Raw genomic sequence first — 57,671 nt, forward strand, 5'->3', positions numbered from 1 at the left:
CAGCTGCCGGACGACGGGCCAGCTCGGCGCGAACTCGGTGTTGGTGAGGCGGAGGTAGGCGTCGAGCGCCTCGTCCAGCCGCGGGACGTCGGGGACCTCCCGGACGTCGTACCCCGCGTCGCGCAGCGCGTCGGCGGCGGTCCCGACGGCGCGGCGGACGGTCGGGTGGACGCCGTGGCCGCCCGGATCGGCGACGACGGCGACCCGGACCGGGCCGGCGAGCGGCTCCCCGTCCAGCGGGGCGGGCACGGCGCGCGGGTCGCGCGGGTCGGTGCCCGCCAATGTCTCGTAGGCGAGCCGCAGGTCGGCGACCGTACGGGCCAGCGGGCCGTCGGTGACCAGGAGCTGGGAGGCCGGGCCCGGGTCGTCCGGGCCGATCAGGCGCTGGTCGGCGGGGAAGCGGCCGGTGGTCGGCTTGAGGGCGGCGACCCCGCAGAAGGAGGCCGGGATGCGGACCGAGCCGCCGGAGTCGTTGCCGAGCCCGAGCGGGGCCATCCCGGCGGCGACGGCCACGCCGTCCCCGCCGCTGGTGCCGCCGGGGGTGCGGCCGGGGTGCCAGGGGTTGCGGGTGTCGCCGTACAGCTCGCTGCGGGTGTGCATCCCGGCGAGGATCAGGGTCGGCAGGTTGCTGTGGCCGATCGGGATCGCCCCCGCCGCGCGCAGCCGGGCCACCGGGACGGCGTCCGCGGTGGCGACGTGGTCGCGCAGGCGCGGGGTGCCGAAGGTGGTGGGCACGCCGGCGATCGGCGTGCACTCCTTCACGGTGAACGGCACGCCCGCGAGCGGGCCGGGATCCTCACCGGCGGCCCGGCGGCGGTCGAGCTGCCGGGCGTCGGCGCGGGCGCGCTCGGCGAGGAGCTGGGTGACGGCGTTCAGGCCGGGGTTGACCTCGGCGATCCGGTCCAGGTGGCTGTCCACCACGTCCAGGGCCGTCACCGCGCCCGAGCGCACGGCGGCGGCGAGTTCGGTGGCGGGCTTGCTCCACAGGGGCATGGGGGTTCTCCTCGGCGGCGCGTTGGGGCTGGTACCGATGCGGTCGCATCGGTACGGAACCCTAGCCCGAGAACCGATACGCTCGCATCGGAAATCCGAGGACAGGACGAGGAGACCGGCGATGCCGAAACAGGTGGACCACGAGGGTCGGCGCCGGCGGATCGCCGAGGCCGTCTGCCTGCTGGTGGACGAGCACGGCCTGGAGGGCGTCACCCTGCGGGACGTCGCCACCCGGGCGGAGGTCTCGATGGGCGCCGTCCAGCGCTGCTTCCGCACCAAGGAGGAGATGCTCCTGTTCGCGCTCACCCACGTCGGCGAGCGGGTCACCGAGCGGGTGCGCGGCCGGCTCACGGCCGGGCCGGCGCAGTCGGCGGCGAGCGAACTGGGGCTGGTGGCGGGCGAGGTGGCGCTGCTGCGCGAGGAGCACCGGGCCGAGGCCAGGATCTGGCTCGCCTTCCTCGCCGGCGCCGCCGTCAACCCGGCGCTGGCGGCGGCCCTGCGGAGCAGCTACGCGGCACTGGAGGAGCTGATGGTGCGGCTGGTCGCGGAGGCCGCCGGCGGGCAGGTCGTCGGCGGCTCGGTGATCGGCGGGGCCGCCGCGGGCGGGGCGGTGGTGGCCCGCACCGAGGCCCGTGCGCTGCTCGCCCTCGCCGACGGGCTCACCGCGCACGTCCTGGTCGGGCACCGGACGGTGGCGGAGGCGGAGGAGGTCCTGCACGCGCACCTGGCCGGCCTCTGGGCGCGCTGCTGAACCGTCGCCCCCGCCCCCTGGGGGGTCCGCCCGCCGCCCGCCGCCTGACGGGACGCCGTCGAGGACCGTCCAAGGCCGCCGAGCCTTCGCCCGCCGTTGTCGCCCCGGCCACCGTCCAGTCCGTGGATGGTCGCCGAAGGCGGCGGCCCGGTGGGGCAGGATCGGCCCTGACGTCGCCGGAGACACCTGTCGGACACCCGTGTTGGGAGAGCCTGCCGTGACTGCTGTGGAGATCCCGGGATCCAAGTCCATCACCGCCCGGGCGCTGTTCCTGGCCGCCGCCGCCGAGGGCGTGACCACCCTGCGCCGCCCACTGGCCTCGGACGACACCGAGGGCTTCGCCGAGGGCCTGGACGCCCTCGGGTACCGGGTCGAGCGGACGGCGGACTCGTGGCGGGTGGCGGGCCGCCCGGCCGGGCCCGCCGTGCCGAGCGCCGAGGTGTACTGCCGGGACGGCGCCACCACCGCGCGCTTCCTGCCCACCCTGGCCGCCGCCGGCCACGGCACCTACCGCTTCGACGCCTCCGCCCAGATGCGCCGCCGCCCGGTCGCCCCGCTCACCCGGGCGCTGCGCGAGCTGGGCGTGGACCTGCGGCACGAGGAGGCCGAGGGCCACCACCCGCTGACCGTCGTCGCGGACGGCGTCCGCGGCGGTGAACTCACCCTGGACGCCGGGCAGTCCTCGCAGTACCTGACCGCGCTGCTGCTGCTCGGCCCGCTCACCCGGGACGGCCTGCGGATCACCGTCACCCGGCTGGTCTCCGCCCCGTACATCGGCATCACCCTGGCGATGATGCGCTCCTTCGGGGCCGAGGTGAAGCGGGAGCGGACCCCCGCCGGCGAGGTGTTCGAGGTGCCCTCCGGCGGCTACCGGGCCGCCGACTACCCGATCGAGCCGGACGCCTCCACCGCCAGTTACTTCTTCGCCGCCGCGGCCCTGGCCGGCCGTGAGGTCACCGTCCCCGGCCTCGGCCGGGACGCGCTCCAGGGCGACCTGCGGTTCGTGGACGTGCTGCGGCGGATGGGCGCCCGGGTGGACGTCGGGCACGACCGCACGACGGTGGCCGGCGACGGCCCGCTCGGCGGGATCACCGTCAACATGCGGGACATCTCCGACACCATGCCCACGCTCGCGGCCGTCGCGCCGTTCGCCACCGGGCCGGTGCGGATCGAGGACGTCCACAACACCCGGGTCAAGGAGTGCGACCGGCTGGAGGCCTGCGCGGACAACCTGCGCGCGATGGGCGTCCCGGTGGCCACCGGGGAGGACTGGATCGAGATCCGGCCCGGCACCCCGCGCCCGGTCGGGATCACCACCCACTCCGACCACCGGATCGTGATGTCCTTCGCCGTCACCGCGCTGCGCACCCCCGGCATCACCTTCGACGACCCGGGCTGCGTGCGGAAGACCTTCCCGGGCTTCCACGAGGCCTTCGCCCGGCTGCGCGCGGAGTGGGGGGTCTGAGCCCGCCCGGCGGAAGGCGACCCGGCGGCCCCGGGCCGACCGGTCGTCCGCCGGAATCCCGGTTGCCGGCCGGCGGGCCGCGCGGCGAGGATGCCGTTCGTGTCCGAGACGGTGTTCGAGACGGAGTCCGACGGGCCCGGACTGCGGCCCTACCCCAAGATCCCCGCGCGCGGCCGCTCCGGCAGCTCCAGCAACCCCGGTAGCCCGGGCGGCCGCGGCGCCCGCGAGTGGACCGCGGCGGAGAAGGTGCACGGGGCGCACTTCGGCGTGGTCTGCGAGGGCGGCTCCGTCCGGCCCGCGAAACGACGTGAACTGCTGGACGACGAGGGGCTGGACGGGTTCTTCGGCGTGAGCCGGATCTGGCCCGCCCTGTCCGTCGCGGCGGCCCGGTTCGCCGCCGCGGTGCGCGAGCCGTGGGGTGCCGCGGCCGTGGTGACGGTCTACGGCGAACTGGCCGGCGGCCGCTACCCGCACCCCGACGTGCCCGCCGCCCCCGGCGTCGACCCGGTGCAGACCGGCGTCTGGTACGCCCCCGGCCTGCGCTGGCTGCCGTTCGACGCCACCGTCGAGACGCCCGGAGGCCGGTGGTGGATCGCCGACCGCACGCTGCGCGCCGCCGCTCGGGCCGCCGGGCTCACCTGCGTGCCGCTGCTCGGGCACGGCCCGCTGAACACCCTGCACGACCTGCCGGCGCGCTTCCCCAGCCGGGTGCCCGCCCTGTTCGGCCTGCCCGGACTGCCGGACAACCTCGCCGAGGGGTACGTCCTCAAACCGGCCGGCCAGTGGCACGAGCCGGGCCCGGCCCGGCCGTTGGTGAAGGTCAAGCAGCGGGCCTTCGCCGAGGACGGCCGCTACGACGGCGCCCGCCCGTACCTCCCCCCGCCGCAGGGCGCGGCCGGCGTGCCCGCCTGGCTCCTCGTCCGGGCCGCCGCCCTGCTCACCCCCGCCCGGGCCGCGGCGGCCGTCGGCAAGCTCGGCCCGCGCACTCCGGCGGACGCCGTCGCGGCCGAGATCGCGGCGGACGTCGCGGACGAACTCGCCGAAGCCGTGGGCGGGTTGGAGCCCGCCGTGCTCGCCGCCCTGCGGCGCTCGCTGGAACCGGGCGCGCGCTCGCTGGCGGCCTTCGACGGGGCGGACCGGCGCGGCTGAGCGGGGTGCCGTAGCTTGATCGTCTGCAGCTCCCGGGGCGCGGAAGAAGAAATCTCCGAGAACTTCCCGGCCGATGTCGAGGCCGGGTTCCGCCGCTCCGACTGAGAGGTGACAACGCGCCGACGGGGCGCGCGAGGCGGAGGGGACACCCGAGATGAAGTACGTCGCGATGATCTACGGCAACCAGGCCAAGTGGGACTCCTTCCCGGCCGAGGCGTGGCCGGAGGCGATCGCCAAGCAGGAGGCGTTCAACACGCGGTACCGGGAGAGCGGGGAGCTGGTCGGCGCGTACGGGCTGGCGGACGCGGCGGCGGCGCAGCTGGTGCGGCGGGCGGAGGGGGTGCCGGTGGTCACCGACGGCCCGTACCTGGAGACCAAGGAGTACCTGGCCAGCTTCTACCTGCTGGACTGCGAGAGCCTGGAGCGGGCCCAGCAGATCGCGGCGGACATGCCGTTCGCGGACGTGGAGCCGGTGGAGCTGTGGCCGGTCATGCACGAGTCCGCCGCGAGCGAGCTCCCGGGGCGCGAGTGAGCGGCACGACCGTCGCCGTCGAGGGCCTGCTGCGCGAACTGGCGCCGCAGGTCCTCGGCGTGCTGGTGCGGCGGCACGGCGGGGCGTTCGACGCCTGCGAGGACGCGGTGCAGGAGGCGCTGCTGGCCGCCGCGACGCAGTGGCCGCGGAGCGGGACGCCGGTCAACCCGCGGGGCTGGCTGGTGACGGTCGCGGACCGGCGGCTGGTGGACCAGGTGCGCAGCGAGTCGGCGCGCCGCCGCCGGGAGGAGGCGTCGGCGCTGGCCACGCCGCAGTCCGCGCTGCTCGCGCCGCCGGCCGACGCACCCGATCCGGCGGCGGACGACTCGCTCGCGCTGCTGTTCCTCTGCTGCCACCCGGTGCTGTCGGTACCGAGCCGGATCGCGCTGACGCTGCGCGCGGTCGGCGGCCTGACCACCGCGCAGATCGCCGCCGCGTTCCTGGTGCCCGAGTCGACGATGGCGCAGCGGATCAGCCGGGCGAAGCAGACGCTGAAGACGGCGGCCGGGGCGGACGGCGGGCGGCTGGCACTGCCGGCCGCGGAGGGCGACGCCGCACGGCTGGCCGAGGTCCGGCACGTGCTGTACCTGGTCTTCAACGAGGGCTACACGGCGAGCGGCGGCGAGGAGCTGACCGCGCCGCAGCTGTCCGTCGAGGCCATCCGGCTGACCCGGATGCTGCTGCGGCTCACCCCCGGGGACGCCGAGACGGCGGGGCTGCTCGCGCTGATGCTGATCACCGACGCCCGCCGGCCGGCCCGCACCGGGGCGCACGGCGAGCTGGTGCCGCTGGAGGAGCAGGACCGCGGCCGCTGGGACCAGGAACTGCTGCACCAGGGGCTGGAGTTGATCGCCGCGGTGCTGACGCGCGGACAGGCCGGGCCGTACCAGGTGCAGGCGGCGATCGCCGCGGTGCACGGGGAGGCGGTGACGGCGCGGGACACCGACTGGCCGCAGATCCTGGTGCTGTACGACCTGCTGCTGCGCCTCGACCCGAACCCGATGGTCGCGCTCAACCGGGCGGTCGCGGTCGCGATGGTACACGGGGCGGCGGCCGGGCTCGCGCTCGTCGCGGAGCTGGCCGAGGACAAGCGCCTGGCCCGCCACCACCGGCTGCTCGCGGTCCGGGCGCACCTGCTGGACCGGCTCGGCACCGACCCGGCGGGGGCCGCCCGCGCCTACCGGGAGGCGGCGGCCCGTACGGCCAGTGCTCCGGAGCGCCGCCACCTGGTGGCCCGGGCGCAGCGGGTGGCGGGGTGAGCCCGGCGCAGCGGGCGGCGGGGTGAGCCCGGCGCAGCGGGCGGTGGGGTGAGGGCGTAGGCGGCGGAGCCGGGGGAGGGCGGAGAGGGTGCGGGCGGCGGTCGGGGGCCTCCGGGGTCGGGGATCCAGGCCGCCGTCGTCCGCGCCGGTTCACTGTCGCGCAGGGGGTTCTCGGCGACCGGCTCTTATTGTACTGTCCGTCTAATAAGCGGGTGAGCGGGAGCCCGCAGGAGCAGGCACCTGGAGGCAGCCATGGCTCTCACCCGGCAGACGGGGCACGGCCACACCGAGTCCGACGACGACGTCTCGAAGCGGCTGCTGGAGTCGGCCGCCACCCTCTCCTACGACCCCTCGGCCGAGATCGACTGGGACGCCCCCCTCCCGGAGGACCACTACGGCCTCAACCCGGAGTGGAGCACCCTCTACGGCACCCGGCTGTGGGACGAGATGACCGAACGCCAGCGGGTTACCCTCACCCGGCACGAGGTCTGCTCGATCATGAACACCGGCATCTGGTTCGAGATGATCCTCCAGCAGATGGTGCTGCGCGACCAGTACCTCAAGAACCCCGCCAGCGCCGAGTTCCGGTTCGCCCTCACCGAGATCGCCGACGAGTGCCGCCACTCGATCATGTTCGCCCGGGCCTGCGAGAAGATGGGCGTCCCCGCCTACCGCCCGAACAAGGTGATCGCCCAGGCCGGGCGCGCCTTCAAGGCGCTCGCCAAGGGCGAACTCGCCTACGGCGGCATCCTGGTGGCCGAAGAGGTGCTCGACGTCATGCAGCGCGACTGGATGCGCGGCGAGAACGTGCTGGAGATCGTCCGCGGCACCTCCCGGATCCACGTGGTCGAGGAGTCCCGGCACATGAAGTTCGCCCGGCAGGAGATCCGCGAGCGGATGCGCCACGCCGGCCCGGCCCGGCGGCGCACCTCGGCCGCCGGCATCGCCGCGGGCGCGTACGTCATCGTCAGCAGCATGGTGCACCCGGGCGTGTACAAGGCCGCCGGGCTCGACGTGCCGCGGGCGCTCGCCGAGGTGCGGGCCAACGAGCACCGCAAGGCGATGATGCGCACCAGCTCCCGGCACCTGATGGCCTTCCTCGCCGAGACCGGGCTGCTCACCAGCCGCGCGGCGGCCGTCTACCGCCGGGTGCACATGCTCTGACGACCAGTCAGCAGCCGTCCCCTCCCGTCCCCCACGCGCAGCGAGGACCCACCCCGGCCATGGCCTACGCGATCACCCAGACCTGCTGCAACGACGCCTCGTGCGTGTCCGTCTGCCCGGTCAACTGCATCCACCCGACCCCGGACGAGCCGGAGTTCGGCACCACCGACATGCTGTACATCGACCCGCGGGCGTGCATCGACTGCGGCGCCTGCGCGGACGCCTGCCCGGTGGACGCGGTGTTCCCGGTCGACCGGCTGCGCGGGCCGGACACCGTGTTCGGCGACCTCAACCGCGACTGGTACCGCGACCACCCCAGCGACCACGCCTGGGGCGCGCCCAGCTTCCCGCGCAGCCTGCCGGGCGAACTCGGGAAGCTGCGGATCGCCGTCGTCGGCACCGGACCGTCCGCCGGGTACACCGCGCAGGAACTGCTGCGCAGCACCAGTGCCGAGATCACCATGGTCGACCGGCTGCCCGTCACCGGCGGGCTGTTGCGGCACGGCGTCGCGCCCGACCACCAGTCCACCAAGCGGATCGCGGAGAGTTTCGCGAGCGTCTTCCACGATCCCCGGCTGCGGATGCACCTCAACGTGGAGATCGGCACGGACGTCACCCACCAGGAGCTCGCCGCGCACCACCACGCGGTGGTGTACGCGGTCGGCGCGGCCGCCGACCGCCGGCTCGGCATCCCCGGCGAGGACCTGCCGGGCAGCCTGCCCGCGACCGCCTTCGTCGGCTGGTACAACGCCGAACCGACGGTGCCCGCCGGCGCGGTGGAGCTGTCGGCGGAGCGCGTGGTGGTGATCGGCAACGGCAACGTCGCGGTGGACGTCGCCCGCATCCTGCTCACCGACCCCGACCGGCTCGCCGCCACCGACATCGCCGACCACGCCCTGGCCGCGCTGCGCCGCAGCCGGGTCCGGGAGGTCGTGCTGCTCGCCCGGCGGGGGCCGGAGCAGGCGGCGTGGACCAGGGCCGAGTTCCTGGCGTTGCGGCAGCTGCCGGGCGTCGAGGTGGTGGTGGCGGACCACCCGGAGGTGCGGGCGGCGATCGAGGCGGCGGGCGCGGACACCGGCGCGGGCGTGGGCATGGGCACGGGTGCGGGGGCCGGTGCGGCGCAGGCGGCGCTGCTGGCCGGGCTGCCGCTGGTGCCGTACGACGGGGCCGCGGAGCCCGGGCCGGGCCGGCGGATCGTGCTGCGGTTCCTGTCGGCGCCGGTCGAGCTTGCCGGGGACGGGCGGGTCGAGGCCCTGACCGTCGAGCGGACCGCCCTGGCGGCGGACGGCCGGGTCGAGGGCACCGGGGCGACGGACGTGCTCCGGGCCGGGCTGGTGGTGCGCTCGATCGGGCACCGGGGCGTGCCGCTGCCCGGGCTGCCGTTCGACGAGCGGAGCGGGACGGTCGCGCACCGCAACGGTCGGGTCGTCGACCCGGCGACCGGCCGGCCGCTGCCCGGGACGTACGTGGTGGGCTGGGCCAAGCGCGGACCGTCCGGCGGGATCGGGGCCAACCGGGCCTGCGCGCGGGAGACCGTGGACGCGCTGCTGGACGACGCCGTCGCCCTGGCGCTGCCCGCCCCGGAGGCGGGTCGCCGGGACTTCGAACGGCTGGTGCGGCACCGGCGACCGGACGCGGTCGGGCTGCGGGAGCTGCGGGCGGTGGACCGCGCGGAGCGCGAGCGGGGCGAGGCCGAGGGGCGGCCGCGGGTGAAGCTCGCCAGTGTGCCCGAGCTGCTGGCGGCGGGGCGCCGGCGGTAGCGGGGCGGCCGGGGGCGGAGCGGGCCCGGGGTGGCGCCTCGGGCCGGGCAGGACGTGCGCAGGAAGTCGGGTGGGCCGACTTCCTGCGCACCCGGCCGGTCCCCGCAGGGGGTTGACCTGCGGCGTGTCCGGTTGACGTGGCCGTGTCCCGGCGCGGGCGGGGTGCGTTGGGTGGGTGTGAGTGGTTTTGGGAGGTTGCCGGCATCCGGACGACAGCCGGGTGAAGAAACGATCCTGCGCGGCGGTCCGGACGGTCCGCAGCAGCCGTTGCCGCCCGCGACGGCGCCCGGCCCGTCGGTGGCGGAACCCGGTCCGGAGGCGCCCATCTACGCCGAGCTGGCCCGCCGCTGGCAGGCCGAGGGGCGCGCCGTTCCCGGGCTGCCCGACCCGGTATGGGAGTCGCTGGCCGCTCCGGCCGGGGCTCAGCCGGCCGCGTCCGGCCCGGGCCGCAGCCCGGCCGGGGGCCCGGAGTGGGGCCCGGAGTGGAGCCCGGTGTCCCCGGTCCGCCCCGGGCCGGCGGGCTCCGGGTGGAACCCCGGGTAGAACTGCTGCGCCCAGTGGCGGAACAGCCCGATCGAGCGCTCCCCGGGCGCGAGCCGAGGCTGCGCCAGGTACCGCTTGTGGGCCAGCACCGGGCGGTCCTGCTTGATGATCCGCACCGAGGCCCGCAGCGCCGCCCAGGAGGCCGCCCGGTCGACGGCCCGCACCGCGCCGACGCCCGGCACCGGCGCCGTGGCGGTCACCGCCATGCGCACCCTGGTCCGCCAGGGCGCGACCGGCGTCGCCAGCACCCACACCCGCAGGCTGCTGCCCAGCTGGGGCAGTTCGGCCACCAGTCGCATCATCCCGAGCCCGACCAGCGTCACCGGCTGCTCCAGGCTCACCGCGCCCAGCCCCGGGAACCGGGTCGTGGTGCGCTGGTGGACCGTGAACAGCGGGCCGGCCGGCTCCGGCGGGGCCGTCTCCCGGGTGTCCAGGCCGTGCAGCACCCGGACGTGCCGGAAGTCGACGCTGTTCTCCATCACCTCCTGCGGGTGGGAGAGCACCTCCCCGCTCCACCACGCCAGCGGCCGCACCCCGACCGCCGGCGGAAGCTCCCACGCGGGCGGGCCGCCGCCCGGGCCGCCGCCCGGAACGCACCAGACGAACAGCGCGCCGTCCCGCTCGCACAGATGGCTCCGGGCCAACGAGGCCCGGAGCCGGACGCCGTCCGGCGAGCCGGTGCACGAGCCGTCCGGGCCGAAGGCGAAGCCGTGGAACGGGCACACCAGGTCCTCGCCCCGGACCGTCCCGCCCGCCCCGAAGTGCGCGCCCAGGTGCGGGCAGTGCGGGCCGACCGCCCGTACGGCGCCCCGGCGGGTCCGGTACAGCACCACGTCCTCGCCCATCAGCCGGGCGGTGCGCACCCGCCCGGGCGGCAGGTCCCGGGCCCGGCCGACGCAGAACCAGCCGCCCGGGTACGGCAGCGGGGCGGAGCGGTCCTCCACGGCAAGGTCACCTCGATGGCTTGACGGCCGTGTGAACGTACCAGGCGACGTGCTCGCGCACGGCGTACATCTCCACCGTGGAACGGAGGTTGAGCCATTTGGCCGGATCGCCGAAGCGCCGCAGCACCTCCCAGGGCAGCCGGAAGTACGCGTACACCGCCTCCGAGGTGGGCAGGTAGTACCGGGTCGCGTCCAGCGCCTCCTCCACCTCGAACCCGGCCTCGCCCAGCAGCCGGGGCAGGTTGCCTGCGTGGTAGACCTTGGCGCCCACCATCGTCATCGCGTCCAGGTACGGTTCGAGCAACGCCCTCGCCCGATGCGGAAGTTCGTCCAGCGGGCCGGTGCTCATCGGGCCGAGCAGCACCAGCCGCCCGCCCGGGCGCAGCACCCGGTGGAACTCGGCCAGCGCCCGGGCCGGGTCGTAGGAGTGGACCAGTGTCTCCATCGAGTACGCGCCGTCGAACTCCCCGTCGTCGAACGGCAGCCGGTGGAAGTCGCCCCAGCGGAACGCCGTCCGCTCGCCCATCCGGGCCCGGGCGCTGAGCCGACGGGCCTCGGCGAGGTGGAAGTCCAGCACGTCGACGCCGGTCACCGTCAGCCCGAACCGCACCGCCATCGCCCGCGCCACCACCCCGGCCCCGCACCCGGCGTCCAGCACCCGCGCCCCGGCCGGCAGCGCCAGCTTGCGCCCCAGCACGTCCTGCAACTGCCGCTGCGCCCGCCACAGCCGCCACTTCGACTGCCCCGGCTCCGTCCACCCCCAGTGCCGCGCGTTGCGCGCCACCCGGGTGTAGAACCACCGGCTCCCCGCCCGTCCGTACACCCTGCGCAACCCGGTCAGATCGAGTCCCTGAGCGCCCATGCCGGCTGGGTTACCCAGTCCTCGGCTCCGGCTACCGCCGCCCCCGCGCGGATGCCCCCGATGAGGGGAATCGTAGGGTCGTAGGGCAAGCGGATCGGCGGCGGCGCTTTTCAGCCGACCGGTCGGCCGCGCGCCGCAACCTGACCGCCCGCGCGGCGTTGAACCGGCCATGGACAACAACCACGTGCCGATCACTCCATGGCCGGGGATCTCATGGGCGGCCGACACCCCGCCGGCCCTCGACCGCCACATTCTCCGGGCACACCACGCCGTGCGGATCGGCAGCCACTGGACCGCGCTGGTCGCGGCGAACGAGTTGGCCGTGCTGGCCGAACGGCCGGACGCGGCCGACGTGCTCGGGGCGCGGCGGGGCTACCTGCCGGACAGTGCGGTGAACCGGTCCTTCGCCGACGTGCTCCGTGAACGGCCCGAGGAAGCGGGGATCTTCGGGCCGCCCGTCGTTCTCAGTGCGCGGAGCCTGTACTGGGATCCCGACCGTACGGGCGGAGCCGGGCGGCTCGGGCTGGTGGGCGTCCGATGCGTCAACGGGTTCCAGCGCATCGTGGAGGCTGCCCACCAGTCGCGTGAACTGTCTCCGGAGGAGCTCGGCAAGGCCCTGCTGTGGGTCGCCGTCGTCGATGAGGAGGACGCCGACCGGGTCCGCGAGGTGTGCGACCGGGCCGCTCACTCCTTCAATCCCTTCGAGCCGCAGGACAATCTCGCGCTCTGTCCGCACCTCCTCCGGGCCAAGGAGGAGTTCAGGAAGGAGGGGAGCTACTTCGATCCCCGACGCGGGGTCGTGTCCGGACCGCACCCCGTCGGGTTCACCCCCGCAGACGTGTTCCGCGCGCTCGCGGCGCTCTCGCCTGCGCCGCACCCGGACCTGAGCAACCAACTCCAGACGCCGGACGGTCTGAACGCGCTCTGGTCGGACATGTCCGGCCGGGCGTACCGCAGCCTGGTGAACGAAGGCCTGCACGCCATCGGCATCCAGCGCGCGGTGGAGGCCCGGCGGGAGACCCAGCGGATGATCGCCCGGATGCTCAAGCGGAACAGCAAGGGCCACTGGAAGCTGTTGGAGTACGCGCCCGAGCTGGTCACCTGGACAGCCTGCCGGATGCTGCCGCTGGAGACGCTCCACGACGGGGGCAGGACCTCGCCGAAGTGGACGGACCTCATCCACCGCGATCTTCCGGGCGAGACCGAGCGGGTCTCGCACCTGCTGGTCGCCAGCTACGCCCGGCTGCACGGTTCGGACCGCACCTTCAAGTCGACAGCACCCACGCTCGGCCTCTGGCTGGAGCTCCAGGCCGCCGTCCTCGGCAGGGGGTGACCGCTCACCCCCGCCAGGAGCGCTTCAGCTCAGCCCAGCGGGTGGCCTGCTCCTCCGTCAGGGTGCCGCGCAGCTCGGCCAGCTTGAGCAGCTGGGCCTCGGCGTCGGCGCCCAGGGGCTGGGCCTCGGCGCGGTAGTGGTCGGTGAGCAGGGCGTCGAGTTCGGGGCGGGTGAGGGCGGGGTCGAGGCGCTGGGCGAGCCTGGCCATGTTGCGGTAGGAGCCCTGGAGCAGGAAGGGCGGCTCGGTGCGGGTGCGGTCGTCCTGGGCGGCGGAGGCGAGGTAGGCGCGGTTGACGGCCAGGACGGTGGAGCGCAGGTGGAGCAGGCCGGCCAGGACGGCGGTCATCCGCTCGACCTCGGCGGCTGGCCAGGCGCCGGCCAGGGTGCCGCCGGGCAGGCCGCCGGCGCGGGCGAGCAGGGTGTCGAGGTCGCCGCGCTCGGCGGTGGTGAGCGCGGCCAGGTGGGGGCTGGCGGGCAGGACGTTCTCGACGAAGCTGAGCGCGAAGAGGTTCTCCCGCCCGGCGACGGCGTCGCCGAGGTTCCACACGTCGGCGCGGTTGGCGAGCATGTCGGGCAGCCGGAAGAGGCGGCCGGACTCGGTGTAGGGGTTGGCGGCCATGACGACGGCGAAGCGCTTGCCGCGCAGGTCCCACTCGCGGGCCTCGCCGTCCCAGACGCCGTCGATCCGGCGCCGGGCGTCGCACAGCGGGATGAACCGCTGGAGGAACTCGGGCGAGGTGTGCTGGACGTCGTCCAGGTGGAGCAGCACGTTGTCGCCCGCGTGCAGGGCGAAGTTGAGTTTCTCGACCTCGCGCCGGGAAGTGGCGTCGGGGGCCTCGGCCGGGTCCAGCGAGGTGACCCGGTGGCCGAGCGCGGGGCCGCTGACGGACACCAGCAGCAGGCCGAGCCGCTCGGCGAGGTACTCGACCAGGGTGGTCTTGCCGTAGCCGGGCGGGGAGACCAGCAGCAGCAGGCCGCTGCGGTCGACCGGGCCGCCGGCCCCGGCCGTGCCGAGCTGCTTGGCGAGGTTGTCGCCGACCAGCGGCAGGTACACCTGGTCGATCAGCCGGTTGCGGACGAAGCCGTTGAGCGGGGCGGGCCGGTACTGGTCGAGCCGCAGCCGGGCGTGCTCGGCGGCCAGCAACTCGCCGCGCAGCCGCTGGTAGGCCCGGTGGCCGGGCACCTCGACGCGCTCGAACTCGCCTACCCTGGCGAGCAGTTCGTCCAACCGCAGGTCGAGTGCGCCGCCCACGAGCCGGGGGTGGTCGCCGAGCAGCCCGGTGATCCGGGTGCCCACGGCGCCCTCGGCCGGGCGGCGCGGCAGGGACGGGCAGAGCAGGGCGGCGGCGGCCTCGGCGAGGTCGGCCGGATCGGCGTCGGGGGCGGCCGACGCCAGCCAGGCGGCGGCGAGTTGGCGCCGTACGGGCAGGAGCCCGGGCTCCTCGGGCAGGGCGGCCAGCGCCTCGGTGAGGCCGACCGACTCGGGGGCGGCGCGGAACTTCTCCAGCAGGGCGGCGGCGCCCGTCGAGTGGGCGAAGCCGGGGGAGGCGGCGGTCAGTTCGGCGACCAGGTAGGGGCCGGCCGGCTCCGCGTCGGGGACGAACTCCGCGACGGCGCGGGAGAGTTCGTCGGCGAGCTCGTCCAGCGCGGCCTGCGCCGGGGCGCCCCCGAAGGCGTCCCGGGCGAGGCCCAGCGAGCGGGCCCGGGTGTGCCAGAGCAGTCGCCGGCGCTCGTCGGCGCCGTGCGCCCAGTACAGCTGGGCGGCCGCCCGGGCGCCCGCCGGGTGGCGCAGCAGCCCGGCTCCGGCGCCGAGTCGGAGCAGCGCGCGGAGCAGCAGCGCGGCGTCGTGGTCGTGCACGCCGCGCTGGTAGCCCTCGTCCGGGCGCTGCTCGGCGGCCCGCCGGACGAACTCCAGCAGCTCGGCGTCGGTGGCCGGCGCCGCCGCCTCGGCGGCCGGCAGCAGGCTCGCCGCGAGGTACTCGGCGCGGTACAGCCGAGGGGTCTCCGAGGGCAGCGGGCGGTCCCAGTACCGCTCGGTGGCGGCGAAGGCCGGGTCGGTGACGGGGGAGCGGTAGTCGGTGCCGGTGAGGGTGAAGGCGGGGCGGCCGCGCCAGGGCACCAGGGCGAGTTCGGGCCGCTGGGCGGTGACGGCGAACAGGTGCCGGCCCAGCCGCAGGGTGCCGGGGCCGTCCCCGGCGAGTTCGGCGCGGTCGCGCAGGGCCCGCTGGGCGCGGCCGCGCGCGGCGCGCAGCCGTCCGGTCAGCTCCTCGGCCCGGACCCGGTCGCCGAGCGCGGTCAACTGCCCGGCCAGGTCGTGGAGTTTGACGGCCGTGGGGTCGGCGGCGAGGGCGGCGTCGATCTCGGCGGCGGTGTCCAGCCCGGCCAGCCGGCGGTGCAGGGTGTCGAGGACGCGCTCGGCGGAGGCGGCCAGCCGGTCGGCGCGCCGGGCCCGCTTCTCCAGCAGGTGCTGGCGGCGGGCGGTGAGCGCGTCGTGGATCTCGGTGCGCCGGCCGGTGAGCTGCTCGCCGAGGGCCGGGTCGGCGTCGGCGAAGCGGGTCTCCAGCTGCTCGATCCGCAGCAGCAGCCGGCCGAGCTGCTCGTCGCAGGCCTCGGGGGTGCCGGCGGCGGCGAGCGCGGCGGTGGTGGCCTGCCCGAGCAGGGCGGTCTCGGCGGCGAACTCGGCGGCGGCCTCGCGGGTGCGCAGCTCCCGGCGGCGTACGGTCAGCGCGGCCCGGCCGCGGTTGAGCAGCCCGAGGACGTCGGCGAGCCGGTCGAGGATCGCGGTACGGGTGGTGGCGTCGGCCAGGTCGAGGGTGCCGACCAGCTCCGAGACGGTCTGCAACGCCTCGCTCCGGGCGGCCAGTTCGAGGCCGAGCGGCTCGGCCTCGGCGGCGGTGGCGATGGCGGCGCACCGCTCGGCCAGCTCGCCGGCCCGCCGCCGGTGCGGCTCGAAGGCGGTCGGCTCGGCGAGCCGCTCGACGGCGCGGTCGGCCGCCTCGGCCAGGCCCCCGGCGAGGTGCGCGGCGAGCGCGTCGATCCGCTCCGGGTCGGCGCGCGGCAGGTCCCGCAGCGCCTCGACGCGGCCCTGGGCGCGGCGCAGCCCGGCCAGCCGGTCGACCCACTCGGCGGCGTCGGCCAGGGTCTCGCCGCGGGCGGTGCGCAGCAGGCCCTCGACGTGCTCGGCGGCCTCCTCGACCTGCCGGGCGGCGTGCGCGGTGAGCTGGGCGACCGCCTCGTACTCGGCGACGACCTGCCGGGCGGTGTCGCGGATCTCGGCGAGCGGCGCGGCGAGGTCGCCGAGGCCGCTCTGGCCGAGCCAGTGGTGCCGGTCGGCGGTGCGGGTGCAGGCGGCGAGGACGGCCCGGTGGCCGGCCGGGGTGTCGGCGCCGGCCGCGGTCAGCCGGGCCAGGGCCAGGCAGTCGGCCAGGCCGCGGACCAGGTCGGCGTTGCCGATCCGGGCCAGCGGCCCGCTGCCGGGCGGCTGTTCGGCGGCGAAGCGCTCGCTGGTGAACGGGGTCCGCCAGAGCTGGACGGGGTGCAGCCTGGTCGGCCCGTCCTCGGCCGGGCGCAGTGCGACGAGGGTGCCGTCGGCGAGCAGCGCGTAGCCCTGGCAGGGCAGCGGGGCGGCGGCCTCCTGGCGGACGCTGTTGTACGGCTGGAGCAGGGCGCGGCCGTCGGCGGGGGAGCGGAACTCGTACAGCACGTCCTCGCCGTTGGGCGAGAGGACGGTGCGCTCGTACACCAGGCCGTCGACCGGCTGGTCGAAGACGCGCACGGTGCCGTCCACCAGGTGGCAGCCGCCGGGGAAGGCGACGCCCTGGTCGGCGGGCAGCCGCAGGCAGGCCTGGCCGAGCGCGTCGATCCGGGTGACGGTGCCGGTGGGCAGGTGGACCACCAGGTGCCGCTCGGTCTCCTCCTGGTACGGGCGCACCCGCACCAGCAGCAGGGTGCCGAGCCGGGCGTGGGCGATCCGGGCGTCGGCGAGCGTCTGGAGGGGCTCGGCCAGCGGTTCGCGGTGCAGCTCCCGGCCGTCCGGGGCGGCGACGGTCAGCCGGCCGCCGTCGACGCCGACCAGCAGCTCGCCGGCCAGGTCGGCGCGGGGCGGCCGGCCGGGGCCGGCGGGCAGCTGGTCGTCCCGGGTGAGGGCGGTCCAGGGCAGCTGCTGTCCGTCCGCGGGGGTGTGGTCGCGCTCGCCGCGCCCGTCCAGGTAGCCGGGCCGGGCGTCCTCGGCGGAGCCGTCGTCGAGCCGCCAGCGCAGCACCCGGACGTCGGCGGCGGCCGGGCCGGTGCGGAAGACGGCGAGCAGCCGGCCGTCCACCGGGCGCAGCCGCTCCAGCCGGGCGTCGCGGAAGTAGCGCCGCAGGTCGGCGAGGTCCTGGCGGAGCCGGGGCTCGTCCAGCAGGGTGCCCTCGGCGGGCGCGGGGGAGAGGTCGGGGTGGTGCAGGCCGAGGACGTCGGCGAAGTCCTCGGCGGCGTCGGCCGGTCCGGCCGGACGGGTGCCGAGCAGCAGCAGCCCGCCGGCGGCGGTGAGGTCCTGAGGCAGGCAGGCCCGGGCGGTGGTGAGCCGCCCGGTGCCGGCCAGCCGCAGCTCCCCGCCGCCGAACTCGGCGACCCGGCGGGCGTTCAACGCCTGGGCCCGGTCGGCGAGTTCGGCGGCGGCTCGGGCGAGCCGGCCGCGCAGGACCTCGTAGCTGCCGGTGTCGGGGCGGGCGTCGAGGGCGTCCACGGTCACGGTCACGTTCCTCAGTCGGCTCGGTGGAATCGGGTGCGCGGTGCGCTACTTGGCGCCGTTGGCCGAGACGGCGCCGCCGGTCAGCGCCCCGATCGGGGTCTCGGCGACGCCCAGCTGCCGCGCCGACTCCAGCAGTTGGCGCAGCTGCCCGGCCTGGCCGCCGGCCCCCGAGCCGATCAGCCCCATCAGCAGGGCGGACACCGTCAGGTTCTGCACGTCCGCCGTGGAGACCGAGGAGAGCACCCTGGTGAGGTCCTCGGTGAAGCCGGCCCGTCCGTCCAGCCAGGGGCCGGCCAGGGTCTGCGCGGTCTGCGAGTGGCCGACGAAGGCGTCCACGCTCTTGCCGGCCGTCACCGACTGCACCAGCCGGTCGAAGAACACCGAGTCCCCGCCGACGATGTCGATCTTCGCCTTCTCCAGCCCGGCAGCGACCAGCGCCGCCTGGGCCTCGGCGATCTGCCGCTGGGCGTCCAGCCCGGCCAGCCGGACGTCCTTCTCGGCGGCCAGCCGCAGCCGGTACTCCTCGTGCCCGCGCGAGGCCTCGTCCAGCCTGGCCATCGCCGCGGCCTTCTCGGTCAGGCCCTCGGCCTCGGCCTTCAGTCGGCCGCCGATCTCCAGCGCGGCGGCCTTGGCCTTCTCGGCCTGGACGACCGCCTCGGCGCGGCCCACCTTCTCCACCGCCGCGGCCTCCTGCTCGCGGACCTGGACCAGCGCCAGCCCCTCGGCGGCGGCCTCCGCCCGGACGCCCTCGGCCATCCGGATCTTGGCGGCCGCGTCCAGCTCGGCGGCCTGCTGCCGGGCCTCGGCCAGCACCAGCGCCTCGCGGGCCTTGTGCCCGGCGGCCTGCTCGGCGGCCTCGGCGGCCTTGATGTCCTTGACGAGCTTCTCCTGCGCCTCGGCCTCGGCCTGGATGACGACGGCCTTGCGGACGCGCTCGGCCTCCTCGGTGGCGCGCAGCGTCTTGACGGCCTCCTCCTGCTCGGCGACGGTGCGGTCCACCGCGACCCGCTCGCGGACCACGTCGGCGACCTCGCGCCTGGCGGACTCGACCTCCTTCTGCTTGGCGATCGCGGCGAGCTCGGTCTCCCGCTCGCGGCCGACGACCTCCAGCAGGCGGTCCTTCTCGATCCGCTCGTTCTCCACCGCGATCACCCGCTCGCGGTTCTTCTGGGCCACCGCGACCTCGCGGGCCTGGTTCTCCCGCTGCACCCCGAGCAGTTCCTCGGTGCGCAGGAAGGCGGTCTGGGCGTTCAGCCGCTCCTCCTCCTGCACCCGGGCGATCACCGCGTCCTCCTTGGCCCGCAGGGTCTCGATCTCGCGGCGCTGGCGGATCTCGGCGTCGGCCTGGCGGCGCTCCAGCTCCAGGACGGTCTCCCGGGCGTCCACGTTCTGCCGGGTGATCTCCTTCTCCTCGGTGCGCTGGTACTCGTTGGTGCGCACGTGCTCGATCGCGGTCAGCTCGGTGATCTTGCGGATGCCCTGGGCGTCCAGGATGTTGTCGCCGTCCAGCTGGCTCATCGGGGTCTGTTCCAGGTGGTCGATGGCCGCGTCCTCGAGGGTGTAGCCGTTGAGGTCGGTGCCGATGACCGCGATGATCTGGTCCCGGAACTCGTGCCGGTGGGTGTACAGGTCGGTGAAGTCCAACTGCTTGCCGACGGTCTTGAGCGCCTCGGCGAACTTGGCGGCGAAGAACTCCTGGATCGCCTGCGGGTCGCTGGCCCGGGCGGTGCCGATCGACTGGGCGACCTTGACGACGTCCTCGACGGTCTTGTTCACCCGGACGAAGAACGAGATCCGGATGTCCGCGCGGATGTTGTCCCGGCAGATCAGGCCGTCCCGGCCGGCCCGGTGGATCTCCACCGTCTTCGCGGTGATGTCCATCAACTCGGCCTTGTGGAGCACCGGGAGGACGACCGCGCCGGTGAAGGTCACGTCCACCTTCTTGGTCCGGGAGACGATCAGCGCCTTGCCCTGCTCGACCTTCTGGAACAGACGGCCCACGAACAGCAGCACGGCGAGCACGATGAGCAGTACGACGGCGACGAGCACGCCGAAACCCACGGCGATGGTGTCCATCACGGAGTCCTTTGACGAGATGGCGGGTTGGTGCGGGGAGATGGTCAGGCGAGGCCGGACGGCGGGTCGAAGGGGGCCACCAGGAAGTGCTCGCCCTCGGCGTCGTAGTCGAAGATCAGGGCGGTCCGCCCGGCCGTCAGGCCCGGTTCGGGCTCCGCCGTGCGGACCTGGACGGTCGCGGTGGAGCCGTCCTCCGCGGTGACCTCGGCCTGCCCGAAGCCGGCCGTCACCCGGCCGGTCCGGATCACGCAGACCCGGCCGACGAAGTCCCTCCGGGTGACCGGCCGGTCCTCCGGGAACAGCCGCGACAGCGGCCGGACGAGCACCCGGGTGCCCGCCCAGGAGGCGACCAGCGCGACGGCGAACACGCCGCCGCGCGCCGGCGCCCCCGAGGTGAGGACGGTGCCGGCCAGGCTGACGAACCAGGCGAGCGCGACCAGCAGCGACACCGCCACCGTCACGGGCACCCCGCCCAGCCCCAGCGCGTCCAGCACGCCCGCGTGGTGGCCGGCCCCGTGCCGGTCGGACCCGTCGTCGGCACCGTGCCCCCCGGCACCGTGCCCCGCGTGCCCGACGTGCCCGTGCCCGACGTACCCGTGCCCGACGTGCCCGTGCCCGACGTCCGCGTGGTGCCCGCCGCCGTGCCCCCCGTGCACGGCGCCGGGCACCAGGCCGCCCAGCAGCATCAGCAGCCAGTACCCGGCCACCACCACCAGCGCGAAGCTGAACAGTGCCGTCGGGAAGGCCAGCGCGGCCGCGAAGAATCCCCCCAACCCGGCCACGCTCCCCCGTCCTTCCCCCGGCACCGCGCATCGGCGCCGGGGAGATCATGGCAGTGCCGGGCCCCGCCGCACATTGCCAGGATCCGGCAATCTTTACGCCCTCTTGACACCCTGGTACGCGCGTCCGGCGTGACACTGCAACGGCTCGGCAACAGGACGGCCCCCGGACGGTCCCGGCAGCACCGCGCGGGTGCGCCGCGGCGGGACTACAGCGGCCGCTCCGGCCAGTTCAGCAGCCGCGCGCCCATGGCCGCCGTCTCCAGGGTGAAGCGCTGGAGCGCGTCCGAGGGGTCGTAGCCGGTGAGCGCCTTGATCCGCTCCAGCCGGTAGCCCAGGGTGCGCACGCTCAGCCCCAGCCGGCGCGCCGCCTCCGCGTTCACGTACCCGGCCTCCGCCTGCACGGCGATGGTGTCCAGCAGCGGACGGGCGCCGCCGCGGGCCTCGGTCAGCGGGCCCAGCACGCTGCGCACCAGGTCGGCCATGGCCGACCGGTCGCGCATCAGCACCGGGAAGACCAGCAGCTCCTCGGCCCGCAGCCGCCGGGCCGGCAGGTTCAGCCGGTGCGCGTAGTCCAGCGTGTCCAGCGCCTCCTCGTAGCTGCGCGGCACCCCGCTCGGGCCCGAGTGCCGGCGGCCGGTGGCCACCCGCCGCACCGGCTGGCCGCCGGTGCCGGGCCGCAGCGTCAGCTCGGCGAAGGCCTCCAGCACAGCCCGGTCGGAGTCCGGGGCGACGCACACCAGCCGGCCGTCCTTGCCCGCCAGCAGGACGTTCCGCTCGCCGAACCGCCCGGCCAGCTCCCGCTCGACCCGGTGCACCAGCGGATGCACGTCCGCGAACGGCTCGTCGCCGACCGCGACCGCCACCGTGTACGCGCCCGCCAGCCGCAGCCCGAACCGCTCCGCGCGCTCGGCGAGCAGGCCGAGGTCGCCACGGCCGAACAGCAGGTCGTCGACGAACTCCCGCCGGGCCGCCTCCTCCTGGCGCACGGCCAGGCGCTGCGCCCGCTCGTGGCCCTCGCCCAGCGCGGCCAGCGCGGCGTCGGTGGCGGACAGCACCGCGTCGCCCGTGCGGCGCAGCTCGTTGACGCTGCTCGCGGCGGTCGTCCCGGGCAGCGTCTGCCAGGCGCGCCGGGCGGCGGCCAGGCAGTGCGACACCACCTCGCGCAGCCCGTACCCGGCCTCGGCGCAGTGCTCGCCGAGCCTGCGCAGGCGCTCCAGCTCCTCGCGGCGCAGCAGCCGGCCGGTGCGGGAGACGTCGCCGAGCAGGACGAGGTAGACCTCGGCCAGCTCGGCGGGTATGTCGTGGTCGAGCCCCTCGGTCACGCTGTCCTGCCAACCCCCGTGCGGCCTGGTATTCCGGCGCCGAACCTATCAGGGCGGGTGCGCGGACCGGCCCTGCGCTACCGGTCGCGGAAGTGCAGGACGAAGCGCGCGCTGCTGCCGTCGATCCGCCGCCGTACGTACAGCGCCGGGGCGCCGTCCGGGGTGCAGCTGACGCCCTCGCGCACCAGCAGCGCGGTGCCCGGCGGCACGCCCAGCAGTTCGGCGTCCGCGAGGTCCGCGCCGACGGCGCCGAAAGCCCGCCAGTCGTACTCCAGCTCGACCCCCGCGGCCCGCGCCAGGGCCGGCACCAGGTTCCCGGGGCGCCCCGGCCGGAGCAGTTCGGCGGGCAGCGGGCCGAACGGCACCCAGTAGCTGCACGCCGCCCGGGGCCGCCCGCCCAGCCGGATCACCGAGTCCACCCGGGACAGCTCCGCCGGGGCGCGGCCCAGCCGGCGGGCCGCCTCCGCGTCCTGCGCCGAACCGAGGACGGGCGGGGCGGCCACCACGAACTCGCCGTCCGTGCGGGCCTCGTTCGGCAGCGCGGTGGGCACGCTGCCGAGGTCGAAGCGCTGGCTGCGCGGGTCCACGGCGATCGACACCCGGACGGCGGGCGGGCGGACGAAGGTGCCCACGCCCCGGCGGATCTCCACCACGGCGGCCCGCTCCAGCTCCGCCACCGCCTGCCGCACGGTCAGCCGGTTCACCCCGAACTCGGCGCTCAGCTCGGGCTCGCTGGGCAGCCGGGCGCCCGCCGGGTAGGTGCCGGCGTCGATGCGCTCCTGGAGCCGGCGGGCCAGACGGCGGTACACCGGGGTGTTCGGGGAGCTCGGGGGGTTCGTCGCCACGGGTCCGATCCTACGGAGCGGACCGGATCGACCGGGCCGGTCGGGCGCCGTACGGCCCGGGTCGCCGTGGCCGGGCGATGGGAGTGGGATGGAGGGATGCACCGATCGGGACGCGCGCCGCGGCGCAGGCCCGCGCCGCCGGGGCCTGCGCCGCTGGGACCTCCGCTGGGACCTGCTCCGCCGGGACCTGCGCCACCGAGGCTTGCCCGGCGGCCCTCGGAGGGGTTACACATCTAGACGTCTAGATGTCTCCGCCCCCTCCGGATCTCCCGTGCCGTCCCGGGTGCGGCACCACCGAAAGGCCTCCCGCATGTCCCTGGTCAACTTCCGCGACGCCGCCGTCCTCGGCGACCCCGAGGGCCGACGGGTCCGCCCCGGTGTGCTGTACCGCTCCGCCCAGCCGTTCCCGGCCGCCGACGAGGCCACCGTCGCCCAGCTGCGCGGCTGCGACATCCGCACCATCGTGGACCTGCGCGACCCGCGCGAGACCGACCCCCGGGACTGGGCCGCCGCCGAGGCCGCCGGGATAGCCGTCGTCGCCGCCCCGGTGAACCCCGCCACGGACGTCCTCACCGCGCGGATGGGCACCATGGCCACGGCCGCCGACCTCGGCGACTTCTACGTCCTGCTGGCGGAATCCGCGCCCGAGGCGGTGGCCGCCGCCGTGGACGCCACCGTCCGCCCCGGCGCCGTCCTGCTGCACTGCGCCGCCGGCAAGGACCGCACCGGGCTGCTCACCGCCCTCCTACTGGACCTCCTCGGCGTCCCCGCGGAGCGCATCGTCGCCGACTACACCCGCACCGCCGACGCGCTCCCGCAGATCTTCGCCGGCCTCGCCGAACGCCACCGCACCGCCCTCAACGACCGCTCCACCTCCCGCGTCACCGACTCCCGGGGCCGCCACCTCACCATCCCCGCGCCCCTCCTGGAGGCCCCGGCCGAGGCCATGTCGGTCTTCCTCGACCGCGTCCACACCCACCACGGCGGCGCGGCCTCCTTTCTCCCCGGCTGCGGCGTCCCGGCGGCCACCCTCGGCGCCTTCCGCAGCAAGGCGGCCGTGGCCTGAGCCGCCCCCGGCGCCGCCGGGTAATCCCGTTGCACCGCGCCGCCCGCCCTGGCAGCGTGCCGGGTCGAGGGGGTGCCGCGAGATGACCGCACTGCGCGAGATCCGTGCCGACCACGACGACCGGACGATCGTGCTCTACCAGGCCTACCCGCCGGCCGTCGCCGACGCGGCGCTGGCGGCCGGCCGGTTCGTGGCGCCGTTCGGCTTCCACCGGATGACCTGGATCAAGCCCTCGTTCCGCTGGCTGATGCACCGCAGCAACTGGGCGCAGAAGCCCGGTCAGACCAGGGTGCTGGCGGTCCGGACCACCCGGGAGGGCTGGGAGGAGGCGCTCGCCCGCGCCGTGCCGACCACCGCGCACCCGGACGAGCTGGCGGACGCAGCGGTCCACGTGCAGTGGGACCCGGAGCGGTCGCTGCGCGGAGCGGCGCTGAACCACTACAGCATCCAGGTGGGCGTCGGCCGGTCGCTGATCCGCGCCTTCGCCGAGGAGTGGGTCGTCGAGCTCACCGACCTCACCCCGCAGGTGCGGCGGATCGCCGCGCTGGTCCGTGGCGGGCAGGCGGCGAAGGCCCAGCGGCTGCTGCCGCCCGAGCGCCCGTACCGGCCGGCCGCCGCGACCGCGCGGCGGCTCGGCCTCGGCTGAGCGGGCGGATCAGACGTCCCGCCGCCGCACCACGGCCACCGTCACCACCACGGCGGCCGCGCCCCACACCCCCATGGTGATCCAGGAGTCCAGCACGCCCGGCGCGTACTTCCCCATCGTGACGGCGGAGCCCGGCCTGATGGTGAGCCGCTGCACGGTGGCCGGCGGCAGGTGGGTGCCGATCTCCTTCAGCCACCGGTAGCGGTCCCCGCCGAAGACCATCGGCAGCACGAGCAGCAGCAGCACCAGCGACACGATCGAGGCGGTGGCGTGCCGCAGCAGCGCGCCCAGCGCCATCCCGATCAGCGCGCAGACCGGCACGACCGCCGCGTAGCCGAGCACCGCCCGCAGGCAGCCCGGGTCGGTGACGGAGAGCCCGAGGTGCCGGGAGGCCAGCATCGCGTTGACGGCGAGGAACGAGCCCGCCGAGACCACGGCCCCGGCGAGCCCGGTGATCCCGCCGATCAGCAGCACCTTCGCCGCGATCACGCCCCGCCGGTCCGGCACGGCGGCGAAGGTGGTGCGGATCAGGCCGGTGGTGTACTCGCCGAACACGGTGATCGCCCCGAGGCTGCCGGCCGCGATCGCCATCAGGTCGCTCGCGATGCCGCCGAGGCCGTGGAACAGCGGGTCGTACGAGTACGGCGCCCCGCCGGGCGGCAGCGGCGGCTGGTCGAGGTAGGGCAGGTCGTTGTGGACGGCGTTCACGTTGACCGCGATCGCCACCAGCGAGGCCAGCGCCAGCACCCAGTAGGTGGAGCGCAGCGAGCGGAGTTTGATCCACTCGGCGGCGAGCAGGTCGAGGAACCGGGGCGCGGGTTCGGCGGACGCCGGGGTCACGGTGCTCATCGGGCCTCTCCCGCCGGGTACTCGACGCTGTCGGCGGTCAGCGACAGGAACGCCGACTCCAGCGAGGACGTCCGTACGGCCAGCTCGTGCAGCACCACGCCGTGCCGCGACGCGAGTTCGCCGATCCGCGCGGCCGGCATGCCGGTGACGACCCCGAACCGCGGCTCCACCAGCCGTACTTCGGCCCCCTCCGCGCGCAGGGCACCGGCCAGTTCGGGGAGTTCGGGCGACCGGACGGCCACCGAGCAGGCCGCGTCGCGGGCCGAGAACTCCGCGAGGCTCTGGTCCGCGAGCAGCCGGCCGCGCCCGATCACCACCAGGTGGTCGGCGGTGTGCTCCATCTCCGCCATCATGTGGCTGGAGACGAACACCGTGCGGCCCTCGTCCGCGAGCCGCCGGAACAGCCCGCGCACCCAGAGCACGCCCTCCGGGTCCAGCCCGTTCAGCGGCTCGTCGAACAGCAGCACCGGCGGGTCGCCGAGCAGCGCGCCGGCGATGCCCAGCCGCTGCTTCATGCCCAGCGAGTAGCCGCCGATCCGCCGCCCGGCGGCCGCGCCGAGCCCGACCTCCGCCAGCACCTCGTCCACCCGCCCGGGCGGGACGCGGTTGGCGCGGGCCAGCGCCGACAGGTGTGCCCGGGCGCTGCGCCCGCCGTGCACGTCGCCCGCGTCCAGCAGGGCCCCGACGTGCCGCAGGCCGCGCGGCCGGTCGGCGAAGGGCACCCCGGCCACGGTGACGGTGCCCCCGGTGGGGGTGTTGAGGCCCAGGACCATCCGCAGGGTGGTGGACTTGCCGGCGCCGTTGGGGCCGAGGAAGCCGGTCACGACGCCGGGCCGGACGGTGAAGCTCAGCCGGTCGACGGCCGTGGTGGCGCCGTACCGCTTGGTCAGTCGTTCGATCTCGATCACGGGGACCACGGTGGCGGTCGGCGCCCGGCCCGGGCATCGGGCCGCGGGCCACAACCGCCGGCCGCCGTACTGGCCCCGGGGATTACGCCCCCGGACCGATGTGCCGCCGTCGGGCCGCGGCTACCATCGCGCCATGATCACCGAACCCCGTCCGCCGCTGCTCAGACGCCTGCCCGCGGGCGTGTGGGTGGGGGCGCTGTGGACGACCGTGATCGTCTACCGCTTCCTCACCCGCGAGGACGAGCTGCGCCACCTGTTCTCGTACTACGGCAACCCCGAGGACATGCCGATGGTGGTCACCGCGGTGGTCACCACCCTGGTCGCGGCGCTGCTGGTCCGGCTGCCGCTGGCCGCCGTCGTGGTGGCGCTCGCGGGCGCCGTCTACGCGCTCGGGATGCGGCAGGTCCCGGAGACCGCGCCGCTCCAGTTCCTGATCGCCGACGGGGTGGTCGGCTACTGCGCGGCCACCCGCTCCCGCCGCCTGTCGCTCAGCGCCCTGGCGCTGCCGATCGCCACCCTCCTGGGGCTGTTCCTCCACGGCGTCGTCAGCGGCTACGCCATCGCGCCGGTCGGCTACGCGGGCCTCGCCGCCACCGTGCTGATCGCCTGGCTGGTCGGCAACACCGTGCACCAGGGCCGCGCCCACGCCGAGGTGCTGCGCGGCCGGGCCCACGAGCAGGCCGTCACCGCCGAACGGCTGCGGATCGCCCGGGAGTTGCACGACATGGTGGCCCACAACATCGGCATCATCGCGATCCAGGCCGGCATGGGCAGCCGGGTCATGGACACCCAGCCCGCCGAGACCCGGGCCGCCCTGGAGGCGATCGAGGCCACCAGCCGGGAGACCCTGGCCGGGCTGCGCCGGATGCTGGGCGCGCTGCGGCAGGGCGAGGGAGAGGCCGCGCCGCTCGAAGCGGCGCCCGGGCTGGGAGAGTTGGACCGGCTGGTGGCGAGGGCGGCGGGCGCCGGGGTCCGGGTGGCGCTCACCCGGCGCGGCGCGGCCCGTCCGCTGCCGCCCGAGGTGGACCTGGCCGCCTACCGGATCGTCCAGGAGGCGGTGACCAACGTGGTCAAGCACTCCGGCACGCGCGACTGCCGGGTCGCCGTCGAGTACGGTCCGCGGGAACTCGGCGTCACGGTGCTCGACCTGGGCGCCGGAGCGGCGACCGGCGGCACCGGCACCGGCCCGGGCAACGGCTACGGCCTGGCCGGGATGCGCGAGCGGGTCGCCCTGCTGCACGGAGAGTTCAGCGCCGGCCCGCGCTCCGGGGGCGGCTTCCTGGTCGCCGCCCGACTGCCGCTCCCCGACGGGGCCGCGGCCGACACCGCCGTCGAGACCCCCGTGGAGGTGGGACCGTGATCCGCGTCGTCCTGGTCGACGACCAGCCGCTCATCCGCACCGGCCTGCGGGTGCTGATCGCCGACGCCCCCGACCTGGAGGTGGTCGGCGAGGCCGGCGACGGCGCCGAGGCGGTGGAACTGGTCGCCCGGCTGCGCCCCGACGTCGCCGTGATGGACATCCGGATGCCGGGCACGGACGGCATCGAAGCCACCCGCCGGATCACCGCCGACCCGGACCTGCCCACCCAGGTCCTCGTCCTCACCACCTTCGACGACGACGACTACGTCTACGGCGCGATGCGGGCCGGGGCGAGCGGCTTCCTGGTCAAGGACCTCGCCCTGGAGACCATCCTGGACGGCATCCGGGTGGTCGCCGCCGGGGACGCCCTGCTGGCGCCCGGCATCACCCGTCGGCTGATCGGCGAGTTCGCCGCCCGCCCGGCCGGGGCGCCCCAGCCCCGCAGACCCGTCGCCGAGGCCGTCACCGGGCGCGAGCGCGAGGTGCTCACCCTGGTCGGCCGGGGCCTGTCCAACGCCGAGATCGCCGCGGAGCTCACCATCAGCGTGGCCACCGCGAAGGCCCACGTCGCCCGGCTGTTCACCAAGCTGGACGCCCGGGACCGGGTCCACCTGGTCATCCAGGCCTACGAGTTCGGCCTGGTCACCCCGTAGCCCGGTGCCCCGTTCCTCCCCGCTGCCCCGGACTACGGACCCTCGACCTCGCCGATCCGCATGATCCGGCCGTGGGAGTCCAGCACCACGTCGTAGGCGTTCCCGTGGCAGCCGTACGGGGCGTCCGGCTCGCGTTCGGCCAGGCAGTCGGCGATGTGGGTGATCAGCTCGTCGAGGGGGACGGCCCCGGCGGGGTCGTCCTGCGGACCGCCGACCAGGGTCGCGGCCACGCCGGCGCTCGCGAAGCCGTAGTGGACGGGGCTGCCGGCCGGCTCGTAGCGGGCGGAGCCGCAGCCGAACTTGGCGGGCCGGGCGGTGACTTCGGCCGGGCCGGTGGAGACGACGAGCAGGACCTCGTGACCGGGGAGCAGGGTGGGGGCGGCGCACCCCGGTCCGGCGGAGGGCGCGGCGAACGGCTCGTCGGAAGACCCGTCGGGGGCTTCGGGGGAAGCGGAGGAGGAGGCGTCGGAGGAGGGGGAGGCAGCGGGGGAGGCGGCGGGCCAGGACGGTCCGTCCGCCGCGGAGTAGGACTCCTCGTCCTCCTCGTAGAAAAGGTCGTCGTCCTCGTCCAGCAGGTCGTCCGCGCCCTCGTCGGCCATGGCGGCGGCGGAGGCGGCGGCCACCGTGGCGCCGGAGTCGGCGGGCGTGCAGCCGGTCAGGACGGCTGCGGTGCCGCAGGCCAGCAGGGCGGCGGCGAGGAGGGTGCGGGGCGGGGCCATGGCACAAGTCTCCCCGGCCGGCGGCGGTTGTCGGTACCCGCTTGACACGATCGGGGGCAGGCCCGCGGTTCCCTCCCCCCGTCGGACGTGCGGGTCCGGCGGAGGGAGGGAGGTCGATGAGCCGGCGTCAGACCGCCACCGGCCGGCCCGCCTCGTACGCCTCGCGCACCCGGGCCTGCGCCCGCTCGCCCGCCGCCAGGTGGTCGAGGCCGAGCAGCGCCGCGCCGAGCACCGGCGGAGCGACGACGACGCGCGGCTCGGCCAGCGGCGCGGCCTCGGCGAGCCGGGCGGTCAGGTTGTCCAGCAGCAGCGGCTGCCGGGCGGCGAGCACGCCGCCGCCCAGCACCACCGGGGTCGGGGTGTCCAGCAGCTCCAGGCGGCCGAGCGCCACCACCGCGAGCCGGACGATCTCGTCGGCCTGGCGGTCGAGCAGCCCCAGCGCCACCTCGTCGCCCTCGCCGGCGACCGCGAACAGCACCCGGGTGATCTCGTGCAGCCGCGCGCTCGGCAGGTGCCCGAGGTGCACGGCCTCGGCGACGGCCCCGGCGCTGGGCAGGCCGAAGTGCTCGGCTATCGCCCGGGCCAGGCCGGTCGGCCCGCCGCGCCCGTCCTCGGCGCGGACGGCGTGCCACATGCTGGCGACGGCGAGCCCCGAGCCGCCGCCCCAGTCGCCGGTGAGCTCGCCGAGGGCGGGGAAACGGGCGGTGCGGCCGTCCGGCAGGAGGCCGACGCAGTTGATCCCGGCGCCGCAGACCACCGCGACGCCGCGCGGGCCGTCGGTGCCGGCCCGCAGCAGGCCGAAGGTGTCGTTGACGACGGTGTTGCCGACCCCCCACGGGTGGGACTCCAGCGCCTCGCGCAGCGCCTCCTCCTCGACCGGCAGGTCGGCGTTGGCCAGGCAGGCGCTGACGTGGCTGGTGAGCACGCCGCGCCAGGACGGGTGGCCGGCCGCGGCGGCGGCCTGCTCGACCAGCGGGGCGAGGCCCGCCACGGCCGCCGCGCCGCCGATCTTCTGCGGCTCGAAGCCGCCGCCGCGGGCGGTGCCGAGGACGCTGCCGTCGGTGCCGATCAGGGCGACGTCGGTCTTGGAGTTCCCCGCGTCGATGGCGAGGACGCCCGGCAGGAGTGGTTCGGACTGGTGGGTCATCAGGTCCCCGCGGCTCGTACGTGGCCCGGGCCGTGGTCGTCGGCCGGGTGCCCGGCCGTGGTCGCGGCCGGGGAGCCCGGCCGGAGGGTCCCCGGCCGGGGGTGGACGGTCTCCTCGCGCTGCCCGCCCGGCGGCCTTCCGCGGTCGCCGGGCGGGGGAGTCGCGGGCCGGGTCAGGCCCAGGCGAGGTGCTCGCGGTTGTGGGCGAGCAGCCGGTCCGTCAGCTGGTCGGCGAGTTCGATCTGGCCGACCAGCGGGTGGGCGAGCAGGGCGTCGAAGACCCGGTCCCGGCCGCCGCGCAGGGCGGCGTCGAGGGCGAGGTGCTCGTACGCGGTGACGGCGGCGATCAGGCCGGCGTACAGCGGCTCGACGGGCCGCTGCGGCAGCGGGCGCACCCCCCGCGCGTCCACCTCCGCCGGGACCTCGATGACGGCGTCGTCCGGCAGGAAGGGCAGCACGCCGTCGTTGCGGGTGTTCACCACCTGCACGGACGTCCCGCCGCCGGTGCCGAGCAGCGCGGCGATCAGCTGGACGGCCGCCTCCGAGTAGAAGGCGCCGCCGCGCTTGCCGAGCAGTTCGGGCTTGGTGTCCAGGGCCGGGTCGGCGTACAGCTCCAGCAGCTGCCGCTCGATCTCGGCGACCTGCGCGGCGCGCGAGCCCTGCTCCCGCAGCTCGGCCACCACCGCGTCGTGCTGGTAGAAGTACCGCAGGTAGTAGGACGGCACCACGCCGAGCCGCTCGACGAGGGCCTGCGGCAGGCGGAGGTCCTCGGCGATCTCCTTGCCGTGCGAGGCCAGCAGCTCCGGGAGCACCTCGCGACCGGTCGCGGCGCCCGGGGCGTCCAGCAGGGTCACCCCGCGCTCCCAGGTCAGGTGGTTGAGCCCGACGTGGTCGAGCCGGACCAGCTCCGGGTCCACGCCCAGGTGCCCGGCGAACCTGCGCTGGAAGCCGATCGCGACGTTGCACAGCCCGACGGCCTTGTGCCCGGCGTTCCGCAGGGCCCGGGTGACGATGCCGACCGGGTTGGTGAAGTCCACGATCCAGGCGTCCGGGTTGGCCCGGCGCACCTGCTCGGCGATGTCCAGCACCACCGGGACGGTGCGCAGCGCCTTGGCCAGGCCGCCGGCGCCGGTGGTCTCCTGCCCGACGCAGCCGCACTCCAGCGGCCAGGTCTCGTCCCGGTCGCGGGCCGCCTGCCCGCCGACGCGCAGCTGGAGCAGTACGGCGTCGGCGTCCGCGACGCCCGCCGCCAGGTCGGTGGTGACGGTGACGGCCGCGGCGTGGCCCTGCCGGGCGAAGATCCGCCGGGCGAGGCCGCCGATCAGCTCCAGGCGGTCGGCGGCCGGGTCGATCAGCACCAGCTCGCCGACCGGCAGGGTGTCGCGCAGCCGGGCGAAGCCGTCGATCAGCTCCGGAGTGTACGTCGAACCGCCGCCGACGATTGCCAACTTGAGTGCGGACATCAGCCCTTGACCCCTGTCAGTGTCACGCCTTCGATGAAGGCCTTCTGAGCGAAGAAGAAGAGGACGATCACCGGTGCCATCACCAGCAGGGTGGCGGCCATGGTGAGGTTCCAGTTGGTGTGGTGGGCGGCCTTGAAGGACTCCAGTCCGTAACTGAGCGTCCAGGCCTCGTGGTTGTTGCTGGCGTAGATCTGCGGGCCGAAGTAGTCGTTCCAGCAGTAGAAGAACTGGAACAGCGCGACCGCCGCGACGGCCGGCTTCGCCATCGGCAGGACCACCCGCAGCAGGGTGCGCAGGTCGCCGCAGCCGTCGATCCGGGCGGCCTCGATGTACTCCTTGGGGATGGTCATCAGGAACTGGCGCAGCAGGAAGATGGAGAACGCGTCGCCGAAGGCCATCGGGAGGATCAGCGGCCAGAGCGAGCCGTCCATGCCCATCTGCTTGGACCAGAACAGGAACATCGGGATGACGGTGACCTGCGGGGGCAGCATCATCATCGCGACGACCCCCATCAGGGCCAGGTTGCGGCCGCGGAAGCGGAACTTGGCGAGGGCGTAGGCCACCGGCAGGCTGGAGACGACGGTCAGCAGGGTGCCGAACCCGGCGTACAGCAGGGTGTTGCGCCACCAGGTGAGGAAGCCGGGGGTGCTCCAGACCTTGCTGTAGTTGCCCCAGTGCCAGTCGGTCGGCCAGTAGTCGGTGGTGAGCGCCTGTCCGTCCGACATCACCGAGGTGAGGAAGACGAAGACGAAGGGCAGCAGGAAGAACAGCGCGGCGGCGATCGCCACGGTGTGCACGGCCACCCAGTGGAGGAACGCGCGGCGGCGGGCGGCCCGGGCGGCGGGGCCGCCGGACCGGGAGGGGACGGCCGTGGCCGGCCCCGCGGTGAGTGTGGTGCCAAGGGTCATGATCGGGTCCTCCCGGGCCCCGGGCGTGTCTGACGATTCGCGTCGCGAGCCCGACTGGAATCGTCGGACACGTCCTAGTCGTCGCTCGCCATGAAGCCGGAGCGGCGGCGGAGCAGGATCGAGGTGACGGCCATCGAGATGGCGAACAGCACCAGGGCGACGACGCAGGCCGCGCCGTAGTTGTAGCTCTGGAAGCCGAGCTTGTAGACCATCTGCGGCAGGGTCCAGGTGGAGCCGCCCGGGTAGCCGGGCTCGAACTGCTGCCCGGAGTTGCCCGCGATGCCGCTGGCGACCTTCCCGGCGACGTACGCCTGGGTGTAGTACTGCATGGTCTGGATCACCCCGGTGACCACCGCGAACATGATGATCGGCGAGATGTTCGGCAGCGTGACGTACCGGAACCGCTGGAAGGGGCCGGCGCCGTCCAGCTGGGCCGCCTCGTACTGCTCCCGGGGGACGTCCAGCAGCGAGGCCATGAAGATGACCATCAGGTCGCCGACGCCCCACATGGCGAGCAGGGTGAGCGCGGGCTTGGACCAGTCCTCGGAGGCGAACCAGCCGGGCTGCGGCAGGCCGAGGTCGCCGAGCAGGTGGTTGACCGGGCCGGTGCCGGGGTTGAACAGGAAGGCGAAGGCGACGGTGGCGGCCACCGGCGGGGCCAGGTAGGGCAGGTAGAACGCGGTGCGGAAGAAGCCCGCGCCGGTCTTCACCCTGGTGATGAGCATCCCGATGCCCAGGCCGAAGGCGACCCGCAGGCTCACCATCACGACGACCAGCCACACGGTGTTGCGCAGGCCCTGCCAGAAGGCCGGCAGGTGGTTGAAGACGTAGTCCCAGTTCTTCAGGCCGTTGAAGCTCGGGTTGCCGAAGCCGTTGTAGGAGGTGAAGGAGAAGTAGGCGGTGGAGATCAGCGGGTAGGCGAAGAAGACGCTGAAACCGATCAGCCAGGGGGAGAGGAAGGCGAGGGTGCGGGCCGCCTCCCGGCGGCGCTTGCGGCGCAGCAGGTGCTGCGTGCCGGGCGCCGCCGGGCCGGTCGGTGCCGCGTCGGCCTCGTCGTTCCCCTTGCGGGTGCCGAACGCGAGTGACATGGGAGCTCCGTGGACCGTTCCCGGGCCTACTTGGCCTGGGCGATGTCGGTGTCGATCTGCTTGGCCGCGGCGGCCAGGCCCGCCTGGAGGTCGGCCTGCTTGCCGGACTCGTAGTCGTAGCCGAGGTTCTGCAGGGTCACGATGTAGGCGCCGCCGTTGGCGGCCGGCGGGGTGGTGCCGGAGTGGGGGTTCCTGGCGACGTCCAGGAAGGTCTTGAAGTTCTCGTCGGCGGCCAGCTTCGGCGAGTTGAGCGCGTCGAAGGTGCTCGGCACGTTGTGGATCGCGTTGGCGAAGTTCACCACCGCGTCGGTGTCCGTCGTCAGGTACTTGACGAACTCCCAGGCGGCGGCCTGCTTCTTGCTGGTGCTGGCGATGCCGACGATGGTGCCGGTCTGGTAGCCGCGGCCGTAGGTGTCCGCCTGGTCGTCCGGGACGGGGAAGGCGGCGGTGGCCCACTCGAAGCCGGGCTTGTTCTCGGCGAGCGAGGCGGTGCGCCACTCGCCGTCGAGGATCATCGCGACCTGGCCGGTGTGGAAGGGGTTCTTGGCGCTGAACTCCTCGCCGAAGGTGGCGCGGTACTTCTCCAGCTTGGCGTAGCCGCCGAGCTGGTCGACCAGGCCCTTCTGCCACTTCAGCATCGCGGCGACCTTCGGGTCGGCGGCGATGCTCGACTTGCCGTCGGCGCCGAAGTAGCTCGGCCCGTACTGGCCGAGGTAGTGCTCGGTGGTGGACTCGTAGCCGTGGTACAGCGGCATGAAGCCGAGCTGCTTGTAGGAGTCGCCGTCGGCCTGGGTCAGCTTGACGGCGTCCTCGGCGAACTCGCTGAAGGTCTTCGGCGGGTTGGCGATGCCGGCGTCGGCGAAGGCCTTCTTGTTGTAGTACAGGCCGTACGCGTCGCCGAGCAGCGGCAGCGAGCACTGGTTGCCCTTGAACTGGGTGTAGGCGAGCATCGCGGCCGGGAAGGTCTTGGCCGGGTCGATGCCGCTCTTGTCGAGCATCGGCTTGAGGTCGGCGAAGGCCTTGGTCGAACAGAACATGCCGACGTTGTTGGTGGTGAAGGAGGAGACCACGTCCGGTGCGCTGTCACCACCGGCCCGCAGCGCCTGGTTGACCTTGTCGTCCGGGATGTTGCCCACGGCCTTGACGTGGATGTTGGGGTGGGCCTTCTCGAAGGCGGCGATGTTGTCGTTGATCGCCTTGGTCTCGTTGTCCTGGCTCCAGCCGTGCCAGAAGGTGATGGTGACGTCCTTGCCGCTGGCCGAGTCGTCGGTGCCGCCCGAGTCGCTGGAACCGGTGCAGGCGGAGGCGAGCAGGGCCAGGACGGCGCTGCCGGCGACGGCGGCGATCGTGCGACGGCCTCGGCGGGAGGTGGTGGCGTGCACTTCGGGATCCTCCTGGGAGTGCGCGGGCAGGCCTCGTTGCCTCGGGTCCCGCGTTCGGGGGTTGGGGAGAGGTGGGTGCAGGTGGGCGAGGTGACAGCGGGAGCGTCAGCGGGTGGACGTCAGTGGGTGGAGAAGACCGCCTCGCGGGCGTCGGACAGGGCACGTTGCAGGGCGCCGAGCAGGACCGGTGAGCCGGGCAGGGCGCTGCTGCGGACCTCCGGCCGGGCGATGGAGATCCGCGCCAGTTCGTCCTCGACGAGGGCGCGCAGCCGCTCGCCGCCCGCGCTCGGCACCACGCCGGAGAGGACCACCAGCTGGGGGTCGACGACGGCGACGATCACCGCCAGCCCGACGGCGAGCCGCCCGGCCAGCTCGGCGAGGAAGGCGTCGCCGGCGCCGGGGGTGGCCAGCGCCTTGGCGATGGACTCCTGCGCGGTGGCCGCGCCGAGCCCGTGCTCCCGGGCCAGGGCCCGGACGGCGGGGGCGCCGACCAGGGCCTGGAACCCGCCGAACTTGCGGCGGCGGGCGTCCCACTCGACCGGGGAGTCGGGCAGCGGCATGTAGCCGACCTCCCCGGCGCCGCCGGTGAAGCCGCGGTGCAGCCGCCCGGCGATCACGATCGCCGCGCCGACCCCCGCCCCGGCCCAGAGCAGGACGAAGTCCTCGAAGCCGGCCGCGGCGCCCGAGGACTGCTCGGCGACGGCGGCCAGGTTCACGTCGTTCTCGATCGACACCGGCGCGCCGATCGCCGCGGTCAGCTCCTCGACCAGCCGCGGCGAGTGCCAGCCCGGCAGGTGGGAGGCGTAGCGCAGCCGGCCGGTGACCGGGTCGGGAGCGCCGCCGACCCCGACCGCGGCGGTGCGCAGCGAGCCCTCGGGGAGGCCGGCGGCCCGGACGGCCGCCGCCACCGCGGCGGCCACGGCCGACACGGTCCCGGCGGCCGGGACGCCCTTGGTCGGCATGGTGTGCTCGGCCAGGGTGGTGCCGGTGATGTCGGCGACGGCGACCCGGATCTCGCTGTTGGTGACGTCCAGTCCGGCGACGTACCCGGCGGCCGGATTCACCTGGTACAGCCGGGCGTTGGGCCCGGGGCCGCCCGCCGTGGTGCCGACCGGCAGCACCAGCCCGGCCGCCTCCAGCCGGGCCAGCAGCTGGGAGGCGGTGGGCTTGGAGAGCCCGGTGAGGGTGCCGATCTGGGTGCGCGAGAGCGGCCCGTTCTCCAGCAGCAGTTCGAGGGCGGCGCGGTCGTTGATGGCGCGCAGCAGGCTGGGGGTGCCGGCGAGGGGGGCCTTGGCGGTGCTCTTGGTCATGCCCGGAATCCTCCTCTTTCGGCTCGCTCCGGTGAACTGTTAGGAAACTTTCCAGTCGCTTGGCAAGGACCGTAAGGGCCGTGTCGTCGGGGTGTCAATGGTGGGTGGAGCGGAGGATGCCGAAGCGTTACCGGACAGCCCGAAGGCCCCGCCCCCACCGTGCCCGGGGTGGGAGCGGGGCCTTCGGGCGGTCCGTCGGGGAGCCGCTACGCCTTCGCCGGGTCGTCCGCGCCCTTCGCGGACGGGATCGGCTCGGCGGCCTTGAAACGGGCGGAGTTCGGGTCGGCGAGCGCGGACGGCGCGGCCTGCTCGGCGGCGGGTACCGGGGAGGGCGCGATCACCACGCCGGTCGCCCCCGCCGCCGCGGCCGCCGGGACCTCCTCCTTGACCTTGATGCCGGCCCGGTCGAAGGCCATCTTCAGCCGCTGGCGCAGCGCCCGGGAGACGGAGAGGGCCTTGCCCGGGGCCGTCCGGGCCTCGACCCGCAGCACCACCGAGTCCGGGGCGACCGACTCCACGCCCAGGATCGACACCGGCGCCCAGATCAGCTCGTCGTACGGGGCCTCCTTGGCCATCAGCTCGGCCGTCGCCAGGATCAGGTCCTCGACCCGGACGAGGTCCTCCTTGTACCCGACCTGCACGTCCACCGAGGCGGTCGCCCAGCCCTGGCTCATGTTGGCGATCCGCTTCACCTCGCCGTTGCGGATGTACCAGATCTCGCCGTTCGCGCCGCGCAGCTTGGTCACCCGCAGGCCGACCTCCAGCACGGTGCCGGTGGCCACCCCGGTGTCGATCTCGTCGCCGACGCCGTACTGGTCCTCCATGATCATGAAGACCCCGGAGAGGAAGTCGGTGACCAGGTTGCGGGCGCCGAAACCGATCGCCACACCGGCCACACCGGCGCTCGCCAGCAGCGGCGCCAGGTTCACCCCCAGCGCGGACAGCACCATCAGCGCCGCCGTGCCCAGGATGGTGAAGGAGGCCACGCTGCGCAGCACCGAGCCGATCGCCTCCGAGCGCTGCTGGCGCCGCTCCGTGTTCACCACCCCGGTGTTGGCCAGCAGCCCGCCCAGCCGGCTCTCCTCCTGGTGCTCGGAGGTGCGCGCCATCCGCCCTATCAGCTGGGTGATGAGCTTGCGCACCACGGCCCGCAGCACCAGGGCCAGCACGATGATGAAGACGATCCGCAGCCCGGAGGCCAGCCAGCCCTGCCAGTGGGTGTCGAACCAGCTGGCGGCCTGCCGGGTGGTGTCCGAGACCTCCTGCGCGCTGGTCGGGATCCGCAGGTCGAACTCGGGCAGCTGCGCGGTGGGGCTTGGGGTCGGCGTCGGGGTGGCGAGCGCGGCGGACGCGTCGGACGGACCGGTGGCACCGGAGCTGAACACGTGCGGACCTTCCTGGCTGGGTGCGTGGTGGTCCGCACCGCCGACGAGCGGCCCGCGGACCGTGAGCGCTAGCCTATCCGCCGCACGATGCCCGCCAGGACGCGCCGGGAACCTCCCGCGAGCGTGCCCGAGGGCGTACGGAGCGTCCCGAACGCCCCGTCAACGCCCCCGCACGCTCCCTCTCCACCCGGGCCGCGAAGCCGTCCGGGGCCGTCCGCGGCCGTCCGGGGCCACTCGGGACGCTGCTCCGGACGGCCGAACCCTGCCCCCGGAGGCCCACCCGGCAGGGTCACCGGGGCGGGCCGCACCGCCACCCGGGTGCAACCCGACCTTCCCCCGGGCATACCGGCTATGACAGAGACCACACCCGGAGTTCGCGTCAGGTCCGTTACACAGGAGTGGTGGCGCCGTACAAAGGCGTAAGGCGACACTGGGGGAGATCGCGCACGCGTGGCGCGGTCCAACCGCTCGTCCCGGCGCGAGCCACGCGCCGCAGGCGTCCAAGGAGGCATCCGTGCCGCATGTCCTGGTCCTCAACGCGTCCTACGAGCCGCTCGGCGTCGTATCGATGCGCCGCGCACTCATCCTGGTCCTCAACCACAAGGCGGTCAGCCTGGAGGACTCGGGAGTCACTCTGCACAGCGCCACCAGCGCCCTTCCGGCGCCGTCCGTCGTCCGTCTGACCCGCTTCGTGCGGGTCCCGTTCTGCGGGCCCGTCCCGCTCACCCGCCGGGCGCTGTTCGCCCGCGACCACGGCCGCTGCGTCTACTGCGGGGCCGCCGCCACCAGCGTCGACCACGTCATCCCGCGCAGCCGCGGGGGCCAGCACCGGTGGGACAACGTGGTGGCGGCCTGCCGCCGCTGCAACCACACCAAGGCCGACCGCCACCTCACCGAACTCGGCTGGCGGATGAAACGACCACCCGCGCCGCCCAGCGGCCTGGCCTGGCGCATCATCGGCACCGGGATCAAGGACCCGCGGTGGCGGCCCTATCTGGAACCCTACGGCGGCGGTGACCAGCTGCGCGCCCCGCAGTGGGGCGAGTACGAGCACCACGACCATACCGAGCAGCCGGTCCACCCCGTCCCGCTCGGCCGGGCGCACGCCGCCCACCCCGCCCCCGTCCGCCGCGGCGAGCAGCCCGCACCGCTCTCCGCCTGACCCAGCTCCACAAGGGCCCGCCCGTCACACCGTCGGTACGCGCCTCATGGGCCGCCGAGCCCCCCGCACCGGGGAGCCGGCGGCCCGCCGCGTGCCCGGGGACCTTGCCGGGGCCGGCCGTGCGTCCCGCAGCGTTCCGGGGGACCTACCCGGAACCGGCCGTGCGTCCCGCCGCGTTCCGGCGGCCCTTCCCGGGACCGGCCGTGCGGGCCGTCACGGCTTGGTCGCCGCCGGGGGCGCCGCGGGGGCGACCGGCGCGCCGCCCGGCTGGGCCGGCTGTCCGGCCGGGGGCTGCGGCGCGGCCGGCGGGGCCACCGCGTACAGCTCGACGCCCCACAGCGAGTAGCCGTACTTGGTCGCCCGCGCCACGCCCTGCACCCGGACGTACCGGACGCCGGGCGCGTCGAAGCGCACCGTCTCGTCGCCGCCCTTGCCGCCGTCCACCGTCGCCGCGTCGGTCCAGGTGTTCCCGTCCGCCGAGACCTGGATCCGGTACGAGGCGGCGTACGCGGCCTGCCAGTGCAGCACCGCCGCGCCCAGCCGGGTCGCCTGCGGCAGCTCCAGCCGCACCCAGGCGTCGTCCTTGGCGGGCGAGGACCAGCGGGTCTTCGGATCGCCGTCGGTGACCGCCGAGGCCGGGAAGTTCGCCGTCTCGTCGCCCGAGGAGGTGGCCTTCGCACCGACCGCCAGGTCCGGACCGCCGGTGGGCGGCACCACGTGCACCTGGAGCACCTGCCGGACGGTCGTCCCGGCGGCCACGAACTGCACCGGCACCTGGTACGTCCCGGACGGCGTCTCCGCGGTGGCGTTGACCAGCAGCGGCACGCCCACCCGGCCGCCGCGCGGCACGGTCACCGGGCCGGCCGGGGTCACGGTCAGGCCCTTGGCGGCGGCCGGCACCTCGGTGCGCAGCTCGCCGGTGGTGCCCTCGGGGCGGCCGGCCTCCACGGTGGCCCGGGTCTGCACGGGCGCGGCGGCGCCGGTGACCACGTCCAGGGCCGGGTCGGAGAGGCTGAGCCGGGCCGCCGGGGCGTCCGCGTACCAGGGGATCACCTGGTTGACCACCGGCGGGTCGCCGCCGGGCCGCCAGGTCAGCCGGAAGGCGTCGGCGGCCAGCCCGCCGGCCGGCAGCTCGTTGTAGCCGGGCTGCACGGTGCCGATGTCGGCCCACGTGCCGTCGGCCCGGCGCACCGCGACGGTGGCGGTGGCGCGCACGGCCGGGTCGGTCAGCACGGTGAGCCGGTCCAGCGGACGGGCCGCGCCGAGCTCGACGACGAGCGGCTCGTCCAGCGCGGTCGGCGCGTTGGCGGCCCGGTACGCGGTGTCCGGGTTGCCGTCCAGCACGGCGGCGGCGGGGGAGCCGGGCGCCGCGTCGGGACCGCCGCTGACGCTGGCCGGGGAGTCGTCCGGGGCGGTGACGGTGAACTCGCGCACCGCGACGGCGGTCTTCTGCGCGGCGGTGGCCCGCAGCCGCACGGCCCGTACCACGGTGCCCGGCGGGAGCTGGGCGCTGACCGTCTTCTGGTTCCTGACGGTGGCGAGCTGCTTCCAGCCGCCCTCGCCGGTGGAGTACTCCAGCACGCCGTCGCGGATGTAGTCGTCCGTGGCGGTCCGGGCGTCCGGGCCGTTGCCCCAGCCGCCCATCAGCACGGTCACGCCGCTGACCGGGCGGCCCGCACCGAGGTCCAGGCCGACCGCGTCGCCGGGCTGCGGGGGAGCGGAGCTCCAGTAGAAGGTGTCGGCCACGCCGTCGGTCATCAGCGCGGGCAGGTGGTCCTGCGCGGTGCCCATGGTGGTGGTCGGGGCGACCGCGCCGCCGCCCACGCCCGACCAGTTGTCGGCGGCGCGCACGGCCCGCTCCAGGAACGGGGCGAGCACCCCGGCGCCGACGGTGGCCGGGGCCCGGTCCAGCTGCTCGCGCAGCCGGTTGAGCTCGACCCGGGCCTTCCAGGCCGCCGTGCCGTCGCCGCCGTGCTGCGCCAGCAGCATGTCGAGGGCGGCCTGCCCGGCCAGCCCGTAGTCGCGCAGCGGGCCCAGCCAGGGCGCGGCCTCGGCGGCCAGCTGGGTGGTGGCCGGGGTGCCGGCCAGGGTCTGCTGGGCGGTGGCCATGGTGGCGAAGGCGTCCCGCAGCGGGGCGGCGGCCTCGATCAGCCTGGCCAGGTCGGGGGTGCTGCCGGAGGTGGGCTCGGCGGCCGCCCAGAACCGGTCCAGCAGCGGCGTCAGATAGCCGGACTCCTGCTTGGACAGCGGCGAGGAGGTGCTGTTCCCGGCCAGCGCGGTGACCGCGGACAGCGCCGTCCCGGCGGGCGTCGGGGCGGCGCCGGTCGGCCCTGCCAGCGAGCGCACGGCGGCCTGCCAGGACTCCTGCGGCTGGTACCCGGCCGGGTTCCAGGCGAAGTCGCCGGCCGTCGAGACGGCGATCCGGGAGGCCACCGGCTGCCGCATGGCGCCGGTCAGCAGCGCCGCCGAGCGGGTGGCCACCTCCGGGTCGCGCCCGCTGTAGGCGCCGAGGAAGAGCCGGTCCGGGCTGGCGTCGTTGACCGGGTAGTTGTCCATGGTGAGCAGCGGGCGCCCGTACAGCCCGGCGGTGTCCGAGGCCTGGGCGGCGGTGATCTTCTCCGGGATCACCCCGACCCCGCTCCAGGCCACCTGCACGCCCTCCGGCAGCGCCGCCGCCAGGGCCTTGCGGTACGGGGTGGAGCCCTGCTGGTGGTACTCGGTGGGGACGACGGACAGCGGCGCCAGGCCCGGGTTCCGCGCGATCAGCCGGTCCTGCACCTTCCGCACCAGCGCGGCCTGCGCCTTGGCGGCGGCGGTGGGCCCGGAGCCGTACTCGTCACTGTCGTCGTCGCAGTGCCACTCGTCGTAGCTGACGTCCAGGAACTGCAGCTGGAAGGCGGTGAAGCCGAGCTTGCGCAGCCCGTCCAGCTTGTTCACCAGGGCGTCGACGTCCTTGCCCGAGCTGAAGCAGAAGGACTGCCCCGGGTCGATCGCGTAGCCGAGCGTGACGTGGTTCTGCCGCGCCCGGAAGCCCAGCTCGCGCAGCTCCTCGGCCTGCGCCTCGGGGTAGGCGTCGCGCCAGCGGGAGAGCCGGTACGGGTCGTCACCGGGGGCGTAGAGGTAGAAGTTCTGCTTGGAGCGGCCCAGGAAGTCGACCTGCTCGAGCCGCTGCTGGGCGGTCCACGGGGTGCCGTAGAAGGCCTCCGCGGTGCCGCGCACCGGGGCGCCGGTCGGCCAGTCCCGCAGCGTGATCCCGGGCAGTCCGAGCCCGGCCGCGCCGGGCGCCTGGCCCTGCCCGGCCGGTACGGCGGCGAGCAGCTGACGCAGGCTCTGCGCGGCGTAGAAGGTGCCGGTGGCGTCCACGCCGGACAGCACCACGGCGCCGTACGTCCCGCCGCCCTGGGCGGGCAGCTGACCGGCCGCCAGCACGTAGCCGCCGGCCGGCATGCCCGCGGTCGTCGGCCCGGTGCCGTCCTTCCCGCCGGCCGCCGCGGACAGCTGCCGCAGCACCCGGTCCACCTCCCCGTCGGCGCCCTCGGCGGGCCCGCCGACGTACACCACCAGCGCGCCGGCGGCCGGCGTCCCGCCGTCCGGCTGCGGCGTCACCTCGCCCGCCCCGGCGACCTCCAGCACCTCCCGGACGGCGTGCACCGCCCCGAGGTCCACCTTGGGGGCGGTCACCAGCGTCACCGCGGAGGGCACCGCGACGGGTCTGCCCGCCAGGGTCTGCTGCTGCGGCTTCGGGAACACCTTCGGATCGGTCACGCTGCCCAGCGGCGTCTGCGGCGCGGTGCTCACCACGTCCGGCGCCGAGGCCGCCGCGTACGCCGTCGACGGCAACGAGCCCGCCAGCAGCCCGCCGACCACCGCCGCGGCCGCGACCCCGGCGGCGATCTGCATCGTCCGCCGGCCCGGGCGGGCCTCCCGCACCGACGCCAACAGCGGCTCCGTCCCCTTGAGATCGGCGATCAGCCGGTCCGCCGTCCGCGGCGCCAGCTGACGGCACGTCCGCGCGGTGGCCCGCCGCGCGACCACCGCCGCGGGGTGCTGCAACACCTCCCGCAACGCCGGACTCTGCTCCAACTGCGACCGCAGCCGCCGCCCGGCCACAACGGACACTCGGGCTTGCACAGGAGCCTCCTCGCCAGGCCACGACCACATCGCCGCCACCCCACCAGCTGGCCAACCCGGGTGTCAACGCCATCGACGGCTATTCCCACCTTGCCCCGATTTGTCCCTCCACCCGAACCATCTCGACACCACGTCAGGGCCCGCGCCGCCCCCGGCGACACGAGCCCTGACGCCTACCCGGCCCCGAAGGTCAGGAGCGCGGCGGAGCCGGCGGCACCGCCGTCCTCAGTGTCGGTATGCTCCACTGCTGGTTCGCCCCGTAGCCGCAGCCCGCGATCTGGAGCCGCGTGCCGCCGGCCGCCGGCCCGCCCGGCAGCTCGAAGCACTTTCCGGAGGCGGGGTGGTACAGCGCACCGTTCGCGAGCGGGATCCACTTCTGCGCCGTGGTGCCGTCGCAGGTGTGGAACTCCAGCTGCGTGCCGTCGGCGGTGCCGGCGTTCACCGTGGCGATGCACCCGCCCTTGACCCTGACGGTGCCGTCGTTCCCGAGGGCGAGCTGCTGTGCGTCGCTCCCGTTGCAGGCCACCAGCGAGATCGGATTGCCGTTGGCGGTGCCCGCGTTGATGTCGTCGACGCACATGCCCGCGTCGACGCCCGAGCGGACGACGCTGGTGGCGCTCGGAGCCGTCGGAGCCACCGCGAACGGGTAGACGGCGGTGCTGCCGATGGCTCCGTCGAAGCTGACGGACGGCTTTGACTGGTACTTGTACCGGCCCAGCGTGAACGGCCCCGAGGACGCCGGGCTGGTGCTCGCCCGGTGGACCTTGGTGCCGGCCAGCACGCCGTCGACGTAGAGCGCCATCGCTCCGGTGTCGGCGTTGTAGGAGGCGGTCAGCCGGGTCCAGACACCGGGCCGGGTCTGAGCGGCGGCGTTCTGCGTGTCGGTGTAGTCGTACGACCAGGTGTCGTCGTCCGTGTACGCCAGGCCGAAGTGCCAGTTCTTGCCCACGCCGTCGCTGTAGAGCAGGAAGTTGCTGGCGTGCGCGGTCTCCTGGCTGGCGACCACGCCGCCGGCCGGACTGGACTTGGCCCAGGTGGAAATGGCGAAGCTCCTGCGGGTGTCGACCACGGGGCCCGACATGGTGACGTTCGAGCCGACGCCGGGGTTGAAGTAGCCCACGGTGGCGGGCCGGCCGTCCACGGTCTCCGGGCCCCAGCCGACGTTCGTGGCCCAGCCGTCGGCGCGCTTCTGCCCGTCGCGGACGGTGTTGGTGCCGTCGTGCGCGGCCAGCCAGTTGCCGGCGGGGCGGTTGAGGTTGCCGAGCGCGACCGGGGTCTTCTCCAGGCCGGTCACCGTCGCGCCGCCGGTGGTGTCGGCCGCCTTGGTGCCGATGCCGGCCCAGGCGATCAGCTGGTTGTTGGTGTCCACGGCCCAGAGGTCGGGAACGCCGTCACCGGTGACGTCGCCGTTGGAGCCGACCTTCGGGTAGAGCTTGGCGTCGGCGCCGTTGGCCAGCCAGCCGCTGGTGGGGGTGGCGAACGCCGAGGCGTCGAACTTCCTCGGGGCGCTGCCCTTGGCCAGCTGGTAGGCGTGGACGGTTCCGTCACCCTTGGACCGGGCCCAGACGGTGGGGAGGTTCGTGCCCTTGGCCGGACCGGGGGTGATCAGGTCGTAGAAGTCCCAGTTGCGGTCCTGCGACAGCAGATAGGTCGGCCCGTCGAGGGTCTTGGCGCTGGACGACGTCGCGAGCCACAACTGACCGGCCTCGACGTAGAGGAGCGAGGTGCGGGGAAGCCCGAGCTGCCCCGTGCCAGGGTCACGAGGGTTGTCGTCGTAAGTCGATCCGAAGGCCGCGATCTGGGTGACTCCCGACCAATCCGACCGGCCACAGGTGGTCGGCGTGTAATCGGGGTTGTAGCAGTTGCCGGGCTTCGGGAGCGGTACCCCGCTCTGGTTGTCCAGGGTGGCGGCGATGCCGTCGTTGGCGTACAGGTACAGCTCCGCTGCACCGGGAGCGTGCGCGATCAGGTCGTCGACGTTCCGCTCGCTGAGAGAACCCCGGTGAGTGATCTGGACGGTGCTCCAGTTGGTGGTGCCGGGGGCGGATGCGGGCTTGGCGTTCGGAGCCGCGTACGGGTCGGCGCTCGCACCGATCATGCGGAGGGCGCCCGCGCCGTCAGGCAGGAGGACGTCCGCTTTCAGGTCACCGTCGATGTCCCCCATGATCGGGGGACCCGCGGCGGGGTTGCTGGGCACGAAGAAGGTGTACGCGACCGGCTGGGACATGTTGCCGGCGTTGTCCTGGGTCTGCAGGTAGAGGAAGTTGGTCCCCCAGTGCTTGGCGATGTACTTCAGCTGGTGGCTGCCACCGTCCACCGTGACGATGTTGTCGCCGCCGTCGGTGCACTTCCAGCCGGTGGCCGCGGCCTGGACCGGGTCGGTGGTCCAGCGGGCGCAGGCGAGACCGGAGGTCTGGCCACCGGTGGCCGGAGCCGGGTCGGTGCCGGTCAGGGTGAAGTACCCCTCCTCACCGACGCGCTTGGGGTGCCCCCCCAGGGTGCCGGACTCGGGGAAGTCGGTCGAGGTGATGCGGGCAGTCGGCGGGGTGCGGTCGATGCGCAGGTAGCACGTCGGGCTGTTGTCGCTGGTGAGCGTTCCGTCGGTGGTGGCGGCGGACCAGCTGTACTGGTGTCCGTCGATCAGCGGTCCGACGCTCACGTTCTTGCGCCCTGAACTCGCCGCCCAGTCGGTCTCGTAGACCTTCGGGGAACTCGGGGCGTCGGTGTCCCAGATCCTGAACGCGGTCCACAGCTGTTCACCGGTCGGTGACCAGGTGTCCACGCTCAGATTGATGTCGGTGTTGATCCCGACCCAGCCCGGGGCGTCCATAGGGTTCGCGGCGCCTCCGGTCCGGCACTTGTCGTGCGAGTCGTTCCAGGCGAAGCCGGGGGTCGGACTGGTCGCGGGGTCGCCGATGTGGGGCGTGAAGTCGTAGGTCACGACGACGTGCGGGTTGTTGGCGAACCGCTGGCGGTAGTACTTGTTGCCCTCGTCGTCGGGCGCGAACATGAAGGTCCAGCCGTCCCAGTGCTCACGGGCGGCCTGGACCATCTGGCCGTGGACGTCGAACTCCTTGCCGCCCTCACCCTTGATCCAGGCCGTGCCGACCTTGGAGCAGTTCCACGGTTCGGGACACGGCTGGGCGTTCCAGCGCGTCCACTGGTTGATCGGGTTGCTGTTGCCCGACCCGGTCGAGTAGAGACCCATCGGCGTCGCAGTCTCCTGGCTGGACGACTGCGCGACGGTGGCGTAGAGCTTGGCGGCGAGAACGGTCGAGCCCCAGAACGCCGAGTTCAGGCCGATCTGGAAGTAGGCACGCTCCTTGCCCTCCCTCTCGCAGCGGTGCTGAGTGTCGATGTAGCCGCAGTAGCCGGCCGCCGGGGTGTCCTGGCCGTACTGCGTGCCGTTGTACTCCATCGTCTCCGGGTAGGCGGACTGCACCTGGGCCCAGGCCTGGGTGCCGTTGTCGACGCTGGGGTTCCAGCTCGGATCGATGAACCAGGGGCCGGTGCCCTGGCCGAGGGCCGAGGCGTCCGGCACCAGGTCGATGCCGCCGCCGCTGACGGCGGTGGCGACCGGGGCGGTCCGGGCACCGGGGCCAGGGGCCTTGCTGTCGGACCCGGCAGTGACCGGGGCACCGTCCGAAGCGGGCGCCGCGGCGGTCCTGGCCGCCGCCTTGAACTGTGCGTCGGAGCCGGGAACCGTGGAGGAGTCCCACATGACGGGTGCCGGCGCGGTGAAGCGGGGCTTGCCGGAAGCATCCGCGGCAGTCAGGTTGCCGTTGGCGTCCGCCCTGACGGTCAGCCCGTCGACGATGGTGTCGAGGTGCAATTTCTTGATCTTCGGATCGGCCGCCGCCTGCGGGGTGCGCACGATCAAAACATGGCGCCAACCACCGGCGGGGGTGGCGCTCAGCTCCAGGTCGACATCGGGCAGGACGGAACGGTAGAGCGCGCTGCTGCCGGCGAGTTCGGGCTTCGGCAGGGTGAAGGGCGCCTTGATCGACAGCTTCTTGCCGTCGGCCGTGGCCATGGTGGCCAGTGGGCCGCTGCCGCCGCCGGAGAAGGTCAGCCCGGACGGCACGGCGGTGGGCGTGACCGTGCCGTCGATGTTGGTCCGCAGGGTCGCGTCCACGGCCCGCCAGGAGCCGTCGGCGTTCTTGATCCGCTCCACCACGGGGGAGGAGTCGGTGGTCAGCGTGCCGTCCGGATTGGCCGTGGTCTGGCTGCCGCCCGTGGTCATGTAGTCGACCACGACGGGTTTCCCGGTGCTCTTCGCCTTCGCCTGGGCGGTGCGGATCGCCTCGGTCTGTGCCGAGCGGGGAGCGGACTGTTCCGTGGCCGGAGGGGACGGCCAGGAGGTGTCGGCGGGGCCGCGGTTGCGGTCGGCGGGGGTCGCCGCCGCGGTACCGGGGACCGCCAACAACCCCGCACCGAGCGAGAGGACGGCCGTGCAGGCGAGTGGCAGGAAAGCCGCGCGGAATGTCTGGGATCCGCTGGGCCGCCTGGAAATGGAAGGAGATGGAGGATGTGACCTTGTCATGAAGCCCCCCTCGGCATTGGTGATGTGAGCAGAGATCGGTCGCACGCTGCCTTCACATTTGCTGCGCTGTCAAAGCGTTTTGTCGACAAGGTGTCCGAGTTGTCGGGGGTGGTAGCGCATTGCTCTGTGGGTGACATTGATCACATGATGAGCTTTTACTTCTTTCCTACCTTCGATCGGTCGTACGCGCCTAAGGTGCCGGGGCCTGGGCCGGTTCCGTTGGCCCGATCCAAGCTCTGACGATCTGTGGGGGGATCAGTTGTCTCGTTCTGTCCGCCTGTTCACCCGTCCGCGAAGTTTGCGGGTGGCCGTGGTGGCGGCTCTGGCCGTCACCATGTCCGTGGTGACACTCCCTTCGGTGGAGGCGGTCGCCCAAGCGGCCGCCCCGCCGGAGGTGTGGGTGCCGCCGAACACTCCGGTACCGGACGCCCGGCCGGTGAAGGGGGCCGACGGCAAGCCTGCCGGTCACACACCGGACTTTGGCAAGAAGTGGACGCCACCGGCCGACTCCAGCCCGCCGGCCGGCCGAGCCACCGCTGTCCTCGGCGGCGCGGGGGCCAACGCGGCCATGGCACCGTCGGCGGCTGACGCGACGCCGACCTCCGTGCCCGTCCAGGCCGGTTCGCTGCCGGTCTGGATCGCTCCGGCACCCGGCGGGAAGCCGGCCGCTCTCGCGGCACCGTCGGCCCAGGAGGCCACGCCGGCGCTCCAACTCCCAGCGCTCCAGATCGAACTGGCGGACCGGGCCCGGACCGACGCCGCAGGTGTGAACGGCGCCCTGTTGGGCGTTACCGACACAGGTGAGGGCGCTCAGGCCGGTCGCGTCCAGGTGGGAATCGACATCCAGGCCTGGGCGAGGAACGCCGGGGCCAACTGGGCCTCACGGGCCCGGATCGTCCAGCTGCCCGGCTGCGCGCTGACGACTCCGGGGGCCGCGGGCTGCAACACGCGCACCCCGGTGCCGTCGCGCCGGGACGGTCCGACCGGACGCCTGGTGGCCGAGGTCGACGTTTCCCAGCCGACCATCCCCGCCGCCGCCAAGTCCTTCGCCTCCGGGGCCTCCGGGGGTCCGGCCATCGTCTCTCCCACGGTGGCGCTCGCCGTCGAGGCGGACGTCAAGGGCGGAGACGGTGACTTCACCGCCTCGCCGATCACCCCGTCGGCCTCCTGGCAGGCCGGCGCCAACGCGGGCAACTTCACCTACGGCTACACCGCCGAGCTGCCCTCCGCGCTGGCCGGCCCGGCTCCCGACGTCTCGCTCGGATACGACTCCTCCGCCGTGGACGGCAAGACCGCGTCCACCAATGCCCAGCCGTCCTGGATCGGAGAGGGTTGGGACTGGCACCCGGGCTCCATCGTCCGCGCCTACAAGAGCTGCAAGGACGCGGGGATCGACAAGTCGGGCGACCAGTGCTGGGGCGGCGACCTGCTCCAGCTCTCGCTCGCGGGCCACGCGGGTCAGCTGGTCAAGGACGGCAAGTCCTGCGACTGGCACCTGCAGGGCGAGGACGGCACCAAGGTCGAGCGGCTGACCGGCCAGAACAACGGCGCCTGGAACGGCGAGGCCTGGCGGATCACCACCACTGAGGGCACCCAGTACTACTTCGGTGCCAACCACCTGCCCGGTGGCGACGGCAGCGACCAAGCCAGCAACTCGGTCTCCACTGTGCCGATCTACTGGCCCGGCGGCCAGGACCCGTGCCTGAAGGCCGGCTCCCCGGCCACCGGTAGCTGGAACCAGATGGGCTGGCAGTGGTCGCTGGACTACGTCGTCGATCCGCACCAGAACCTGATCACCTACCGGTACGAGCAGGAGCAGAACTTCTACGCCCGGGGAGGCGGCCAGAACAACGGCAGCGGCACCCGGACGCAGTACCAGCGGGCGAGCTACCCGACCTGGGTCGGCTACGGACAGCGCCTGCCCGACCAGATCGCCGCCAAGGGCAAGGCCAATCCGGCCGCCCAGGTGTGGTTCCGCACCGCCGAGCGCTGCCTGCCGGGCGAGGGCTTCAGCTGCGACCCGTCCCTGCGGACCAAGGACAACGCCAAGCGCTGGCCGGACACCCCGATCGACCAGAACTGCGAGGCGACCGGTGACTGCACCGTCTACTCGCCGACCTTCTGGACCACCAAGCGCCTGACGAAGATCGACACCGAGGTCTGGGACGGTACCAAATACCGCCCGGTCGACTCCTATGCCCTGAACCAGTCCTTCCAGGACCCGGGCGACGGCACCTCGCCGTCGCTCTGGCTGGACTCGATCCAGCGCACCGGCACCAACAACCGCACGCCCCTCACCCTGCCGGCGGTGTACTTCGAGCCGTTGCCGATCGCCAACCGCGTCGCGGGCCAGATCGTCAAGCCGGACGGCACCTCGGCCTCGATCGAGCCGTACAAGCGCCCGCGCATCAAGAAGATCACCACCGAGACCGGTGGCCTGATCAACGTCGTCTACCGGCCCGCCGAATGCTCGCGCGAGGCCGGCGGGAAGATGCCGGCGTCCGAGGACAGCAACACGATGGCCTGCATGCCGGTCAAGTGGTACCTGCCCGGGCAGAGCGCGTCGGACCCGGTCAACGACTGGTTCAACAAGATCATCGTGCAGTCGGTCACCCAGGAGGACTCGGTCGCCGGTGGCCAGCCCGCGGTCGTCACCAACTACGAGTACGGTGGCGGCGCGGCCTGGCACCGTAACGACTCCGAGATGGCCAACGCCAAGACCCGCACCTGGGACCAGTTCCGCGGGTACGCGACGGTCACCACCCGCAGCGGTAGCGGCAGCGACGTCGAGGCGCCCCGCACCAAGTCCGTCGCGACCTTCCTGCGTGGCATGGACGGCGACGTCCTTGCGGACGGGACGGCCCGGCAGGTGTCCGTGACGGACGTGCACGGCGGCACCATCAAGGACGAGAACGTCCTGGCCGGCTTCATCCGTGACTCCGCCAACTACACCGGTGACAACGGCGAGGTGCTGTCCACCGTGGTCACCGATCCGTGGCTCGGTCCGATCACGGCCACCCGCAGCCAGTCCGGTGGCATGCCGGACGTCACCGCCCGGGCCGTCAACGCCTTGAAGGTGACCAACCGCGAGAAGTTGGCCAACGGCGGCTGGCGCACCCGTGAGCGCTCCACCACGTACGACTCGACCTCGCTCGCCCGGCCGTTGACGGTCTACGACAACGGTGACGTCGCCCACCCCGAGCAGCTGCTCTGCACCTCCTTCGAGTACGCCACCGGACCCGGTGACGTGCCGACGCAGCTGGCCTCGCGCACCCTGGTCCTCAGGGGTGCCTGCGGCCAGACCGCGACCAAGGACAACACGGTCGCCGACACCCGCAACTACTTCGACGGCATGGCGCTCGGCCAGTCCGGAACGAAGTCCGAGCAGACCTCGAACGAGGTCCTGGAGCGCTACGACGCGGCTGGCAAGCCGGTCTACCGGACCACAGCCCGGGCGAGCTTCGACACCTACGGCCGGGTCACCAGCACCGTCGACCCGACCCGTACCGACGCCACTCACCCGACCGGCGCAGAGACCAAAACCGCCTACTCCCCGGCCACCGGCCAGCTGCCCACCCAGGTGACCCACACCAACCCGATGGGCTGGCAGACCGTCAGCACTCTCGACGTGGGCCGCGGCTCCGCGCTCAAGATCAAGGACGAGAACGGCCGGATCAGCGAGCAGGAGTTCGACTCCCTCGGCCGCGCTGTGGCGGGTTGGAGTCCCGGCAACGAGCGGGCGAAGTTCCCGGACCGTCCGAACCGCAAGTTCTCCTACTCGGTGAACGGTTCCAAGGCGCCTTCGCAGGTCCTCAGCCAGGCGCTGATGGGCGACCTGAAGACGTACACGTCCAGCTTCACGATCTACGACGGTATGGGTCGGGTCCGCCAGACGCAGGCCAGCACTCCCTCGGGTGCCACCGGGCGCATGATCACCGACGCGCTGTTCGACTCGCACGGCTGGCAGATCAAGACCAGCGCCGCCTACTACAACGACCAGGCGCAGCCCAGCGGTCAGCTCTTCCTACCCAACGGCGGAGTCAACCCGGACGGGAAGATCCCGTCCCAGACCGTCAAGAAGTACGACGGCATCGGCCGGGTGACCGACTCGGTCTTCCAGTCCTACGGTGTCGAGCAGTGGCGCACCCACGCGGACTACCTCGGCGCCGACGAGGTCCGCTCCACGCCGCCGGCCGGCGGCTACGCCACCGCGACCGTGTCGGATGCCCGTGGCCAGACGGTAGCGCTGCGTCAGTACAAGGCCAACACCCCGGCCGGTGCGTACGACGAGACCACCTACGGCTACACGTCGGAGGGCAAGGAGGCCTGGCGCAAGGACGCGGCGGGCAACCTCTGGACGTACGAGTACGACCTGCTGGGCCGGCCGGTGAAGTCCACCGACCCGGACTCCGGCACCGGGACGACGGTGTACGACGACAGCAAGAACCTCGTCACGGTCACCGATTCCCGGGGCAGGAGCGCTACCAGCGTCACCGACCTGCTCGGCCGCAACGTCGCGGCCTACGAGGGCACGGCGGTCGACCCGACCAAGCAGGTTGCCGTCTGGACCTACGACTCCCTGGCCAAGGGCAAGCCGACCTCCTCGACCCGCTACGTGGGCGGGGCGGCCGGAGGTGCCTACACGTCGGAGATCACCGGCTACGACATCGGGTACCGCGAGCTCGGTACCAGGACCACCATCCCGGCAGCAGAACAGGGCCTCGCCGGCGTCTACCAGACCGACAACACCTACGATGCCGCGGGCCGGTTGAGGACGACGCTGCTGCCGGACGTCGCCGGTATGGGCCGAGAGGAACTGACCTTCGCCACTGACACCATGGGCCAGTTCGCGGCGCTGTCCAGCTCCTTCGGGGCCGAATCCACGACCTTCGTGGCCGATGTCCGCTACGACCCGTACGGCCGGCCGTACCGCACCACGATGGGCCGCGCCGGGGCCCAGGTCGTTGCCACCATGCTGTTCGACGATGCCACCGGTCGGGTGACGCGTTCGATCCTGGACAAGCAGACCGCCGTGACGGCTCACGTCGACTCGGTCGACTACACCTACAACCCGCTGGGCCAGGTCACTTCTTCGCGCAACGCTCAGGACGGCCAGGTCGCCGACCTGCAGTGCTTCACCCACGACTACCTCGGGAGGCTCACCCAGGCCTGGACCGACTCCGGGACCCAGACCACCAAGCCGCAGCCGAGCGTTCCCGGTGTCGGAGCCTGCACCAACGCCGACGGGCCGTCCGTGAGCGGCGGCAAGCCGAGCACCGGCGGACCCGCCCCGTACTGGCAGCAGTACGAGTACGACCTCATCGGCAACCGTACGAAGCTGGTCCAGAAGGACGTCACCGGTGACACCACCAAGGACGTCACCACCACCCAGATTTTCGGCACCGGCCCCAACACCCCGTCCACCGACCCCAAGACGGGTGGCGGCACGGGCGGCCCGCATGCGTTGATGAAGTCCACCCAGACCGGCCCGGCCGGCACCGCGGTGACCTCATACACCTATGACGCGGCGGGCAACACCACCTCGATCACCGACACCCCGGGCACCAGGACGCTGGCCTGGAACGCCCAGGGCAAGCTGGACCAGATCAGCGGCACCGGCCAGAGCGGCGCGACCAGCTACCTCTACGACCTGTCGGGCAACCAGCTGATCCGTCGCGAGGGCGACAAGACCACGCTCAACCTGGGGGCAGACCAGATCACCCTGGACACCACCACCAAGGTCGTCACCAACGTCCGCAGCTACGCGGCGCCCAACGGCCTCTCCATCACGCGCACCACGACCAACGGGACGTCGAAGCTGGCGTACCAGGGTGCGGACCCGCACGGCACCAACGGCGTCCAGTTCGACGCGACGACCCTCACCCACGTCCGCCGCCCCACCGACCCGTTCGGCAACGAGCGCGGCACTCAGCCCGCCGCGGGCATCTGGGCCGGAGACAAGGGCTTTGTCGGCGGTACCAAGGAGAAGTCGACCGGCTTCACCCTCCTCGGTGCCCGCGAGTACGACCCCAAGACCGGTCGCTTCATCAGCCCCGACCCCATCACGGTCGCAGGCGATCCCCAGCAGTGGAACGCCTACGCGTACGCCAACAACAGCCCGGTCAACAAGTCGGACGCCAACGGCCTGAGGCCTACCTGCGACACGCCGGCCGAGTGCGGCGGCCTCGCGGCCGTCATGGACAACGGTCACGGCGAGTCCTTCATCACCCCCGCGAGTTGGTCACCCCCCGGCGTGGCTCCGGTGCCTCAGCCCACGAAGGAGGAGCGGGCGGCAGGCCAGGCGCTCGAAACCGCACACAAGAACGTCAACGAGAGCAAGCGCAAGCGCGACGAGCTCGTACACAAGGTGGTCGACATCGTCGGCGACCTGATCGGCTTCAACGACGCCCGCGACTGCTTCACCAAGGGCGACGTGGTGGGCTGCATCAACACGGCCCTCAACGTAGTGCCCTGGGGCAAGATCGCCCAGGCCGTCAAGGCCGGGCTCAAGGCTTTCAAGATCTACAAGGAGATCGAGAAGGTCTACACCGCCATCCGCTCCGGCGAACGCGCTGCCAAGGAAGCCGAAGCCGCGTACGTCACCGCCACGACGGCGGCGGCTGAAGCCAGAGCAGCCGAAAGGGCGGCAGCCAAGGCGGCGGAAGAAAAAGCGGCAAAGGAAACAGCAACCGACGCGGCGGGAACAGAGTCCAAAGCAGCCAAGGCCGAGGCGGACTCACCCAGCCTTGAGAAGTGCAATAGCTTCCCAGCTACGACGCTGGTTCTGATGGCGGACGGCAGCGCCAAGCCCATCGGTGATGTTCGTGACGGCGACGTGGTCATGGCGACCGATCCACAGACCGGCGAAACCCGTCCCGAGACCGTCACGACCACCATCACCACCCCCGATGACAAGGACTTCACCGACCTCACCCTCACCGACGACGCCAGCCCCCGCGGCCCGCCGGCCGACGACCAGGCGAAGATCACCTCCACCTACCACCACCCCTACTGGAGCGAAACCCGCCAGCAGTGGGTCGACGCCGGCGAACTCACCCCCGGCGAACAGCTCCGCCAGCCCGACGGCACCACCCTCACCATCCAGTCCGTCCACAACTACCCGTACGCCGTCACCACCCACAACCTCACCGTCGAACAGCTCCACACGTACTATGTGCTGGCGGGGCAGACTCCGGTCCTGGTTCACAACTCCAACGGGTGGTGTGGACCTGGCCTGAGAACGGCATCGGAATCTGGTATCAGCCCGAATGATGCAAAGCGAATTCAGAATGCCGCCGACAAGGCGGGGCAGCCAATCATCGTGGTCGGAAGCCGCGCAAACGGAACCCCCAACCCGACGTCAGACTGGGACTACATCCTGTCTGGCCCGTCCAGAACTCGTCACAGCGTCAAGAATTCGCTGCCAAGAGGGACGGGTGATGGTGAAGGGAGCGGGCGCGGTCGAGACTTCTGGCAAAGCTATAATCCGAACCGCCCCGACTACGCAGAGCTGGATCGGAATAGGCCGTATGTCGTATTCGAGCCCCGGAGCAGGTGAGGACTTGAGAGCATCAGAGCGCGTCATCAACGAGGTCGCTCAAGGGCTCCGCGCCCTGGACGATGCTGTGGCCTGGTTCTCTTCGTTGGAACAGGCGCAGCAGAAGGCGGTACTGCACGAGGTTGTTCGTTACGCCATGCAGGCTCATGCAACGGTGAACGACGCGCGTGAGGGGCTACCGCGCTCAGGCGTCAAGCCGACCATGACCCCGGCAGTGCTGATTGTCCGGGAACCGATTCTCGAACAGATGGGGAAGATCATAAACCTGCCCCCCGGTGAGTACGTGAAATCATTTCGCGTCCTCTTGTCTATGTTCGCGGTAGCTGACACGCGACGAAGAGAAACGGAGTGCCGAGGAACTTGTAGCCACGCCTGGCACAACCTGTCGTAAGCGCCGACGCCACCGGCGCACCGAGGGGTAGATTGCCAAGGGTTTCAGAGTTCACTTGGGCGCACATTGGGAGCCCCCGCCGAGTCGGTAATCGGCGGGGGCTCTCGGGCGTTTGACGGCAACGCTGACGGCAACGTCAGCGGACGAGCGTTGCGGCAGGCAGTTCGTCAGGGGGTTCCTCGGCGTGGCCGAGGACGCCGCTCAGGGAGCCGATGGCTTGGCGTTGGAGGCGGAGCCGGACGTGGGCGTAGACGCCGGCGGTGACGCCGATGTGGGCGTGGCCGAGGAGTTCCTTGATGACGACGAGGTCCACGCCCTGCTCCAGGAGAAGGGTCGCGGTTGAGTGCCGGAGGTCGTGGAAGCGGATGCGGCGGAGTCTGGCCCGGTCGAGGAAGCTACGGAAGCGACGGGTGAGGTTGGCAGGGTCGAGAGGTCCACCGGTCGGCGTGGTGAAGACCAGGCCACTGCCCTTCCAGTCCGAGCCGACAGCCTGGCGCTCCATGTCCTGCCGCTCCTTGTGTTCCTTGAGGGAATGGAGGCATTCGGTCGGGAGGGCGATGCGGCGTTCGGACGCTCGGGTCTTGGTGGGCAGATGTGTGAGACCGCCGGTGCGGGTGCGCTGGAGCGAGCGCCGGATGCTGGCCGCTCCGGTGGTGAGGTCGAGGTCTTCCCAGTGGAGGCCGAGGAGTTCGCCCTTGCGGAGGCCAGTGCGGAGGGCGAGTTCGTACAGCGCCTGGAGCCGGTCGGCGCGGGCGGCGTCGAGGAACTGGCGGGCCTCGGCTGCGGTGAAGGGCCGGAAACGCGTCGGCCGGGGTGCGGTGGTCTTGACGTTCCGGGCGACGTTACGGGGCAGCTCGTCTTCACGAACGGCGTCTTCCAGTGCCGACTTGAGCACCGAGTGCACGTAGATCACGGTCGAGGGAGACAGCCGCTTCTGGCAGCACTCGCCGATGGCGCAGCACGCCTCCCGCTCGGCGTCCAGGCCCTGGGCGCAGCATTGGCAGGTCGTGCGGAGCCGGTCGAGGAAGGTGCGGACGTCCTTGGCGGTGAGGCGCGCGACCTTCTTGGTGCCGAGTCCGGGGATGAGGTGGAGGCGGACGCAGGCCGCGTAGCGGGTGTGGGTGTTCTCCCGAAGCCGGTGGACGGCGACGCTGCCGAGCCAGTAGGTGAGGTAGTCGCCGACGGTGCTGTCGGCGGTGGCGACAGGGAGACAGCGGTTGCTGTTGGCGATCTTCTCGGCGAGTTTGTCGGCGGCTTCTCTCCGCGTGCTGCCGTAGACGCGGATGCGTTTGCGGGTGCCGTCGGCGGCGAGGACGTAGCCGGCGGCTTCCCAGCGGCCGTCCTTGCGTTGGTAGATGGTGCCTTCACCGTTGGCGCGTGCCTTCTTGCGCTTGGGGGCGGTCATCGGGAGGCCTCTTCCAGGTGGCGCTGGACGTAGTCGTCCAGCGCGTGGGCGGGGATGCGGCGGGCGCGGCCGATGGTCAGCGAGGCCAGGCGGCGGGTGCGCAGCAGGTCGTACAGGGCGGAGCGGCCGATCTTGAGACGGGCCATCGCCTCGGGGACGGTGAGGAGTTCGTCATCACGCACTGGTTGTCACCTCCTGCTCGCGCGTCGGGCCGCCGCCAATGAGGGCGGCGAGGCGTTCGAGGTCGGGGGTGAGGCCGGTGCCGTCGTAGGCCCAGTGTGCGAGGACGAGGGTGGTCGGTGAGGGCGGAGGGGTGTGGCGGCGTTGCCAGGCGGTTCGGGCGGCCCGGAGGGCGCTGAGGGTGGTGGAGTAGGCGCGGGTCTTGGTGGAGAAGTGGCCGCGGAAGCCGAGCATGTGGGCCCACTTGCGCAGGTTCAGGTGCTTGAGGTCGTCGCGGGCGCCGAGGGCCCAGGCGGTGCGGATCATGCGGGCGGCGTGCTCGGGTACCGACTCGAACCAGAGGTCGGTGATCCTCTTCAGCCGGTGGTCGAGGGTGCCGGTCGCCGTTTCGGTGCCCTTGGTGGCGTACTTGGCGACGTATCCGGCGACCTTGCCCTCGGTGATCGTGTTCCCGGCCTGGAAGGCCGTGGACCGGATGATCCTCGTGTCGATCTGCTTGCCGAAGACGAAGGCGCGGGCCCGGCCGTTGACCTCCGGCCCGTCGATGCGGGCGCGGGTGGCCGAGATCCGAATGGCATTGGCCAGTAGGTCGGGTGTGGCCCAGGCGGGTGGTGGGGTGTAGGGGCCTGCGGGGCCGTCGAGGCGGATGACGGCGTGGAAGTGGATCAGTCCGCGCTGCTGGTACTCGGCGACCTTGGCGTACGAGACCCGGACGACTTTGGAGAGCAGGCGTTGCGGGACACCAGCTGCGGCGGCGATGGTGCGGCGCAGGTGGAGCATGAAGCGGGCCCACAGGGCCGGGGCATGGGCGTTCCACAGCACGGCGCCGGTGTAGTCGTAGCGCTCCGGGTCGAGCGCGGTGCCGAGGAGCGGGTCGCCCTTGGTGTGGGTGCGTCCGCAACGGCA

37 protein-coding genes and 1 pseudogene (2 of these 38 only partly in view) are annotated in these 57,671 nt (G+C 73.6%); 15 read left to right on the top strand and 23 right to left on the bottom strand.

The window, feature by feature from the left end; genetic code table 11:
* Nucleotides 1-993 carry the 5' portion of an amidase gene (locus tag ACZ5GH_RS25075; protein WP_464335279.1) on the bottom strand. It extends 420 nt beyond the left edge of the window, so 993 of the gene's 1,413 nt are visible here — the first part of the coding sequence; it begins with the start codon at nucleotides 991-993; its stop codon lies beyond the left edge, outside the window.
* A 121-nt stretch (nucleotides 994-1,114) separates the two neighbouring features.
* Between ACZ5GH_RS25075 and ACZ5GH_RS25080 the strand changes: the two genes are divergently transcribed.
* The 7 genes from ACZ5GH_RS25080 to ACZ5GH_RS25110 all read left to right on the top strand — a co-directional run bounded on the left by ACZ5GH_RS25080 (nucleotide 1,115) and on the right by ACZ5GH_RS25110 (nucleotide 9,073).
* The gene (locus tag ACZ5GH_RS25080) at nucleotides 1,115-1,744 is read left to right on the top strand and encodes a TetR/AcrR family transcriptional regulator (protein ID WP_387757885.1); all 630 of its coding nucleotides are present in this window, start codon (nucleotides 1,115-1,117) and stop codon (nucleotides 1,742-1,744) included.
* A 217-nt stretch (nucleotides 1,745-1,961) separates the two neighbouring features.
* Nucleotides 1,962-3,209, top strand: coding sequence for a 3-phosphoshikimate 1-carboxyvinyltransferase (gene aroA, locus ACZ5GH_RS25085; protein WP_464335280.1), 1,248 nt, complete (start codon nucleotides 1,962-1,964; stop codon nucleotides 3,207-3,209).
* Nucleotides 3,210-3,308: 99 nt separating this feature from the next.
* Nucleotides 3,309-4,358, top strand: coding sequence for an RNA ligase family protein (locus ACZ5GH_RS25090; RefSeq protein WP_464335281.1), 1,050 nt, complete (start codon nucleotides 3,309-3,311; stop codon nucleotides 4,356-4,358).
* A gap of 154 nt (nucleotides 4,359-4,512) precedes the next feature.
* A complete protein-coding gene (locus ACZ5GH_RS25095; RefSeq protein ID WP_387757890.1) occupies nucleotides 4,513-4,890 on the top strand; it encodes a YciI family protein in 378 nt (125 codons plus the stop codon).
* Nucleotides 4,887-6,149, top strand: a complete 1,263-nt coding sequence (locus tag ACZ5GH_RS25100) for an RNA polymerase sigma factor (protein ID WP_387757891.1) — start codon at nucleotides 4,887-4,889, stop codon at nucleotides 6,147-6,149. Before ACZ5GH_RS25095 ends, ACZ5GH_RS25100 begins: the two co-directional genes overlap by 4 nt.
* Nucleotides 6,150-6,401: 252 nt before the next feature.
* On the top strand, nucleotides 6,402-7,313 hold the full coding sequence (locus tag ACZ5GH_RS25105) for an AurF N-oxygenase family protein (protein ID WP_387757892.1): 912 nt from the start codon (nucleotides 6,402-6,404) through the stop codon (nucleotides 7,311-7,313).
* Nucleotides 7,314-7,372: 59 nt separating this feature from the next.
* Nucleotides 7,373-9,073 (top strand): FAD-dependent oxidoreductase, encoded by a 1,701-nt coding sequence (locus tag ACZ5GH_RS25110; RefSeq protein WP_464335282.1) that lies wholly within the window; start codon nucleotides 7,373-7,375, stop codon nucleotides 9,071-9,073.
* A 422-nt stretch (nucleotides 9,074-9,495) separates the two neighbouring features.
* Here the strand turns inward: ACZ5GH_RS25110 and ACZ5GH_RS25115 are convergent, their stop codons facing one another.
* Together ACZ5GH_RS25115 and ACZ5GH_RS25120 are read right to left on the bottom strand one after the other, a co-directional pair.
* Nucleotides 9,496-10,560 (bottom strand): aromatic ring-hydroxylating oxygenase subunit alpha, encoded by a 1,065-nt coding sequence (locus ACZ5GH_RS25115; RefSeq protein WP_464335283.1) that lies wholly within the window; start codon nucleotides 10,558-10,560, stop codon nucleotides 9,496-9,498.
* A 7-nt stretch (nucleotides 10,561-10,567) separates the two neighbouring features.
* Entirely contained in the window at nucleotides 10,568-11,422 is an 855-nt protein-coding gene (locus ACZ5GH_RS25120; RefSeq protein ID WP_464335284.1) for a methyltransferase domain-containing protein, read from the bottom strand.
* 169 nt (nucleotides 11,423-11,591) lie between these two features.
* On the opposite strand from ACZ5GH_RS25120, the gene ACZ5GH_RS25125 reads away from it, so the two are divergent.
* Nucleotides 11,592-12,755, top strand: a complete 1,164-nt coding sequence (locus ACZ5GH_RS25125; RefSeq protein ID WP_464335285.1) for a hypothetical protein — start codon at nucleotides 11,592-11,594, stop codon at nucleotides 12,753-12,755.
* 4 nt (nucleotides 12,756-12,759) lie between these two features.
* On the opposite strand, the gene ACZ5GH_RS25130 is transcribed toward ACZ5GH_RS25125, so the two are convergent.
* The 5 genes from ACZ5GH_RS25130 to ACZ5GH_RS25150 all read right to left on the bottom strand — a co-directional run bounded on the left by ACZ5GH_RS25130 (nucleotide 12,760) and on the right by ACZ5GH_RS25150 (nucleotide 22,512).
* On the bottom strand, nucleotides 12,760-17,487 hold the full coding sequence (locus tag ACZ5GH_RS25130; protein ID WP_464335286.1) for a DNA repair ATPase: 4,728 nt from the start codon (nucleotides 17,485-17,487) through the stop codon (nucleotides 12,760-12,762).
* 45 nt (nucleotides 17,488-17,532) lie between these two features.
* Nucleotides 17,533-19,563, bottom strand: coding sequence for a flotillin family protein (locus tag ACZ5GH_RS25135; RefSeq protein ID WP_464335287.1), 2,031 nt, complete (start codon nucleotides 19,561-19,563; stop codon nucleotides 17,533-17,535).
* 44 nt (nucleotides 19,564-19,607) lie between these two features.
* Entirely contained in the window at nucleotides 19,608-20,345 is a 738-nt protein-coding gene (locus tag ACZ5GH_RS25140; protein ID WP_464335288.1) for a hypothetical protein, read from the bottom strand.
* Between the two features lie 206 nt (nucleotides 20,346-20,551).
* Nucleotides 20,552-21,667, bottom strand: a complete 1,116-nt coding sequence (locus ACZ5GH_RS25145; protein WP_387757901.1) for a PucR family transcriptional regulator — start codon at nucleotides 21,665-21,667, stop codon at nucleotides 20,552-20,554.
* A gap of 77 nt (nucleotides 21,668-21,744) precedes the next feature.
* Nucleotides 21,745-22,512, bottom strand: coding sequence for a GntR family transcriptional regulator (locus tag ACZ5GH_RS25150; RefSeq protein ID WP_387757903.1), 768 nt, complete (start codon nucleotides 22,510-22,512; stop codon nucleotides 21,745-21,747).
* A 310-nt stretch (nucleotides 22,513-22,822) separates the two neighbouring features.
* Between ACZ5GH_RS25150 and ACZ5GH_RS25155 the strand changes: the two genes are divergently transcribed.
* Nucleotides 22,823-23,578 (top strand): tyrosine-protein phosphatase, encoded by a 756-nt coding sequence (locus ACZ5GH_RS25155; protein ID WP_387757904.1) that lies wholly within the window; start codon nucleotides 22,823-22,825, stop codon nucleotides 23,576-23,578.
* 82 nt (nucleotides 23,579-23,660) lie between these two features.
* Nucleotides 23,661-24,224: a DUF4291 domain-containing protein gene (locus ACZ5GH_RS25160; RefSeq protein ID WP_464335289.1), complete on the top strand. Its 564-nt coding sequence runs from the start codon at nucleotides 23,661-23,663 to the stop codon at nucleotides 24,222-24,224.
* 9 nt (nucleotides 24,225-24,233) lie between these two features.
* Here the strand turns inward: ACZ5GH_RS25160 and ACZ5GH_RS25165 are convergent, their stop codons facing one another.
* Both ACZ5GH_RS25165 and ACZ5GH_RS25170 read right to left on the bottom strand, forming a co-directional pair.
* Nucleotides 24,234-25,073 (bottom strand): ABC transporter permease, encoded by an 840-nt coding sequence (locus ACZ5GH_RS25165; protein ID WP_464335290.1) that lies wholly within the window; start codon nucleotides 25,071-25,073, stop codon nucleotides 24,234-24,236.
* Nucleotides 25,070-25,981, bottom strand: coding sequence for an ABC transporter ATP-binding protein (locus tag ACZ5GH_RS25170; RefSeq protein WP_387757909.1), 912 nt, complete (start codon nucleotides 25,979-25,981; stop codon nucleotides 25,070-25,072). Before ACZ5GH_RS25170 ends, ACZ5GH_RS25165 begins: the two co-directional genes overlap by 4 nt.
* Before the next feature lie 133 nt (nucleotides 25,982-26,114).
* Here ACZ5GH_RS25170 and ACZ5GH_RS25175 point away from each other — a divergent pair, with 133 nt between their 5' ends.
* Together ACZ5GH_RS25175 and ACZ5GH_RS25180 are read left to right on the top strand one after the other, a co-directional pair.
* The gene (locus tag ACZ5GH_RS25175) at nucleotides 26,115-27,341 is read left to right on the top strand and encodes a sensor histidine kinase (protein WP_464335291.1); all 1,227 of its coding nucleotides are present in this window, start codon (nucleotides 26,115-26,117) and stop codon (nucleotides 27,339-27,341) included.
* Nucleotides 27,338-27,994, top strand: a complete 657-nt coding sequence (locus ACZ5GH_RS25180; protein ID WP_464335292.1) for a response regulator — start codon at nucleotides 27,338-27,340, stop codon at nucleotides 27,992-27,994. Before ACZ5GH_RS25175 ends, ACZ5GH_RS25180 begins: the two co-directional genes overlap by 4 nt.
* A 32-nt stretch (nucleotides 27,995-28,026) precedes the next feature.
* Here ACZ5GH_RS25180 and ACZ5GH_RS25185 read toward each other — a convergent pair whose 3' ends face one another.
* From ACZ5GH_RS25185 to ACZ5GH_RS25220, 8 genes are all read right to left on the bottom strand, one after another.
* Nucleotides 28,027-28,713 carry a hypothetical protein gene (locus tag ACZ5GH_RS25185; RefSeq protein ID WP_387757914.1) on the bottom strand — a complete coding sequence of 229 codons (687 nt, stop codon included), beginning with the start codon at nucleotides 28,711-28,713 and terminating at the stop codon, nucleotides 28,027-28,029.
* 127 nt (nucleotides 28,714-28,840) lie between these two features.
* Entirely contained in the window at nucleotides 28,841-29,860 is a 1,020-nt protein-coding gene (locus ACZ5GH_RS25190; protein WP_387757916.1) for an N-acetylglucosamine kinase, read from the bottom strand.
* Nucleotides 29,861-30,032: 172 nt separating this feature from the next.
* A complete protein-coding gene (locus ACZ5GH_RS25195; protein WP_387757918.1) occupies nucleotides 30,033-31,322 on the bottom strand; it encodes a 6-phospho-beta-glucosidase in 1,290 nt (429 codons plus the stop codon).
* Nucleotides 31,322-32,230, bottom strand: coding sequence for a carbohydrate ABC transporter permease (locus ACZ5GH_RS25200; RefSeq protein ID WP_387757920.1), 909 nt, complete (start codon nucleotides 32,228-32,230; stop codon nucleotides 31,322-31,324). Before ACZ5GH_RS25200 ends, ACZ5GH_RS25195 begins: the two co-directional genes overlap by 1 nt.
* Nucleotides 32,231-32,304: 74 nt before the next feature.
* A complete protein-coding gene (locus ACZ5GH_RS25205) occupies nucleotides 32,305-33,318 on the bottom strand; it encodes a carbohydrate ABC transporter permease (RefSeq protein WP_387757921.1) in 1,014 nt (337 codons plus the stop codon).
* 26 nt (nucleotides 33,319-33,344) lie between these two features.
* The gene (locus ACZ5GH_RS25210) at nucleotides 33,345-34,700 is read right to left on the bottom strand and encodes an ABC transporter substrate-binding protein (protein ID WP_387757922.1); all 1,356 of its coding nucleotides are present in this window, start codon (nucleotides 34,698-34,700) and stop codon (nucleotides 33,345-33,347) included.
* Nucleotides 34,701-34,819: 119 nt separating this feature from the next.
* Nucleotides 34,820-36,010: an ROK family transcriptional regulator gene (locus ACZ5GH_RS25215; RefSeq protein WP_387757924.1), complete on the bottom strand. Its 1,191-nt coding sequence runs from the start codon at nucleotides 36,008-36,010 to the stop codon at nucleotides 34,820-34,822.
* Nucleotides 36,011-36,216: 206 nt separating this feature from the next.
* Nucleotides 36,217-37,395 (bottom strand): mechanosensitive ion channel family protein, encoded by a 1,179-nt coding sequence (locus ACZ5GH_RS25220; RefSeq protein ID WP_464335293.1) that lies wholly within the window; start codon nucleotides 37,393-37,395, stop codon nucleotides 36,217-36,219.
* Between the two features lie 514 nt (nucleotides 37,396-37,909).
* On the opposite strand from ACZ5GH_RS25220, the pseudogene ACZ5GH_RS25225 reads away from it, so the two are divergent.
* Nucleotides 37,910-38,413, top strand: a pseudogene (locus tag ACZ5GH_RS25225) (HNH endonuclease); the annotation flags it as partial.
* A gap of 357 nt (nucleotides 38,414-38,770) precedes the next feature.
* Here the strand turns inward: ACZ5GH_RS25225 and ACZ5GH_RS25230 are convergent.
* Nucleotides 38,771-42,613 carry a beta-N-acetylglucosaminidase domain-containing protein gene (locus ACZ5GH_RS25230; protein ID WP_464336865.1) on the bottom strand — a complete coding sequence of 1,281 codons (3,843 nt, stop codon included), beginning with the start codon at nucleotides 42,611-42,613 and terminating at the stop codon, nucleotides 38,771-38,773.
* Between the two features lie 265 nt (nucleotides 42,614-42,878).
* Complete coding sequence (locus tag ACZ5GH_RS25235) at nucleotides 42,879-47,111, bottom strand: ricin-type beta-trefoil lectin domain protein (protein ID WP_464335294.1); 4,233 nt, start codon at nucleotides 47,109-47,111, stop codon at nucleotides 42,879-42,881.
* 463 nt (nucleotides 47,112-47,574) lie between these two features.
* Here ACZ5GH_RS25235 and ACZ5GH_RS25240 point away from each other — a divergent pair, with 463 nt between their 5' ends.
* On the top strand, nucleotides 47,575-54,789 hold the full coding sequence (locus ACZ5GH_RS25240; RefSeq protein ID WP_464335295.1) for an RHS repeat-associated core domain-containing protein: 7,215 nt from the start codon (nucleotides 47,575-47,577) through the stop codon (nucleotides 54,787-54,789).
* 4 nt (nucleotides 54,790-54,793) lie between these two features.
* On the top strand, nucleotides 54,794-55,180 hold the full coding sequence (locus ACZ5GH_RS25245) for a DUF5958 family protein (protein ID WP_464335296.1): 387 nt from the start codon (nucleotides 54,794-54,796) through the stop codon (nucleotides 55,178-55,180).
* 136 nt (nucleotides 55,181-55,316) lie between these two features.
* Here the strand turns inward: ACZ5GH_RS25245 and ACZ5GH_RS25250 are convergent, their stop codons facing one another.
* The 3 genes in view from ACZ5GH_RS25250 to ACZ5GH_RS25260 are tightly spaced (each overlapping or abutting the next) and all read right to left on the bottom strand, a layout consistent with a single transcriptional unit that may run on beyond the window.
* Nucleotides 55,317-56,585: a tyrosine-type recombinase/integrase gene (locus tag ACZ5GH_RS25250; RefSeq protein ID WP_464335297.1), complete on the bottom strand. Its 1,269-nt coding sequence runs from the start codon at nucleotides 56,583-56,585 to the stop codon at nucleotides 55,317-55,319.
* A complete protein-coding gene (locus ACZ5GH_RS25255) occupies nucleotides 56,582-56,767 on the bottom strand; it encodes a helix-turn-helix domain-containing protein (protein WP_078967997.1) in 186 nt (61 codons plus the stop codon). The genes ACZ5GH_RS25250 and ACZ5GH_RS25255 overlap by 4 nt, the downstream gene beginning before the upstream one ends.
* Nucleotides 56,760-57,671 carry the 3' portion of a replication initiator gene (locus tag ACZ5GH_RS25260; protein WP_464335298.1) on the bottom strand. 435 nt of this gene lie beyond the right edge of the window, so only the last 912 of its 1,347 coding nucleotides appear in the window; its start codon lies beyond the right edge, outside the window; the stop codon is at nucleotides 56,760-56,762. The genes ACZ5GH_RS25255 and ACZ5GH_RS25260 overlap by 8 nt, the downstream gene beginning before the upstream one ends.

It is taken from the genome of Kitasatospora sp. Xyl93 (assembly GCF_055383135.1).

Excerpts from the sequence above, each read along its gene's own strand:
- ACZ5GH_RS25080 (WP_387757885.1), top strand. The coding sequence starts at position 1,115 with ATGCCGAAACAGGTGGACCACGAGGGTCGGCGCCGGCGGATCGCCGAG.
- ACZ5GH_RS25095 (WP_387757890.1), top strand. The coding sequence starts at position 4,513 with ATGAAGTACGTCGCGATGATCTACGGCAACCAGGCCAAGTGGGACTCC.
- ACZ5GH_RS25105 (WP_387757892.1), top strand. The coding sequence starts at position 6,402 with ATGGCTCTCACCCGGCAGACGGGGCACGGCCACACCGAGTCCGACGAC.
- ACZ5GH_RS25110 (WP_464335282.1), top strand. The coding sequence starts at position 7,373 with ATGGCCTACGCGATCACCCAGACCTGCTGCAACGACGCCTCGTGCGTG.
- ACZ5GH_RS25120 (WP_464335284.1), bottom strand. The coding sequence starts at position 11,422 with ATGGGCGCTCAGGGACTCGATCTGACCGGGTTGCGCAGGGTGTACGGA.
- ACZ5GH_RS25125 (WP_464335285.1), top strand. The coding sequence starts at position 11,592 with ATGGACAACAACCACGTGCCGATCACTCCATGGCCGGGGATCTCATGG.
- ACZ5GH_RS25135 (WP_464335287.1), bottom strand. The coding sequence starts at position 19,563 with ATGGACACCATCGCCGTGGGTTTCGGCGTGCTCGTCGCCGTCGTACTG.
- ACZ5GH_RS25155 (WP_387757904.1), top strand. The coding sequence starts at position 22,823 with ATGTCCCTGGTCAACTTCCGCGACGCCGCCGTCCTCGGCGACCCCGAG.
- ACZ5GH_RS25160 (WP_464335289.1), top strand. The coding sequence starts at position 23,661 with ATGACCGCACTGCGCGAGATCCGTGCCGACCACGACGACCGGACGATC.
- ACZ5GH_RS25165 (WP_464335290.1), bottom strand. The coding sequence starts at position 25,073 with ATGAGCACCGTGACCCCGGCGTCCGCCGAACCCGCGCCCCGGTTCCTC.
- ACZ5GH_RS25175 (WP_464335291.1), top strand. The coding sequence starts at position 26,115 with ATGATCACCGAACCCCGTCCGCCGCTGCTCAGACGCCTGCCCGCGGGC.
- ACZ5GH_RS25185 (WP_387757914.1), bottom strand. The coding sequence starts at position 28,713 with ATGGCCCCGCCCCGCACCCTCCTCGCCGCCGCCCTGCTGGCCTGCGGC.
- ACZ5GH_RS25190 (WP_387757916.1), bottom strand. The coding sequence starts at position 29,860 with ATGACCCACCAGTCCGAACCACTCCTGCCGGGCGTCCTCGCCATCGAC.
- ACZ5GH_RS25195 (WP_387757918.1), bottom strand. The coding sequence starts at position 31,322 with ATGTCCGCACTCAAGTTGGCAATCGTCGGCGGCGGTTCGACGTACACT.
- ACZ5GH_RS25200 (WP_387757920.1), bottom strand. The coding sequence starts at position 32,230 with ATGACCCTTGGCACCACACTCACCGCGGGGCCGGCCACGGCCGTCCCC.
- ACZ5GH_RS25205 (WP_387757921.1), bottom strand. The coding sequence starts at position 33,318 with ATGTCACTCGCGTTCGGCACCCGCAAGGGGAACGACGAGGCCGACGCG.
- ACZ5GH_RS25215 (WP_387757924.1), bottom strand. The coding sequence starts at position 36,010 with ATGACCAAGAGCACCGCCAAGGCCCCCCTCGCCGGCACCCCCAGCCTG.
- ACZ5GH_RS25250 (WP_464335297.1), bottom strand. The coding sequence starts at position 56,585 with ATGACCGCCCCCAAGCGCAAGAAGGCACGCGCCAACGGTGAAGGCACC.